General features: G+C 71.5%; 44 protein-coding genes (2 of these 44 cut by a window edge). 21 read left to right on the forward strand and 23 right to left on the reverse strand.

Annotated elements, in window-relative coordinates:
* From OHA89_RS12575 to OHA89_RS12590, 4 genes are all read right to left on the reverse strand, one after another.
* Positions 1-359 carry the 5' portion of an ATP-binding protein gene (locus OHA89_RS12575; protein ID WP_406366182.1) on the reverse strand. It extends 154 nt beyond the left edge of the window, so 359 of the gene's 513 nt are visible here — the first part of the coding sequence; its start codon is at positions 357-359; its stop codon lies off the left edge, out of view.
* Positions 360-616: 257 nt separating this feature from the next.
* Positions 617-1384, reverse strand: a complete 768-nt coding sequence (locus tag OHA89_RS12580; protein ID WP_215140199.1) for an enoyl-CoA hydratase/isomerase family protein — start codon at positions 1382-1384, stop codon at positions 617-619.
* Between the two features lie 86 nt (positions 1385-1470).
* Complete coding sequence (locus OHA89_RS12585; protein ID WP_406366184.1) at positions 1471-2715, reverse strand: Ig-like domain-containing protein; 1245 nt, start codon at positions 2713-2715, stop codon at positions 1471-1473.
* 104 nt (positions 2716-2819) lie between these two features.
* The gene (locus OHA89_RS12590) at positions 2820-4040 is read right to left on the reverse strand and encodes an Ig-like domain-containing protein (RefSeq protein ID WP_215140266.1); all 1221 of its coding nucleotides are present in this window, start codon (positions 4038-4040) and stop codon (positions 2820-2822) included.
* Positions 4041-4220: 180 nt separating this feature from the next.
* Here OHA89_RS12590 and glgX point away from each other — a divergent pair, with 180 nt between their 5' ends.
* Genes glgX through OHA89_RS12605 form a run of 3 tightly spaced genes read left to right on the forward strand, consistent with a single transcriptional unit; the run spans position 4221 to position 8554 of the window.
* A complete protein-coding gene (glgX, locus tag OHA89_RS12595) occupies positions 4221-6539 on the forward strand; it encodes a glycogen debranching protein GlgX (protein WP_406366185.1) in 2319 nt (772 codons plus the stop codon).
* A gap of 59 nt (positions 6540-6598) precedes the next feature.
* The gene (locus OHA89_RS12600; protein WP_266614859.1) at positions 6599-7798 is read left to right on the forward strand and encodes an MFS transporter; all 1200 of its coding nucleotides are present in this window, start codon (positions 6599-6601) and stop codon (positions 7796-7798) included.
* A 33-nt stretch (positions 7799-7831) separates the two neighbouring features.
* Complete coding sequence (locus tag OHA89_RS12605) at positions 7832-8554, forward strand: CDP-alcohol phosphatidyltransferase family protein (RefSeq protein WP_257554070.1); 723 nt, start codon at positions 7832-7834, stop codon at positions 8552-8554.
* On the opposite strand, the gene OHA89_RS12610 is transcribed toward OHA89_RS12605, so the two are convergent.
* Positions 8535-9023: an adenylyltransferase/cytidyltransferase family protein gene (locus OHA89_RS12610; RefSeq protein ID WP_215140205.1), complete on the reverse strand. Its 489-nt coding sequence runs from the start codon at positions 9021-9023 to the stop codon at positions 8535-8537. The two genes, OHA89_RS12605 and OHA89_RS12610, sit on opposite strands and share 20 nt — an antisense overlap.
* Positions 9024-9195: 172 nt before the next feature.
* Between OHA89_RS12610 and OHA89_RS12615 the strand changes: the two genes are divergently transcribed.
* Genes OHA89_RS12615 through OHA89_RS12625 form a run of 3 tightly spaced genes read left to right on the forward strand, consistent with a single transcriptional unit; the run spans position 9196 to position 13369 of the window.
* Entirely contained in the window at positions 9196-10404 is a 1209-nt protein-coding gene (locus tag OHA89_RS12615; RefSeq protein WP_215140268.1) for a glycosyltransferase family 4 protein, read from the forward strand.
* Positions 10401-12143, forward strand: a complete 1743-nt coding sequence (locus tag OHA89_RS12620) for a lipopolysaccharide biosynthesis protein (protein WP_406366187.1) — start codon at positions 10401-10403, stop codon at positions 12141-12143. The genes OHA89_RS12615 and OHA89_RS12620 overlap by 4 nt, the downstream gene beginning before the upstream one ends.
* Positions 12140-13369 carry a hypothetical protein gene (locus tag OHA89_RS12625; protein ID WP_406366188.1) on the forward strand — a complete coding sequence of 410 codons (1230 nt, stop codon included), beginning with the start codon at positions 12140-12142 and terminating at the stop codon, positions 13367-13369. The genes OHA89_RS12620 and OHA89_RS12625 overlap by 4 nt, the downstream gene beginning before the upstream one ends.
* Positions 13370-13589: 220 nt before the next feature.
* On the opposite strand, the gene OHA89_RS12630 is transcribed toward OHA89_RS12625, so the two are convergent.
* Positions 13590-15101, reverse strand: coding sequence for a hypothetical protein (locus OHA89_RS12630; RefSeq protein WP_266614865.1), 1512 nt, complete (start codon positions 15099-15101; stop codon positions 13590-13592).
* A 69-nt stretch (positions 15102-15170) separates the two neighbouring features.
* Here OHA89_RS12630 and OHA89_RS12635 point away from each other — a divergent pair, with 69 nt between their 5' ends.
* Together OHA89_RS12635 and OHA89_RS12640 are read left to right on the forward strand one after the other, a co-directional pair.
* The gene (locus tag OHA89_RS12635) at positions 15171-15761 is read left to right on the forward strand and encodes a WcaF family extracellular polysaccharide biosynthesis acetyltransferase (protein WP_266614867.1); all 591 of its coding nucleotides are present in this window, start codon (positions 15171-15173) and stop codon (positions 15759-15761) included.
* Positions 15758-16879: a glycosyltransferase gene (locus tag OHA89_RS12640; protein WP_406366190.1), complete on the forward strand. Its 1122-nt coding sequence runs from the start codon at positions 15758-15760 to the stop codon at positions 16877-16879. The genes OHA89_RS12635 and OHA89_RS12640 overlap by 4 nt, the downstream gene beginning before the upstream one ends.
* 16 nt (positions 16880-16895) lie before the next feature.
* On the opposite strand, the gene OHA89_RS12645 is transcribed toward OHA89_RS12640, so the two are convergent.
* The 4 genes from OHA89_RS12645 to gmd all read right to left on the reverse strand — a co-directional run bounded on the left by OHA89_RS12645 (position 16896) and on the right by gmd (position 22036).
* Positions 16896-17108 (reverse strand): hypothetical protein, encoded by a 213-nt coding sequence (locus OHA89_RS12645; RefSeq protein ID WP_215140210.1) that lies wholly within the window; start codon positions 17106-17108, stop codon positions 16896-16898.
* A 131-nt stretch (positions 17109-17239) separates the two neighbouring features.
* Complete coding sequence (locus OHA89_RS12650) at positions 17240-17917, reverse strand: hypothetical protein (RefSeq protein WP_266614870.1); 678 nt, start codon at positions 17915-17917, stop codon at positions 17240-17242.
* Positions 17918-18002: 85 nt separating this feature from the next.
* Entirely contained in the window at positions 18003-20777 is a 2775-nt protein-coding gene (locus tag OHA89_RS12655; protein WP_406366192.1) for a LamG-like jellyroll fold domain-containing protein, read from the reverse strand.
* 245 nt (positions 20778-21022) lie between these two features.
* On the reverse strand, positions 21023-22036 hold the full coding sequence (gene gmd / locus OHA89_RS12660; protein ID WP_266614872.1) for a GDP-mannose 4,6-dehydratase: 1014 nt from the start codon (positions 22034-22036) through the stop codon (positions 21023-21025).
* 186 nt (positions 22037-22222) lie between these two features.
* Here gmd and OHA89_RS12665 point away from each other — a divergent pair, with 186 nt between their 5' ends.
* Positions 22223-23173 carry a GDP-L-fucose synthase gene (locus tag OHA89_RS12665; RefSeq protein WP_215140214.1) on the forward strand — a complete coding sequence of 317 codons (951 nt, stop codon included), beginning with the start codon at positions 22223-22225 and terminating at the stop codon, positions 23171-23173.
* Between the two features lie 15 nt (positions 23174-23188).
* On the opposite strand, the gene OHA89_RS12670 is transcribed toward OHA89_RS12665, so the two are convergent.
* Positions 23189-24664 carry a sugar transferase gene (locus tag OHA89_RS12670; RefSeq protein ID WP_266614874.1) on the reverse strand — a complete coding sequence of 492 codons (1476 nt, stop codon included), beginning with the start codon at positions 24662-24664 and terminating at the stop codon, positions 23189-23191.
* A gap of 381 nt (positions 24665-25045) precedes the next feature.
* Between OHA89_RS12670 and OHA89_RS12675 the strand changes: the two genes are divergently transcribed.
* Positions 25046-27313, forward strand: coding sequence for a M4 family metallopeptidase (locus OHA89_RS12675; RefSeq protein ID WP_266943137.1), 2268 nt, complete (start codon positions 25046-25048; stop codon positions 27311-27313).
* Positions 27314-27421: 108 nt separating this feature from the next.
* Here the strand turns inward: OHA89_RS12675 and OHA89_RS12680 are convergent, their stop codons facing one another.
* Together OHA89_RS12680 and glgP are read right to left on the reverse strand one after the other, a co-directional pair.
* On the reverse strand, positions 27422-28048 hold the full coding sequence (locus OHA89_RS12680) for a hypothetical protein (protein WP_406366194.1): 627 nt from the start codon (positions 28046-28048) through the stop codon (positions 27422-27424).
* 188 nt (positions 28049-28236) lie between these two features.
* Positions 28237-30873: an alpha-glucan family phosphorylase gene (glgP, locus tag OHA89_RS12685; RefSeq protein ID WP_406366195.1), complete on the reverse strand. Its 2637-nt coding sequence runs from the start codon at positions 30871-30873 to the stop codon at positions 28237-28239.
* A 685-nt stretch (positions 30874-31558) separates the two neighbouring features.
* Between glgP and OHA89_RS12690 the strand changes: the two genes are divergently transcribed.
* The 4 genes from OHA89_RS12690 (at position 31559) to glgB (ending at position 39198) form a co-directional block, all read left to right on the forward strand.
* Entirely contained in the window at positions 31559-33553 is a 1995-nt protein-coding gene (locus OHA89_RS12690; RefSeq protein ID WP_266614879.1) for an alpha-1,4-glucan--maltose-1-phosphate maltosyltransferase, read from the forward strand.
* Positions 33550-35271 carry a maltose alpha-D-glucosyltransferase gene (treS, locus tag OHA89_RS12695; RefSeq protein ID WP_215140225.1) on the forward strand — a complete coding sequence of 574 codons (1722 nt, stop codon included), beginning with the start codon at positions 33550-33552 and terminating at the stop codon, positions 35269-35271. Before OHA89_RS12690 ends, treS begins: the two co-directional genes overlap by 4 nt.
* Positions 35272-35440: 169 nt before the next feature.
* The gene (locus OHA89_RS12700; RefSeq protein WP_266943141.1) at positions 35441-36901 is read left to right on the forward strand and encodes a maltokinase N-terminal cap-like domain-containing protein; all 1461 of its coding nucleotides are present in this window, start codon (positions 35441-35443) and stop codon (positions 36899-36901) included.
* Positions 36898-39198, forward strand: a complete 2301-nt coding sequence (gene glgB / locus OHA89_RS12705; protein ID WP_406366198.1) for a 1,4-alpha-glucan branching enzyme — start codon at positions 36898-36900, stop codon at positions 39196-39198. Before OHA89_RS12700 ends, glgB begins: the two co-directional genes overlap by 4 nt.
* On the opposite strand, the gene OHA89_RS12710 is transcribed toward glgB, so the two are convergent.
* The gene (locus OHA89_RS12710; protein WP_266614884.1) at positions 39188-39592 is read right to left on the reverse strand and encodes a thioredoxin domain-containing protein; all 405 of its coding nucleotides are present in this window, start codon (positions 39590-39592) and stop codon (positions 39188-39190) included. The genes glgB and OHA89_RS12710 overlap by 11 nt on opposite strands.
* Before the next feature lie 300 nt (positions 39593-39892).
* Between OHA89_RS12710 and OHA89_RS12715 the strand changes: the two genes are divergently transcribed.
* The gene (locus tag OHA89_RS12715; RefSeq protein WP_215140270.1) at positions 39893-40513 is read left to right on the forward strand and encodes a helix-turn-helix domain-containing protein; all 621 of its coding nucleotides are present in this window, start codon (positions 39893-39895) and stop codon (positions 40511-40513) included.
* 116 nt (positions 40514-40629) lie between these two features.
* On the opposite strand, the gene OHA89_RS12720 is transcribed toward OHA89_RS12715, so the two are convergent.
* Complete coding sequence (locus tag OHA89_RS12720) at positions 40630-41655, reverse strand: ATP-dependent 6-phosphofructokinase (RefSeq protein ID WP_215140229.1); 1026 nt, start codon at positions 41653-41655, stop codon at positions 40630-40632.
* 226 nt (positions 41656-41881) lie between these two features.
* Here OHA89_RS12720 and pta point away from each other — a divergent pair, with 226 nt between their 5' ends.
* The 3 genes from pta (at position 41882) to pyk (ending at position 46712) form a co-directional block, all read left to right on the forward strand.
* The gene (gene pta, locus OHA89_RS12725; RefSeq protein WP_257554091.1) at positions 41882-43972 is read left to right on the forward strand and encodes a phosphate acetyltransferase; all 2091 of its coding nucleotides are present in this window, start codon (positions 41882-41884) and stop codon (positions 43970-43972) included.
* Positions 43973-44005: 33 nt separating this feature from the next.
* Positions 44006-45220, forward strand: coding sequence for an acetate kinase (locus tag OHA89_RS12730; protein ID WP_406366201.1), 1215 nt, complete (start codon positions 44006-44008; stop codon positions 45218-45220).
* Between the two features lie 61 nt (positions 45221-45281).
* Positions 45282-46712, forward strand: coding sequence for a pyruvate kinase (gene pyk / locus OHA89_RS12735; protein ID WP_215140232.1), 1431 nt, complete (start codon positions 45282-45284; stop codon positions 46710-46712).
* Positions 46713-46820: 108 nt separating this feature from the next.
* Here pyk and OHA89_RS12740 read toward each other — a convergent pair whose 3' ends face one another.
* From OHA89_RS12740 to OHA89_RS12755, 4 genes are all read right to left on the reverse strand, one after another.
* A complete protein-coding gene (locus tag OHA89_RS12740) occupies positions 46821-48077 on the reverse strand; it encodes a hypothetical protein (protein WP_266614890.1) in 1257 nt (418 codons plus the stop codon).
* Complete coding sequence (locus OHA89_RS12745) at positions 48067-48642, reverse strand: DUF6114 domain-containing protein (protein WP_406366203.1); 576 nt, start codon at positions 48640-48642, stop codon at positions 48067-48069. Before OHA89_RS12745 ends, OHA89_RS12740 begins: the two co-directional genes overlap by 11 nt.
* A gap of 108 nt (positions 48643-48750) precedes the next feature.
* A complete protein-coding gene (locus OHA89_RS12750; RefSeq protein ID WP_215012200.1) occupies positions 48751-49389 on the reverse strand; it encodes a DUF6230 family protein in 639 nt (212 codons plus the stop codon).
* Positions 49390-49973: 584 nt separating this feature from the next.
* On the reverse strand, positions 49974-50978 hold the full coding sequence (locus tag OHA89_RS12755) for a tetratricopeptide repeat protein (protein WP_257554096.1): 1005 nt from the start codon (positions 50976-50978) through the stop codon (positions 49974-49976).
* 228 nt (positions 50979-51206) lie between these two features.
* On the opposite strand from OHA89_RS12755, the gene OHA89_RS12760 reads away from it, so the two are divergent.
* Complete coding sequence (locus OHA89_RS12760) at positions 51207-51839, forward strand: TetR/AcrR family transcriptional regulator (RefSeq protein ID WP_257554097.1); 633 nt, start codon at positions 51207-51209, stop codon at positions 51837-51839.
* A 76-nt stretch (positions 51840-51915) separates the two neighbouring features.
* On the opposite strand, the gene OHA89_RS12765 is transcribed toward OHA89_RS12760, so the two are convergent.
* The 4 genes from OHA89_RS12765 to OHA89_RS12780 form a co-directional block, all read right to left on the reverse strand.
* Positions 51916-53616, reverse strand: a complete 1701-nt coding sequence (locus OHA89_RS12765) for a methylmalonyl-CoA mutase (RefSeq protein ID WP_215140237.1) — start codon at positions 53614-53616, stop codon at positions 51916-51918.
* Positions 53617-53703: 87 nt separating this feature from the next.
* Complete coding sequence (locus OHA89_RS12770; RefSeq protein ID WP_215140238.1) at positions 53704-54033, reverse strand: DUF3817 domain-containing protein; 330 nt, start codon at positions 54031-54033, stop codon at positions 53704-53706.
* Positions 54034-54077: 44 nt separating this feature from the next.
* The gene (locus OHA89_RS12775; RefSeq protein WP_215140239.1) at positions 54078-54587 is read right to left on the reverse strand and encodes a MarR family winged helix-turn-helix transcriptional regulator; all 510 of its coding nucleotides are present in this window, start codon (positions 54585-54587) and stop codon (positions 54078-54080) included.
* 21 nt (positions 54588-54608) lie between these two features.
* Positions 54609-55844, reverse strand: coding sequence for an MFS transporter (locus tag OHA89_RS12780; RefSeq protein WP_266614900.1), 1236 nt, complete (start codon positions 55842-55844; stop codon positions 54609-54611).
* A gap of 135 nt (positions 55845-55979) precedes the next feature.
* On the opposite strand from OHA89_RS12780, the gene OHA89_RS12785 reads away from it, so the two are divergent.
* Together OHA89_RS12785 and OHA89_RS12790 are read left to right on the forward strand one after the other, a co-directional pair.
* Positions 55980-56978 (forward strand): DUF5937 family protein, encoded by a 999-nt coding sequence (locus tag OHA89_RS12785; RefSeq protein WP_406366205.1) that lies wholly within the window; start codon positions 55980-55982, stop codon positions 56976-56978.
* 71 nt (positions 56979-57049) lie between these two features.
* A protein-coding gene (locus tag OHA89_RS12790) for a glycoside hydrolase family 6 protein (RefSeq protein WP_406366206.1) crosses the window boundary here: on the forward strand, positions 57050-57671 show its 5' portion. The gene runs 416 nt beyond the window's last position; 622 of the gene's 1038 nt are visible here — the first part of the coding sequence; it begins with the start codon at positions 57050-57052; its stop codon lies off the right edge, out of view.

Here is a 57671-nt window from a genome sequence, read left to right on the forward strand (position 1 = left end):
CCGCGCGAGGGGTCGCGCACTTCCACCCGGATCCAGCCGCGCCGCCGCAGCATGCGTAAGCCGAAGGAGCGGGCCCCGGTGTGCCGGACCGCGTTGCCGACGAGTTCCGAGACCAGCAGGACGGCGTGCTCGGAGATCTGCGGCGAGAGTCCCCAGAGCCGTATCACCACGCACTGGGTGAGCCTGCGCGCGGTGCCGGCCGATTCCGGCATGGACGGCAGGATCACTTCCGCCTCAGCCGGGTTCCCGCACAACTCCAGTGCCTTGAGGCCCTGTTCATCCTCAATCGCCGCCGTGAGCCGTACGGCCGAAGCGCTGCTGCGCTGCCGCGGCTGTTCCACACCCTCCAGGCCCGCCATGCACCCATCATGGAGGGCCGACCTGCCCCTCCGGGCCGTTCCACGGGAAAAGCCCCTACGGAAGCATCGATTCCGCAGGGGCGTCCTGTCATATGCAAACGGCAAGCGGAGGCTGTGTATACCCACTTTGACCAGGGGTTACGCACCGCTCAGAAGTGATCACCGTGAGTGGATCACCGATTGTGCTTAAGGCCCCCTTAAGGCCTGGCTAATCCACCCACAGGGAGGACCGGCCGGATCCGCTCAGCGGACCGGGTTCATACGAACTTCGCCTTGCCCGGGCCCTCTTCGACGAAGCTGCGCATGCCGCGCTCGCGGTCCTCGGTGGCGAACAGGCCCGCGAACCAGTTGCGTTCGATGGTGAGCCCGGTGTCGATGTCGGCCTCCAGGCCCGCATCCACGCACTCCTTGGCGGCGCGCAGCGCGATCGCCGGACCCTGGGCCAGCTTGGCGGCCCAGGCGTGCGCCTGCTCGTACACCTCGGCCGCGGGGACCACCCGGTCGACGAGGCCCAGCGCGAGCGCCTCGTCGGCCTTGACCATGCGCCCGGTGAAGATGAGGTCCTTGGCCTTGGACGGACCGATCAGCCGGGACAGCCGCTGGGTGCCGCCGGCGCCCGGGATCAGACCGAGCAGGATCTCGGGCTGGCCGAGCTTCGCGTTGTCGGCGGCGATCCGGTAGTCGGCGCAGAGCGCGAGCTCGCAACCCCCGCCCAGCGCATAGCCGGTGACGGCCGCGACGACGGGCTTGGGGATGCGGGCCACGGCGGTGAAGGAGTCCTGCAGCGCGCGGGACCGGGCGATCATCGCCGCGTGGTCCATCGCCTGCATCTCCTTGATGTCCGCGCCCGCCGCGAACACCTTCTCGCCACCGTAGATGATCACCGCGCGGACGTCGGCCCGGTCGGTCGCCTCCACCGCGAGCTCGCGCAGCCGGTCCTGGGTGGCGATGTCCAGGGCGTTCATGGGCGGCCGGTCCAGGCGGATGGTGCCGACGCCTTCGGAGACTTCGAGAGAGATGGTCATACGGGGAAGGTTAGCGCCGGTTAACGGACGGTGGCCCGGTGCTGTGTGTCACAGCACCGGGCCACCTGGGCTACGTCATGCGGGGCTTACTTGATCCACTCCGCCCAGTCCATGTTCCAGCCGTTGAGGCCGTTGTCCGGGGAGATCTGCTTGTCCTTGGAGTTCTTCACGATGACCACGTCGCCGATCAGGGACTCGTTGAAGAACCAGGCGGCGGGCTGGTTGCCGTCGCCGGCGCCGCGGACGTCCTTCAGGCCGACGCAGCCGTGGCTGACGTTCTCCGAGCCGAACGTGCCCGAAGAGGCCCAGTAGTTGCCGTGCACGAAGGTGCCCGAGTTCGACAGGCGCATCGCGTGCGGCACATCGGAGATGTCGTACTCCCCGCCGAAGCCCACCGTCGCCCCGTTCATCCGCGTGACCTTGTACTTCTCGCTGATGACCATCTGCCCGTTGTACGTGGTCGTCGACGGGGCGCCCGCGGTGATCGGGATGTTCTTGAGCACCTGGCCGTCGCGGACGACCTCCATGGTGTGCTCGCTCGCGTCGACCGTGGAGACCTGGGAGCGGCCGACGGTGAAGGTGACCGTGCGGGTCTGCTTGCCGTAGACGCCCGGGCGGCCTTCGACTCCGTCGAGGGCGAGCTTCACGGTGACCTTCGTACCCGCGGCCCAGTACTTCTCGGGGCGGAAGTCGAGGCGGTCGTTGCCGAACCAGTGGCCCTCGACGGGCACGGCCGGCTCGGCCGTCACGGTGATGGCCTTCTCGACGGCCTCGAGGTTGGTGATGCCGCGGGTGAAGTTGATCGACACGGGCATGCCCACGCCGACGGTGGAGCCGTCCTCGGGCGTGTAGTGGCCGATGAAGGTGTTCGTCGGGGTCAGGGTGGTGAAGGTGGTGTCCTTGGCGGACTCCCGGCCGGCCTCGTCCTTGGCGACCGCGTGCACCTTGTACTCGGTGGCGGAGGCCAGGTGGCGGGACGGCTCCCAGCTCGCGCCGTCGTCGGCCAGCTTGCCCTCGACCGCGTTGCCCTTGGTGTCGGCGACGGTCACCGTGGTGAGCTTGCCGCCGGTGCTGGTTATCTTCAGGATGCCGCTGGTGGCGACCTCCTTGGCGCCGTCGTCCGGCTTGACGCTGACCACGGCCTTGGATGCCTCGGTGCCGTTCTTGGCACCGCCCCCGGCATTGTCGCCACCGCTGCCGCTGCCGTTGTTTCCGCCGCCGCCACCGCTGCACGCGGTGGTCAGCAGCAGGGCGGCCCCCAGCAGAAGGGCCGGCAGGCCGGTGCGGACGCGGCCGCGTATCGGCTGCAGGTTCACTCTTGTTCTCCCCATGTCCCCCGCGCGCGGGCAGTCGCGCGCTTATCGACAGGAAATCACATGGGGAGAACACGAAAAGCCACGGTCATGTCACCGTTCCGTCCCAAGTGGCGGGCCGGTCAGGCGATGGCTGAGCCGGCGACCCAGTCGGCCCAGGACATGTTCCAGCCGCCCAGGCCGTTGTTCGGGGCGACCGTCTTGTCCTGCGAGTTGAGGATCTCCACCACGTCCCCGACCAGGCTCCGGTCGAAGAACCAGCCGGCCGGGGTGTCCGAGCCGCCGCCCTTGTCGTCGCGCAGGCCCACGCACCCGTGGCTCACGTTGGCGGAGCCGAAGGTGTCGGGACTGGCCCAGTAGTTGCCGTGCAGGAAGGTCCCGGAGGAGGTGAGCCGCATGGCGTGCGGGACGTCGGGAATGTCGTACTCCCCGCCGAAGCCGACGGTCTGGCCGTTCATGCGGGTGACGTCGAAGAGCTCCATCACCACCATCTTCCCGTTGTAGGTGGTGGTCTTCGGCGCTCCCGCGGTGATGGGCAGGGTCTGCAGCAGCCGGCCGTCCCGGCGGATCTCCATGGTGTGCGCGGCCGCGTCCACGGTGGAGATCTGCGAGCGGCCGACGGTGAAGGTGATCGTCTTGGCCTGGATGCCGTAGGAGCCGGGCGCGCCCTCGATGTCGCGCAGGTTCATCTTCACCGTCACCTCTGTACCGGACTTCCAGTACTCCTTGGGCCGGAAGTCGAGCCGCTCCTTGCCGAACCAGTGGCCGACGATCTCCACCGGCGGGTTCGAGGTGACGGTGATGGCCCGCTCCACCTCGGCGCGTCGCGCGATGGCCCGGTTGAAGTTGAAGGAGACGATCATTCCGGTGCCGACGGTGGAGCGGTTCTCCGGCTTGAAGTAGCCGATGAACCGTTCCTCGGGAACGTAGGTGGTGAAGGTGGTGTGGCGGGCCTGGCGGCGGTCGTGCCCGTCGAGGGCGACGGCGTCCACGGTGTACTTGGCCGCGAGCGAGAGACGGGCGGCCTCCGGATCGGGGCTCCAGCTGAGCCCGTCCTCGGCGATCGCGCCGGGAACCTTCTCCTCCTGCGCGTCCTCCACCTTGGTCACCACGACCCGCTCCAGCCGGCCCTCGGGGACCGTGACGCTGAGGCGCCCGTCGGCGGGCACCCCCTTGGCATTGTCGTCGGGGGTGATGCGGATGGCCTCGTCCGGCGAGCGGGGTTTGCCGGGCAACTCGATCTCGACCGGGGAACGGCCGTCCTGGGTGCATCCGGCCAGGCCGCCGAGCAGGCCCGCCCATGCCGCCACGGCGGCCAAGCCCGCCCCTGCCCGCCTCGTCAGAAGTGTCACGATCCCTCCAACGACCGGGCCCCTCCGGGGGAAACGTGAGCGGCGCGCACGTTCCGGGCGGAACAGTCCGGGCAGAACAGTGTGAAGGACCAGACGGGGGCGGGCCCAGGCCGGGACGCCGGGGCCGCACCCCCCACCCCCGCAGGTACCCAGGAGCCGTGGAGGCGGGCAGTGTCGAGCGCAGCCGAGCAGGAAGAGGCGGTGGAAGCCGTCGGCAATGTGGTGGACGCCGCGAACGCGGTGGACACCGAGAGCGCGGTCCGGGGCGGCCGTACCGCGCCCGTGCCGGGCGGCCAGGTCAGGGGCCAGGTGTTACGGGCGTACGCGCGCCCGGGACCACCGGTGTGGCCCGGGTCCTCGCATCCCCTGGGGGCCCGGTTCCACCACGGTCCGGACGGGACGGCGGGCACCAACTTCGCGCTCTGGGCGCAGGGCGCGGAGGCGGTGGAGCTGTGCCTGTTCGAGGAGGGCGGGGCCGAGACCCGCTGCGCCCTGACGGAGCTCACGCACGAGATCTGGCACGGTTTCGTGCCCGGCGTACGCCCCGGGCAGCGGTACGGATTTAGGGTGCACGGGCGCTGGGACCCCTGGACCGGTGCCCGGTACAACCCGTCGAAGCTACTCCTGGACCCGTACGCCCGGGCCGTGGACGGCGAGTTCGCCCTGCCGCCCGAGGTGTACGGGCACGTCCGGGACTGGCCGCAGCAGTACATCGCCGACACCGTGCGCGACGACCGCGACTCGGCGCCGTTCGTCCCCAAGGGGGTCGTGGTCCACGATGACGACGACTGGGCGGACGACGTCCGGCCGAAGACCCCCTGGGCCGATTCGGTGATCTACGAGCTGCACGTGCGCGGCTTCACGATGCGCCATCCGGGGGTCCCCGAGGAACTGCGCGGCACGTACGCGGGCCTCGCCCATCCGGCGGCGGTCGAGCACCTGGTGAAGCTGGGCGTGACGGCCGTCGAGCTGCTGCCGGTGCACCAGTTCGCGCACGAGGACCACCTGCTGCGCCGGGGGCTGCGCAACTACTGGGGCTACAACTCGGTCGGCTACTTCGCCCCGCACGCCGGCTACTCGTCGAGCGGTACGACGGGCCAGCAGGTCGGGGAGTTCAAGCGGATGGTGCGGGCCCTGCACGCGGCGGGGATCGAGGTCATCCTCGACGTGGTCTACAACCACACGGCGGAGGCGGGCGAGCTCGGCCCGACGCTGTCGCTGCGCGGGATCGACAACCGGGGCTACTACCGGCTCCAGTCCGACCAGCGCCGGTACGCCGACTACACGGGCTGCGGGAACACCCTGCACGCGGGGCGCCCGCACGTACTGCGCCTGATCACGGACTCGCTGCGGTACTGGGTGACGGAGATGGGGGTGGACGGCTTCCGCTTCGACCTGGCGGCGGCGCTGGCCCGCTCGATGCACGACGTGGACATGCTGTCGCCGTTCCTGGCGGTGATCGCCCAGGACCCGGTGCTGCGGCGGGTCAAGCTGATCGCGGAGCCCTGGGACGTGGGCTCGGGCGGCTACCAGGTGGGCGCCTTCCCGCCGCTGTGGACGGAGTGGAACGACCGCTACCGGGATGCCGTGCGGGACTTCTGGCGGGGCGCGCTGCCCGACGTACGGGACCTCGGGTACCGGCTGTCGGGATCGAGCGACCTCTACGCGTGGGGCGGGCGGCGGCCGTACGCCTCGGTGAACTTCGTGACGGCGCACGACGGGTTCACCCTGAGGGACCTGGTGTCCTACGAGCGCAAGCACAACGAGGCGAACGGGGAGGCGGGCCGGGACGGGACGAACGACAACCGGTCCTGGAACTGCGGGGCGGAGGGCGATCCGCCCGAGGGCACGGATGCCCGGATCGCCGCGCTGCGCCGCCGGCAGCTGCGCAACCTCCTCACCACCCTGCTGCTGTCGACGGGGGTGCCGATGCTCGTCGCGGGGGACGAGTTCGGGCGCACCCAGGGCGGCAACAACAACGCGTACTGCCAGGACAACGAGACGGGGTGGGTGGACTGGTCGCTGCTGGAGGATCCGGCGTGGCGGGAGCTGTTCGCGCTGACCGCGCGGCTGGTCTCGCTCCGTCAGGCCCATCCGGTGCTGCGGCGGCGGGCGTTCTTCTCCGGGCGGCCGCAGGGGGTGGACGGGCTTCGGGACCTGGCCTGGTTCACCCCGGCGGGTGCGGAGATGACGGAGCGGGACTGGTACGCACCGGCGGCGGCGCTGGGGATGTACCTGTCGGGGCGGGACATCCCGGGCCGTGACGAGCGGGGCCGGCAGGTGACGGACGACAGTTTCCTGGCCCTGCTGCACACCGGGGACCGGCCGGTGCCGTGGGTACTGCCGGGGGCACCGTGGGCCGAGGGCTACGAACTCGTCCTGGACACCTCGCGCGAGACCCAGGCCGAGGCTCCGCTCACCCGCCACCGCGGCGGCGAGACCCTGACGGTCCCGGCCCGCTCGGTCCTGCTGCTGAGGGTGGTCGGTTAGGTCCTGTCCGTCTCGGCCCGCGGGGGGGCGAGGCGGTGCAGGGTCATAACCTCCCTGTCATGACCCCGACCATCTGGCGGCTGCTGGCCGGCCGTACCTCCGCCGCCTTCGCCAGCGCCCTCATCCCCACCACCCTGACGCTGGCGCTCGTCCGCAACGGCTCCGCCGGGGACCTCGGCCTCGTGCTCGCCTGCGAGTTGCTGCCGATGCTGCTCCTGCTGCCCGTCGCGGGGGTGGCCGCCGACCGGTTCCCCGCCCGGCGGGTGGTCCTCGTGGCCGATCTCGTACGGGCGGCCGCCCAGCTGGCGACCGGAGTCGTGCTCATGGCCGGTCCCGCGGACGTCCCCCGGCTGGCCGTGCTCGCGGCCGTGACCGGGGCCGCCGTGGCCTTCGGCACTCCCTCCGCACGCACACTCGTCGCCGCCGTGGTCCCCGAAGACGGGCGGCTGCGCGTCAACACCCGGCTCGGGGTGGCCACCGGGCTCGCGCAGATCGCGGCACCGGCGGCCGCCGGGGTGCTGATGCTGGCCATCGGAGCCGGCTGGTCCTCCCTGCTCACCGCCGCGCTCTTCCTGCTCTCCGCGCTGACCCTCGGCGGCCTGCCGGTGGCCCCGGTCCCGCGCAGCACGCCGCGCGCCGCCTTCACCGCCGAACTGCGCGGGGGCTGGGCCGAGACCCGGCGCCACCCGTGGTTCCTCGCCAATGTGCTGGCCCACGGGGTCTGGCACCTGGCGGCCGGACTGCTGCTCACCCTCGGTCCGCTGATCGCCGTGGAGAGCCTGGGCGGTGAGACCTCCTGGGTGGTCATCGCCCAGGTCGGCACGGTCGGGATGCTGGTCGGCGTCTGGGCGGCCGGGCGGCTGCCGGTCCATCGCCCGCTGTACGCAGTGGCCTTCGGGGCCGCCGCCCAGGCGCTGCCGCTCACCGCCTTCGCGCTGCGGCTGCCGCTTCCGGTGACCGCGGCCGCGTTCTGCTGCGCCATGTTCGGACTGGGGGTGCTGAGCCCGCTGTGGGAGACGGAGATGCAGCGCCGCATCCCGCTGGAGGCCCTGGGCCGGGTCGGGTCCTTCGACACCCTGATCTCCTTCGCCGCGCGCCCGCTGGGCCTGGCGGCGGCCGCCCCGCTCGCCGCCGTCACCGGGACCGCGGTCCCGCTGCTGGCCGCCGCGGCTCTGACCGCCGCCGCGAATCTGTCCGTACTCCTGCTTCCGGACGTACGCAAACGCCCGGAACCGGAACCCACTTTCGCCCTGCGATGATGTGTTCGACATCGTCACTGAGGGGGTCCGTGCATGGGGAGAGTCGGAGTCGCGCTGCGGGAGCTGCGCGGGGCGCAGAAGCCGGCGAAGGGTGTGTCGCTCTACTCGCGGTTCGTGAACCGGCCGATCGGGCGCTACCTGGCCGCCGGGTCGTACGCGCTCGGGCTCACCCCGAATCAGGTGACGCTGATCAGCGCCGCCTTCAGCTTCGCCGCCGCGGCCGCGGTCGCGCTGGCCGCGCCCTCCTGGGGGCTGGGGATCGCCGTGTGGGCCGCGCTCGCCGTGGGGTTCGCCTTCGACTCCGCCGACGGCCAGCTGGCCCGGCTGCGCGGGAGCGGCAGCGCCGCGGGCGAGTGGCTCGACCACGTCGTGGACTGCGCCAAGCTGACCGCCCTGCACTCCTGCGTGCTGATCGCCTTCTACCGGTTCCCCGATGCCTACGGGACGGGCTCGGACGGCTGGCTGCTGGTGCCGCTGGGCTTCCAGTTCGCCGCGGTCGTGACCTTCTTCGGCGGGCTGCTGACCGAGAAGCTCAAGCCCCGGCCGGCTCCGGGGAGCCCCGCCGCCGCGCCGTCGACCGTACGCGCGGTGGCGTTGCTGCCCGTGGACTACGGGGTGTTCTGCCTGGTGTTCCTGCTGCTCGGCGGCGGACAGCTGTTCCCTTACGCGTACGCGGCCTTCGGGGCGGTCGCCGGGCTGTTCCTGGCGGCGTTCCTCGTGAAGTGGTTCCGGGAGCTCAGCGCCGTTCCGCGGTGAACGGCTCCGCCACCGAGAGGGGTTCGGCGAGCGCGTCCAGCGCCCGGCGCAGCTGGGTGCTGGAGGTGTGCACGGTGTAGGGGAAGTAGACGACGTCGACGCCGTGGGCGGCGAAGTCCTTCTCCAGCTTGTCGCCCTTGGGGGTGCCCCGCCAGTCGTCGCCCTTGAAGATGACGTCGAAGCGGACCTGCTTCCAGGTCTCCACCTTGTCCGGGACCGTCTCGACGAAGGCGGCGTCCACGTACTTCACGCTGCGGACGATCTCCAGCCGCTCGACCAGCGGGATCATCGGGCGGCGCCCCTTGGCGAGTTCGGCCATCTCGTCGGAGACGACTCCGGCCACCAGGTAGTCGCACTGACTGCGGGCGTGCCGAAGGATATTGAGATGTCCGATATGGAACAGATCGTACGCGCCCGGCGCATAGCCGACTCGGTACGGCCTGCGCGCGGGCGCGCCACGTTCGGACATATCCCGCTCCGTCATCTGTTACCCCCCAGCGGCCACACCCCCCGGTGTGGCGGATTAGCAGACAATAGCGTGCACGTTCCGCAGCATGCGGGTGAACGAATAGGGTGACGTGCGCATCATCCAGGGGAGAAGGGGACGCTCAGTGTCCAGATCCGGTCACCGGCGCCTGCTGCTGGTCTCCACCAACTACGCACCCGAGCACGCGGGAATCGGGCCCTACGCCACCCAGATCGCGGAGCACTGGGCGGAGGATCTCGGCCACGAGACCCATGTCCTCGCGGGGATGCCGCACTACCCGGCGTGGTCGCTCGAACCGGAGTACAAGGGGGCGCTCCGGCGCACGGAACGGCGCGCGGGCGTCATCGTGCACCGGCGTGCGCACACCGTGCCGCAGCGTCAGACCGCCGTGAAGCGGGCCCTTTTTGAAGGATCGATTCTGCTGCACGGTGCCGCGGCCCCGCCCCGGATGCCGAAGCCGGACGCGGTCCTGGCCCAGATGCCCAGCCTGGCCGGCGGGGTGCTGGCCGCCCGGCTCGCGGCGCGGTGGAAGGTCCCGTACGTCCCGGTCGTCCAGGACCTGATGGGCGCCGCCGCCGCACAGAGCGGGATCAGCGGCGGCGACAAGGCGGCCGCGATCGCGGGCCGCGCCGAGGCGTACGCCCTCAAGCGGGCCACCCTCGTCGGCGTCATCCACGAGACCTTCGTCGACCGGGTCGTCGGCATGGGCGTGGACCCGGCGAAGATCCGTCTCGTCCCCAACTGGTCCCACGTGGCCGTACCCACCAAGCCGCGCGGCGAGACCCGCCGCCACCTCGGCTGGGCCCCGGACCAGACGGTCGTCCTGCACTCCGGGAACATGGGCCTCAAGCAGGGCCTCGAGGTCCTCGTGGCCGCCGCCCGGCTGGACCCGAGCGTCCGTTTCGTCCTGATGGGTGACGGCAGCCAGCGCTCGGCGCTCACCGAACTGTCCGCCGACGTACCGAATCTGGACATCATCCCCCCTGCCGCTGACGGCGAGTTCCCGGATATCCTCGCCGCGGCGGACGTACTCGCGGTCACGCAGCACGCCGCCGTCATGGACATGAGCGTTCCGTCGAAGCTCACCTCCTACTTCCAGGCCGGCCGGCCCGTCGTCGCCTCCGTGGCCGCGGAGGGCGGGACCGCCCAGGAGGTGGAGCGCTCGGGTGCAGGGGTGCTCGTACAGCCCGAGGACCCCGAAGCACTGCTGAAGGCCGTACGGGTCCTGGCCGAGGACCCCGAGGGCGCGGACGCACTGGGAGCGGCCGGACCCCGCCACGTGGCGGCCCACCTGAGCCGCGAAGCGGGCCTGGCCCGCATCGACGCACTGATAGACGAAGCACTTGGGGGTCCCCGGCCGTGATCGAGACGAACCGCCCGGCAACAGCACCGGCCGAGGACGAACCCGATCTCCTCCGGGACCAGTTCCGGCAGCTCCTGCGCTACCGCCGGCTCCTCGGCGCGGGCATCGGGATCGGTCTGCTCGGCGGCGTCTACCTCGGCATCTCCACGGCCGACACCTACGTCGCGACCGCCGACGTGGTGCTGCGCGCACCCACCGACGACCCCTTCAACCCGAGCCTCGCCCCCGACAAGGCGATCAACATCGGCTCGGAGCGCCAGGTCGCGCTCAGCTCCTCCATAGCCAACGAGGCCGCGAAGAAGCTCGGCGTCTCCGCCTCCGGCTTCGCGGCCCTGCGCAGCGGGCTCCAGGTGACCAACCCGCCGCAGACGATGGTGCTCCGCTTCACCTACACCGCGTCCTCCCCCAAGGAGGCCGCCAAGCGCGCCAACGCGATGACCGAGGCGTACCTGCTCAAGCGGCAGGAGTCCCTCGACGCAACCCGCGACAAGATGGTCAAGGGGTACAAGGAGCAGCGCGACCCGATCGCCAAGCAGCTCGACGAGCTCTCCAAGGAGATCGCGCGGATGCCCGCCGGCGCGGGGCGCGACGCGGCCAGCTCCTCCAAGACCGACCTGCAGAGCGAGGTCGGCGGGTACAACACCAAGATCACCAAGCTCGAAGCCCTCGACATGACCCCGGGCCGGGTCACCAGCGCCGCGACGGCGCCCCCCGCAGCCGACGGCCCCGGCATCCTGATGTCCCTCGCGCTCGGCGCCGCCGTGGGCCTCGCCCTCGGCCTGCTCGCCGCCTGGGTCCGGCTCGTCTTCGACCCGGCACCCCGCTCCGAGGGCGACGTGGCACGGGCCCTGCGCGCACCCGTACTCGGCTACCTGCCCCGGGACCGGACGGGCGGCGGGCCGCTGCTCGCCGCCGGCGAGGCCGATCCGCGGCTCGCCGAGGAGTACCGCTCGGTGGCCTTCCGGCTCGCCTACGACGCCCGCTTCGCCGACCGGCGCCGGCTGCTCGTCGTCGCCCCGCGCGGCAGCAGCGAGACCGCCGCCGCGGTGGCCGTGAACCTGGCCGCCTCCTTCGCCGAGACCGGCAAGGACGTCCTGCTCATCGAGGCCGACCTGCGCACCCCGGTACTGGCCAGCCAGTTGCCGACGGACGCTGGCGGCCGGCCGCGCTGGAGCCAGACCCCGGGCAGCCCGAAGGGCGGCGGACGGCACTCCGACTCCGAGTGGCCCGACGGACGCCAGCTCGTCGTGGACGCCGGCGAGTCCGGCTCCTTCGACCTGATCCCCGGCGAGCGGGCGCGCAACGTGCCGCGCGCGCTGACCTCCCCCCGCGCCACCCGGCTGATCTCCGAGGCCGACTCCCCCAACGCGACCGTCGTCGTGCTCGCGCCGCCCGTGCTCTCGTACGCCGACGCCCTCGCCCTCGTCGACCGCGTCGACGGCGTCCTCGTCGTCTGCAACCCGCGCGGCGTCCACCGCACCGACCTGACCCGGATCCGCGAGCTGATCAGCGGCGCCGGGGGTACGGTGCTCGGCGCGGTGCTGCACGCCCCGCTGCCCGGCGAGAAGCGCGGCCCGGGCAAGGGCAAGGGGACCGCGCCGTCGCCCGCGCCCGCCCCCGCTCCTTCGGCGGCCGCGCCGCAGCCGCTCACACGCGAGATGGCCGAGCCGGAGCAGCACATCCCGGGTGACGGCACCGACACGGTCGCGCTGCGCACCGTCCGCATAGGCCGGAGATGAGCCGACGCGGACTCGCCGCCGTCTCCTCGGTCCTGGACCAGGCCGCCTCCAGCGCCACCAACATCCTGGTGCTGGTGCTGGCCGCCCGGCTGTCGTCGGCGTCCGGATTCGCCGACTTCTCGATGGTGTACGTGACCTTCAGCGTGCTCCTCGGGCTGAGCATGGCCTACGTCGGACAGACCGTCGTGCTGGAGAAGGCCGAGGAGCGGCTGGGCGCGGTGTGCCGGTCGGCCGTGGGCTTCACGGGGGCCGCCGCGGGCGCCGTGGGCGCGGTGCTCGCCGTGGTGGGCCTGGCGCTTCCCGGGACGACCGGGCCGGCCTTCCTCGCGCTGGGCCTCGTACTGCCGTTGGTACTCGTGCAGGACGGGCTGCGGTACTGCTTCTCCGCGCTGCGCGCCCCCGAGCGGGCGCTGGCCGCCGACGCGTTGCGGCTGGTGTGCGTGGTCGCGGCGCTGGCCGTGCAGCCCTCCGGGGCTTCGGCGGGGCGGCTGGTGCTGGTGTGGGGCCTGTCCGCGCTGCCCGCGCTGGGGCTGGGGCTGTGGCTCCTGCGGCCGTACGTGCGCGGGGCGCGGGCGGATCTGCGGCCGTACGTGCGGCGGGGGCACCTGGGGCAGCGGTTCGTGGTCGAGTTCGCGGTCGGCAACGGCTCCAGCCAGCTCGCCGTACTGGGCCTCGGCGTCTTCGCGACGCCGCTGGCCGTAGGTGCGCTGCGGGGTGCGAGCACGCTCTTCGGGCCGCTGAACGTGCTGTTCAACTCGGCGAACTCCTTCGGGCCGCCGGTGCTGTCGCGGCTCGGCGGCAAGCGGGCCACGGTCCGGGCGACGGTGGCGCTGGGCGGGGTGCTGGCGGTGGTCGGCGCGGGGTGGGCGACGGCCCTGTACCTGTTGCCGGACCGGCTGGGCCGGGAGCTGCTGGGCGACACGTGGGCCTCGGCCGCCGCGCTGCTGCCGGCGACGGGGGCCCAGTACGCGGTGATGGGCCTGGGCACCTGTGCGCTGCTGACGCTGCGCGTCCTGGCCCCGAAGGCCACGCTGTCCTTGCAGGTGGCCTTCTCGATGCTGTCGGTGGTGTTCCTGCTCGCCGGGTACGCGGTGTGGGGCCCGCTCGGCGCGGCCTGGGGCCTGGCGGCGGGCTCGGCCCTCAAGGCCCTGGCCGCCTGGCTTCGGGTCGCCCGCCTGCCGGTTGCCGCTCCGCGGGACGACGAGCCCGCGCCGGTCTCGGCCTGACCCGCTGCGCGGGGCGATCCCCCCACCCCGCCCCTTCCCGAAACCGGGCTCTGCCCGGACCCTCCCCCAGACTCCGTCCGGGGGACCCCCACTCAAACGCCGGCGGGGCTGGGTGGTGCCCGGCGGACGGCATCGGCCATATCCAGCCCCGCCGGCGTTTGAGGCGCGGGGTCTGGGGCGGAGCCCCAGCAACGGCGGAGCACCGGCAACCGCGCCGCGCCTAGCGGAGGGTCGTGGAGCGGTCCTGGCGGTGGGTGGCGATCAGGGCCAGGCAGAGGGCCGCGATAGCGACACGGCCCGACGCCTGGAGGAGCGGTCCGCGCAGCAGGATGAAGGAGTAGCCCGCGACCAGCGGGACCACCACCGAGATCAGACTCCCCGGCGGCGCCCGCCGGGTGGCGCGCTTCGCATAGCGCCGGTCCACCCGCGCGGAGGCGTACCCCATCGCCAGCAGCCCGCCCCCCATGCCCAGCGGTCCGAAGTCGAGCCACAGTTCCGCCCAGATCGGCGAGGAGAGGTTGGTGTTGACCGTGCCCATCCACTGGCCGACCATCACGCCCGTGTCCCGCGGCTTCCCCGGCCACACCGACCTCGGCACCGCGAACAGGATCGATCCGGCCAGCTGGCGCCCGTAGAAGTGGCCGGGACCGGACTCCGAGTAGGTGATGGTGTTCGCGAACATGCCGATCTGGTCGTAGTCCTTGAGGGCCATCGGCTCCAGGAAGGACGTGGTCTCCACCGGCTTGTAGTTCTTCTCGTCGTACCGGAAGCGGTCCGCGAACGGGAAGACGAGGAGGGCGATGACCACGGCCATCGACAGGGCCACCCGGTACATCGCCGCGCTGACCGGGAAGACGGTGAACAGCAGCGCGAACATGACGGTGAGGAACCAGTAGCGCGGGTTCGAGATCGGGTTGTTGACCACCAGGTTCAGCAGGGCGAGCGCCGACCAGGTGACGATGATCGAGACCTTGCGGCGGGCGAACTTCGAGGTGACCAGCCAGCGCGTGTACAGCAGCAGCGAGAGCAGCGCCGGCACGGTGCCGAAGCCGCGCAGCAGGGCCTGTCCCGCCTGGCCGTCGCCGTTGGAGACGCCCGCCTCCTCGATGCCCGCGATGATCTCCTGGCGGCTGGAGAAGAACACCGCCGGGCCGCCGAGCTTCATCACGAAGGCCGCGCTGCACAGGAAGGAGAGGACGGTCAGCAGTTGGAGCCGGCGCCGGTGCGTCATGACCGGCCGCGACTGCCTCTGGGAGCCGCCCGCGCGGCCGGTCGGCCGGTGGCGGGCGAGCAGGACGCCCACGTCGAAGGCGGTGCAGCCGAGCAGCACCAGCCCGATGGCGGCGGTGAGGTCGGAGCGGGGGCCGACGACGGGGGTCGGGACCTGGCCGAGGACGGCCTGGGCGAGCGGGGCCACGCCCATGGCCATGTAGACGAAGAGCCAGAAGGAGCCCTGGAGCAGCTTGCGGCGGCTGGTGAGCACCATCGCGGAGAGGCGGGCGCCCGCGTACATGGTGAGCAGCAGCTGGAGCCAGAAGGCCGCGTCGCGCTGGCCCGCGCCGGACTGGACGGCGACGAACAGCGGCAGGAAGACGGCGAAGCCGAGGGCGAGCGGGACGGACAGCGCGCGGGAGAGCAGGGTGCGCGGGGTGGTGACCTTGCCCCAGAGCGACTCGTCCTCGAAGGGGGACGGCGCGGGCGTGACGGGCGGCTTGCGTATGTCCGTTGCCACTGCCGCCCCCACCCCATGTGCCTGATTCGCGCGCAGTCTAGTCTGAGCGGGCTGCGCCCGGGGAGGCGCATGGGGGTCCCCCGGCAACGCCAGGGGGAGGGTGGACGATCGGGGCTTCAGTTGCGTGACCTTCCTGCCTTCACGCTGGCCGGATACGACAAGGGGCGCGGGCTGCTGACGCAGGCGCTCTGGTTCGCCGTGATGAACACGCTGTTCATGAGCTGGTTCTGTCCGGCGCGGCTGCGGGTGGCGCTGCTGCGCGCCTTCGGGGCGAAGATCGGCGAGGGCGTGCTGATCCGGCACCGGGTGCGGGTGCTGTGGCCGTGGAAGCTCACCGTCGGGGACCACACCTGGATCGGTGAAGGCGCCTGGCTGCTGAACCTGGAGCCGGTGACGATCGGTTCGCACGTCTGCCTCTCGCAGGAGGCCGTGCTGTGCACCGGTTCGCACGACCACCGGGCCGCCGACTTCCGCTACCGCAACGCCCCGATCACGGTCGAGGACGGCGCGTGGGTGGCGGTACGGGCGACCGTGCTGGCGGGGGTGACCGTGGGCCGCTGCGCGGTCGCGGGCGCGGGCGCCGTCGTGCACAAGGACCTGCCGGAGCTGACCCTGCAGACCCAGGACGGGCGGCGCCGCCCGGTGGAGGAGCCCAAGTGAGAGTCCTGCACGCCGTCACCCTGCACTCCCCCTCGCACGCCTTCGGCGGGCCGGTCCGGGTCGCGCTGAACCTGACGAAGGGTCTGCGGGCCCGGGGGCACGAGGCGCGGCTGCTGGCGCTGGGCGAGGGATTCCCCGACCCGTGGCCGACGGACGTCGAAGGGGTCCCGGCGAAGCTGTTCCCGGCGCGGCGGATCCTCCCGCTGGGCTTCAGCGGGATGACCTCGCCGGCGCTGCTGGCCTCGGCCGGGCGGCTGGTCGGGGAAGCGGACGTGGTCCACGTCCACCTGGCCCGGGACCTGGTGACCCTGCCGGTGGCCCTGGCGGCGCTGCGGGCCGGCAAGCCGCTGGTGCTCCAGACCCACGGGATGGTGGACCCGAGCGAGAAGCTGCTGGCCAAGGTGCTGGACGCGGTGGCGGTACGCCGGCTGCTGCGCGGCGCGGACACGGTGCTGTACCTGACCCCGCACGAGCGGGCGGGCCTGGACGCGGTGGTCGGCGGCGCACCGCTGTCGCGTGCGGTCCGGCTGGTCAACGGCACCCCGGCGCAGGAGGAGCGGCCGGCCCCGGGCGGCCCCCCGCGCATCCTGTACTCGGCGCGCCTGCAGGCCCGCAAGCGGCCGGTGGACTTCGTGGACGCGGCCCCGGCCGTCCTCGCCGCGCACCCGGACGCGCACTTCGTCGTCGCGGGCCCGGACGAGGGCGAACTGGCCGCCGTACGCGCCCGCATCACGGCCCTGGGTCTCAACGGCCGCTTCACGGTTCCGGGGGCACTGTCCAGCGCGGAGGTGCAGGCGGAGCTGCGCCGGGCCCACGTGTACGTACTGCCCTCGGTGGACGAGCCGTTCCCGATGTCGGTGCTGGAGGCCCTCGCGGTGGGCGTCCCCCCGGTGGTGACCCACTCCAACGGCCTGGCCCGCGACATCGCCGCCGCGGGCGCGGGGCACGCGGTCGACCCGGGCCCGGCGGGTGTGGCGTCGGCGGTCCTGGACCTGCTGGACCCCGCGGCCAACGCCGCCGCCTCGGCGGCGGCGCGCAAGCTGGCCGCGGAGTCCTTCTCCATGGACGCGGTCCTGGACACCCTGCTCCCGGTGTACGAGGGCGCCGTTCGGGGCTGAGCACGGGCGCCGCAGCTCAGATGTCGCGGCGCTGCTCCACGACCGGGAGGGCGCCCATGGCGCGGCGGCGCTTGAGGACACTGGTGTACACGGCGAGGCCGATGAAGCCCACCGCCATCATGATCAGCCCGACCACGTCGAGGTTGACGCTCTCCATCTCCCAGTCGGTGGCGAAAGTGAGTATGGCTCCCACCACTATCAGACCGATGCAGCCACCCAGGCCGGTCATAGGACTCGCCTCCGCAAAAGGTCGGTGTCGTCGTGCTCCGGTCCCGCGGATGCCCACGCCTGGTACGCGAAAACGCCCCCTGCGGCCGGTGGTTCGGCGGCAGGGGGCGTTCTCGTCGCGTGCGGGGCTCGTTACGCCGGGATCCAGGCGTAGCAGCCGGAGGAGTTGAACTCCGCCGTGCCCGCCGGGATCGTCGCCGTGATCTTGTCGCCCGCGTTGGGCTGGGTCTCGGGGCCCGAGGCGAGGAGCGAGCCGTCCTTCGACTTCGCCTCCCACGTGCAGGTGGAGGCCTGCGTCAGCGCCCGGTAGGTGCCGGCCGCGGGCGAGGTGCGGGGGCCTTCGGGGAAGCCCTTCTCCGCCGCCACCAGGATCGGCTTCTGCTCCGGGCACAGGTGGGTGATCGCGTCCTTCGCGCCCGGGATCTCCCCGGTGATGACGGCCCCGGTCGCCGCGTCCTTGTCGCGCTTCGCGGTGAGCGTCACGCGCTGGCAGGCCTCCTGGCCCGACTGCAGGACGGCCGCGGGGTCCATCTTCTCCGGGACGCGCCCGCTCAGGTACTTCTTCTCCTGCGCCGTGAAGCTGCCCGTCTTCGGGGTGAGCTTCGCGTCGGGCAGGACGGGGCCCGTCGGCTTCGCGTCGGCGGCGGGCGCCGAGGGCGCCGGGCTGTCCGCGGGGTCGGGGGCCGCCGACGAGGCCGGCGGCTTCGCCTTCGCCTCCGCGCCGGAGTCGGCCTTGCCGCCGGAACTGCAGGCGGTCAGCGTCAGGGCGGCGGTCAGCAGAACAGCAGCCGCTGCGGAGCGTCGGTACATCGGATGGCTCCCGTACTTACTGGGTGGGACAGGAATGCGGGGCCCGGCCACATGGTGCCGGCCGGGCCCCGCTCGTCGCTCGTTGCTACTTCGCGCCGAAGGTGAGCACCAGCTGCGGGACGCCGTCGGCGGCCGTGGCCTCCGCGGACCAGATCCACAGCGGGTCGGTGCCCGTGCTCGTCAGGCCCAGGCTGTAGCTGCTGCCCAGGACCGCGGAGACCGCGGCCGTGTCCAGCGGCACGTTGTGGACCGCCGAGCCGTCCGGCACGCCCGCGATGGTGCCCACCGGGGTGGTGCCGAGGGTGGGCTTGGTGTTGAAGGTCGTGCCCGCGCCGCTCCAGGTGCCGGTGACCGGGACCACGGACACGGTGTCGGCGGTGCCGGCGCCCGTCTGCGTGTTGGTCTTGATCTGGAGGGAGGCTGCCTTCAGGACCTGCCCGGCCGGGGCGGCCGGGACGTCGAAGCGCAGGTACGTCTCGTACGCCGAGGTGCCGCGCACCGCGAGCGAGGTCGACGTGCCGTAAGCGGTGCCGGGGGCGCCCTGGTTGATGTAGGTGTCCTCGGTCGCGCTGACCTTGGAGACCGAGTCGGTGGGCGCCTTGGCCAGGGTGAAGTGGTTCTTGACCTGGGCCTCGGTGAGCGCCGTCGGGTAGATGGCCGTCTCGTCGATCTGCCCGGCGAAGAAGTTGCTCGTCGGGCGGGTCGGCCAGCCGGTGAGGTTGTCGCCGCCCACGTGCCAGTAGCCCGCGTAGGTCTGGGAACCGGTCTTGTTCAGCGAGCCCTTGTTCTGGCCGTCGACGTACAGGGTGATGCCGCCGGGGCCCTGGGTGCCGACCACGTGGTGCCACTTGTTGTCGTTGTACGTGTCGAACAGGCCCGTGGAGACGGTCTGGACCGATCCGTTGGACACGCCGAAGACGAGGCGACCGGTGTTGGTCATGTAGAGGTGCTTGTCGTACGAGCCGCTGCTGCGGTCGGTGTTGCTGCCGAAGCCGACCAGCTTGCCGCCGCGCGTGGTGCCCGTCTTGAACCAGGTCTCGATGGTGAACGCGTTGCCGACCGTCTGGCGGTGGTCGCTGTAGACCTGCTGGCTGGTGCCGTTGAAGCCCATCGCGGTGCTGGTGCCGGCGACCGCGCCGGGGGTCTGGCGCAGGGCCGGGGCGTTCAGCTGGACGCCGCCGGTGTTGCTGCTGACCGAGGAGTCGGCGACGTACGGGCTCACGGTGTCGTCGAAGCGCCAGTACAGGTTGGCGCCGTCGGCGCGGACCTGGTTCGGGTACGACTGGGCGGCGGTCGGGACCGTCACCGAGACGCTGGCCGACAGGGCGCTGGTGTTGCCCGCGGCGTCGGTCGCGGTCACGCGGTAGCTGTAGGACTGGCCGGCCTTGACCGTGGTGTCGGTCCAGGAGGCCTGCCGGCGCTCCCACTCCAGGGAGTCCGCGTTCACCGTGGCGGCGGGCGTGGCCGAGCCGTTGCGGTAGATGCGGTAGGTCAGCTTGCTGTCGTCCGCGTCGTAGCTGGTGCGCCAGCGGACCTGCGCCTCGCCGGGCTTGACGCTGCCGACGCTGGCCACCGGGGTGGTCGGGGCGCCGACGTCGCCGGTGGAGGCGAAGCGGGTCAGGGCCTGCTGCGGCTTGCCGTTGATGAGGGTGAACTCACCGCCGACCCACATGTACTTGACGTCGCTCTTCTCCGCGACGGCCATGACGCGCGGGCCGATGCCCTCGCCGAGGCCGTCGTTGGCGGTGGGGTGCCAGCCGAGCTTGCCCGGGCCGCGCACGAAGCCGCCCACGGGCGCGGGGGCTGCGCCGGTGTGGTCGGTCGGCTGGGCCAGCAGGAAGTGGCGCTTGCCGTCGGGGTATTCCAGCTCGGTGGAGCAGTCGTGCGCGTGCGAGGAGCTGTAGAGCACTCCGTCGTACGGCAGCACGTACTGGGTGGCGCCGAGGCAGCGGTCGCGCCACTTCTCGCTGAAGTCGGTGTTCAGGCCGATGCGGCCGTCGAAGACGCCGCCGCCGGAGCCCTCGCTGCCGGTGTAGTAGCCCGTCGCGTCGGCCGAGATGTCCTTGACCACGGAGTTGGACGGGATGCTGTTGTACGTCTTGGCGACGGCGCCGGTGGTGGCGTTCACGACGGCCAGCGCGTGCGTGGTGGAGTTGTTGACCGAGAAGAAGTCGCCGCCCAGCAGGACGTTCTTGCCGTCGTTGCTCACCTCGATGGCGCGGCCCGGCTCGTCGGCGTTGGCCACGAAGGGCTTGAGCGCGCCGGAGCCGGCGTCGACCGCGGCGAACCGCTCGCGGGTCTGGCCCTCGACCGTGCCGAAGTCGCCGCCCACGTACAGCGTGTCGTCGGTGACGGCGAGCGCGCGGACGGTGGCGGGGACGCTCGGGTGGAACGCTGCCTTGGGGGTGCAGGTCGCGATGTCGATCGCGGCGAGGCTGGAGACCGGGGTCCCGTTGACGGCACCGAAGTAGCCGCCCGCGTAGAGGGTCTTCTTGTCCTTGGAGACGGCCAGCGTGCGGACCGTGGCGGTGCCGTCGCCGATGGTGAAGGCGAGCTTGCACGAGGTGGGGTTACCCGTCGCGGCGTCGAGCGCGGCGAAGTTCACGGCTTCCTGCTCGGTGCCGGCGGCGCCGTCGGGCGGACGGACGGCCGAGAAGGTACCGCCGGCGAAGACGGTTCCGTTCGCCTGGGCCATCGCGAACACGATGCCGTTGGGCTGCCACGTCGGCAGGCTGTCGGCGGTGAACGCCACCGGCGCCGTGATGGCGGAGGCCTGCGGCATCAGCACCAGGCCTATACCGGTGCCGGCACCGGCCAGTGACAGGACGAGGGCAGCAGTCAGCCCTCTGGATCTACGCATGAGCCCCCCAGGGCATCGCCCGGTTTGATGGCTGGAACTATCCGAACAGCCATATGTACCGGCGCAGACTAAGGCTCATGTGAGGGCCCGGTCACCTTGCTTGACCCATTGCATACCAACTTGGAATGAACAGACTTCAGCATGGAGGGTGCACTACGGACATATGGCAGGTTTACCCCGGCCACACCCGCACAGACCTGTGGGTATGACCGTGACACGGCAAATCGTAGGGGAAATATAAGGCCTCAGCGGTCGATACGGACCGTCACGCCCGCCAGCTGGTCCTCGACTTGGCGGATATCGGCCTCGACCATGATCTTGGCCAGTTCGGACACCAGGACCGTCGGCTTCCAGCCGAGCAGGTCGTGGGCCTTGGAGGCATCGCCGATGAGCGCGTCGACCTCGCTGGGGCGCTCGTACTTGGAGTCGTAGCGCACGTGCTCGTTCCAGTCGAGACCGGCGTGCGTGAAGGAGGCCTCGACGAACTCGCGGACGGTCGCGGCCACTCCGGTGGCGACGACGTAGTCGGTGGGCTCGTCCTGCTGGAGCATCCGCCACATCGCGTCCACGTACTCGGGGGCGTAGCCCCAGTCGCGGACCGCGTCGAGGTTGCCGAGGTAGAGCTTCTCCTGGAGGCCGGCCTTGATGCGGGCGACCGCGCGGGTGATCTTGCGGGTCACGAAGGTCTCGCCGCGGCGCGGGGACTCGTGGTTGAAGAGGATCCCGTTGACGGCGAACATGTCGTACGCCTCGCGGTAGTTCACGGTGGTCCAGTACGCGAACACCTTGGCGGCGCCGTACGGGCTGCGCGGGTGGAACGGGGTGCCCTCGTTCTGCGGCGGCGGGGTGGCGCCGAACATCTCGGAGGAGGAGGCCTGGTAGATGCGGGTGTCGACACCGCTGGCCCGGATGGCCTCGAGCAGCCGCAGCGCGCCGAGGCCGGTCACGTCGCCGGTGTAGAGGGGCGCGTCGAAGGAGACGCGGACGTGGGACTGGGCGCCGAGGTTGTAGACCTCGTCGGGCCGTATCTCACGGAGCAGGTTCACCAGGGCCACGCCGTCGGAGAGGTCGGCGTGGTGCAGGACGAAGGACCGGTTGGCGGTCTGCGGGTCCTGGTAGATGTGGTCGATCCGCTCCGTGTTGAAGCTGGAGGACCGCCGCACCAGCCCGTGCACCGTGTAGCCCTTGGAGAGCAGCAGCTCGGCGAGGTACGAGCCGTCCTGCCCGGTGACGCCGGTGATCAGTGCGGTCTTGCCCATTCGGTCCCCCTGGGGTGCGTTGTGGTTCGTTGTGCTGAGCGTGCTTCCCCTGCCCGCCCAAGGATGCGTACCGTACACGCCGGGTCCGGCCGGTCGCGCCGCGCGGCAGCGCACCCGGCGGGGTCCGGACCCGGTGGGCCCGGACTGCTGCCGCCCCCGCGGGAGCGGGCTGGCATCATCGGCGGTATGACAAGTTCGCTGCCGCTCCTGCCCCCGCACGCCCGCGTCTTCGTCGCGGGCCACCGCGGCCTCGTGGGGTCCGCGGTCGCCCGCCGGCTCACGGCCGACGGGCACGAGGTGCTCACCCGGGGCCGCGCCGACCTCGATCTGCGCGACGCCGCCGCGACCGCCGCCTACCTGGCGGACGTCCGCCCGGACGCCGTGGTGCTGGCCGCCGCCAAGGTCGGCGGAATCATGGCCAACAGCACGTACCCGGTGCAGTTCCTCGAGGAGAACCTGCAGATCCAGCTCAGCGTGATCGGCGGCGCGCACGCCGCCGGCGTGGGCCGGCTGCTGTTCCTCGGATCGTCCTGCATCTACCCGAAGCTGGCCCCGCAGCCCATCCGCGAGGACGCCCTGCTGACCGGCCCGCTGGAGCCGACCAACGAGGCCTACGCCCTCGCGAAGATCGCAGGCATCGTCCAGGTCCAGTCGTACCGGAAGCAGTACGGGGCCTCGTACATCTCGGCCATGCCGACGAACCTGTACGGCCCGGGCGACAACTTCGACCTCGAGTCCTCGCACGTGCTGCCCGCCCTCATCCGGCGGTTCCACGAGGCCGCCGCCGAGGGCCGCGACGAGGTCACGCTGTGGGGCAGCGGTACCCCGCGCCGCGAGTTCCTGCACGTGGACGACCTGGCCGCCGCCTGCGCGGTGCTGCTGAACACCTACGACGGCGACGAGCCCGTCAACATCGGCTGCGGCGAGGACCTGACGATCCGGGAGCTGGCCGAGACCGTCGCCGAGGTGACCGGTTTCCGCGGCCGGCTCGCCTGGGACACCTCCAAGCCGGACGGGACCCCGCGCAAGCTGCTGGACGTCGGCCGGCTGACCTCGCTCGGCTGGAAGCCCGGCATCCCGCTGCGGGACGGCATCGCCGCCACCTACCGGTGGTGGCTGCGCGAGCAGAACGGCTGATCTCACACGGAGCCCTCAGTACGCTCCGCGGCCGTCGACGACGGCGCGGAGCGTACGGCCCATCACGTCGACGTCACTGGTGAAGGACCAGTTGTCGACGTACTGCAGATCGAGCTGGATGGTTTCGTCCCAGGACAGGTCGGAGCGCCCGCTGATCTGCCACAGCCCCGTCATCCCGGGCCGCACGGTGAGGCGGCGCAGCTCGACCTCGTCGTACTTCGCCACCTCCTCCGGCAGCGGCGGGCGCGGGCCGACCAGCGACATGTGTCCTGTCAGTACGTTGATCAGCTGGGGCAGTTCGTCCATGGAGGTGCGGCGCAGCAGCCGGCCCACCCGGGTCACCCGGGGGTCGCGGCGCATTTTGAACATCAGGCCGTCGTTCTCGTTGTGCCCGGCGAGCTCGGCCTTGCGGGCGTCGGCGTCCATCACCATGGTGCGGAACTTCCACATGACGAACGGGACTCCGGCGCGGCCGATGCGCCGCTGCCGGTAGAAGGCCGGGCCGCGCGAGCCGAAACGTATCGCCAGGACGATGCCGAGGAAGAGCGGGGAGAGCAGGAGCAGCCCGGCGGCGGCCCCCACCCGGTCCAGAGCCGACTTGAGCAGGGTCTGCACGCCCCGGCTGACCGGCGGCGCGACCCGCAGCACGGCGAGGCCGCCCGCGGACAGGGTCTCCAGCCGCTTGACGGAGACCTCCACCAGGCCGGGGAAGACGGCGAGTTCCAGTCCGGCGTCGTGCAGAGCCCAGGCGACGCGGCGCAGCCGCTCCCCGGTGATCCGCACGCCGGGGGCCACCAGCACCAGGTCGGCCTGGTGGCTGCGGACGGCGCCGAGCACGGCCGCGGAGTCGCCGTTCGGAGCCTCGGGCATCCCCGCCTCGAGGCGGGCGGCGACCGGCACCCCGCTGTCGAGGGCGCCGGCGCCGACCGGGACCACGCCGACGACCACGTACGGGTGGTCGGTGCGCGCGGCCAGGTGCGCGATGACGTCCTCGGCGGCGTCGGGCTCGCCCACCACCAGGACCCGGCTGACGGCCTGGGCCTCGCGGCGGGCCGCCGAGAGATGACGGTAGGTCAGCTTGTGGCAGGCTACGGTGATCAGCAGGGCGGGCAGCAGGGCCCCGAGGGCGGACAGCCGGGGCGTGTCCTCCTCGGTCACCACGCGGGCGACGGCGAGCACGCCGATCAGAATCAGCCAGTCGTGTACCACGGGCAGCACGCCCCGGGATTCCCCGAGCGCCCGGGCCGCGTACCGCCGGCGCAGCGCCTGCACCCCGGTCCACGCCACGGCGGCGGCCAGGGCGCAGTAGAGGGGCCGGACCTGCTGCGCTGCCGCGAAGACGAGTCCCACGGGAACGGCGGCGCCGAGGAAGTCGGCCCCGACGGCGGCGGGCAGGTACCAACGAGCCTTGTCACCGAGGCGCCGTGCGGGCAGAGCGGACCCGCGGACCGCCCTGGCCACTCTTTGCGCCGGAAAATGGACATGCCTCATGGGCCCCCCTGGCACGTGGTCTATGACAGCGGCGAGCGTCCACGGCTTCCCCAGGCAACGGACGACTGTCGCACCGGGAAACAGTACGACAAACACCCGTACGGTAAATGCGGATTGACGCAACCCAACCTCATGTTGCTCAAGTGTTAGCAACCGGTACCAGCCGTTCCGGACACCGGAGCCCTCTTTCGCACGCAAAGGTGAATGGTCCGGATACCGGATACGTCTCTTCGGAGAACGAACCGTTTCCGGCCAACCTTTTGACGCGCTCCTGACATTGTGGCCTGCAGATGGCACTCTTCGACCGTTCATCGCACCAGCCCTGATCTGCCCGGAGGCCCACCCAGCCGTCCGGAACCCCCCTTGCAGAAGGAGTCTGCGTTGAGAGCCACCCCCCAGAGGCGTGCCACCGCAGCCGGCGCGCTCGTTGCCGCGGCAGCCCTGCTCGCCGTAGGCATACAGGCCGGCACCGCAACCGCCGACGCCACCGCGTCGCAGGCCGGCACGGCCGTCCAGTCCAACCCCGGCGCGGCCAACCTCAAACTCAGCGCTTCGGAGCGTGCGACGCTCCTCGCCGAGGCCAACTCGACCACCGTGCAGGCGGCCAAGGCGCTCGGCCTCGGCGGCGGCGAGAAGCTGGTCGTCCGCGAAGTGGTCAAGGACGTCGACGGCACCACGCACACCATGTACGAGCGGACCTACGACGGTCTGCCCGTGCTCGGCGGCGACCTGACCGTTCACGCCAAGGACGGCGTCACCAAGAGCGTCACCAAGGCGACCCAGCACGAGATCAAGGTCGCGGACACCAACGCCTCGGTGACCCCGGCGGCCGCCGAGAGCCAGGCCGTCTCCGCCGCCAGCGCCGAGGGCTCGAAGGAGGCCAAGGCCTCGAAGAACGCCCGCAAGGTGATCTGGGCGGCCAACGGCGTTCCGGTCCTCGCGTTCGAGACCGTCGTCGGCGGCCTCCAGCACGACGGCACGCCGAACGAGCTGCACGTGGTGACCAACGCCAAGACCGGCGCCAAGATCACCGAGTGGCAGGCCGTCGAGACCGGCACCGGCAACACCATGTACAGCGGCAACGTGACCCTCGGGACCTCGCAGTCGGGCAGCACGTACAACATGACCGACGCCGCCCGCGGCAACCACAAGACGTACAACCTCAACCGCGGCACCTCCGGCACCGGCACGCTGTTCTCCGGCCCGGACGACATCTGGGGCAACAACCTGCCGTCCAACCTGGAGACGGCCGGCGCGGACGCGCACTACGGCGCCGCGGTCACGTGGGACTACTACAAGAACGTGCACGGCCGCAACGGCCTGCGCAACGACGGCGTGGCCCCGTACAGCCGGGTCCACTACGGCAACGCGTACGTCAACGCGTTCTGGCAGGACACCTGCTTCTGCATGACCTACGGCGACGGCGAAGGCAACAACAAGCCGCTCACCTCCACCGACGTGGCCGCGCACGAGATGACCCACGGCCTCACCTCGGTCACCGGCAACATGACCTACAGCGGTGAGCCCGGCGGTCTGAACGAGGCCACCTCCGACATCTTCGCGGCGGCCGTCGAGTTCTACGCCAACAACCCGACGGACGTCGGTGACTACCTGGTCGGCGAGAAGATCGACATCCGCGGCAACGGCACCCCGCTGCGCTACATGGACAAGCCGAGCAAGGACGGCTCGTCCAAGGACGCCTGGTACTCGGGCATCGGCTCCATCGACGTCCACTACTCCTCGGGTCCGGCCAACCACTGGTACTACCTGGCCTCCGAGGGCTCCGGTGCCAAGGTCGTCAACGGCGTGAGCTACGACTCGCCGACCTCCGACGGCCTCCCGGTCACCGGGATCGGCCGCGACGCCGCCTCGAAGATCTGGTTCCGTGCGCTGACCACCGGTCTGTTCCGGTCCAACACCGACTACGCGGCCGCCCGTACGGCCACCCTGCAGGCCGCCGCCGACCTCTACGGCGCCGGCTCGGCCACGTACAACAACGCGGCCAACGCCTGGGCGGGCATCAACGTCGGCCCCCGCGTGGTGAGCGGCGTCACGGTCACCAACCCCGGTAACCAGAACACCGTCACGGGCAGCGCGGTCAGCCTGCAGGTCCAGGCCACCAGCACCAACCCCGGTGCGCTGAGCTACGCGGCGACCGGCCTGCCGGCAGGCCTGTCGATCAACGCCTCCACGGGTCTGATCTCCGGTACGGCCACCACCGCGGGCACGTCCAACGTGACCGTCACGGTGACCGACTCGCAGAGCAAGACGGGCACGGCGGCCTTCACCTGGACCGTCGGCACCACCCAGCCCAACGTCTTCGAGAACACCACCGACTACGCGATCGCGGACAACGCGACCGTGGACTCCCCGATCACCGTGAACCGCACCGGCAACGCGCCGAGCGCCCTCAAGGTGGACGTCAACATCCTCCACACCTACATCGGTGACCTGAAGGTCGACCTGGTCGCCCCCGACGGCACCCTCTACAACCTGCACAACCGGGCCGGCGGCAGCGCTGACAACATCGTGAAGTCCTTCACGGTCAACGCCTCCTCCGAGGTGGCCGCCGGAGTCTGGAAGCTCCGGGTCAACGACAACGCCAACCTCGACACCGGCAAGATCGACAGCTGGAAGCTCACCTTCTGACCCCTGCCGGGGCAGCGTGAGCGACAGCTGAACAGACAGACCACGGGGCCGCCCGGGAGCAGACCTCCCCGGGCGGCCCTGTTCCATTGGACCGTGCCGGCCCCCGGATCAGCCGATGGCGCGGAAGACGGAGGCCAAGAAGTCTCCCGCTCCCTCCTCCGGCGCCCCTCCCCCGTCTTCGGCCGCGCCGTTGCCGGGGCGGGCGGCCTGGTCCTCGCGGCCCTCCCAGTCACCTCGGCCCGGGTCCTCCTGGCCCTGGTCCCCGCGGCCCTGCTCTCCCCGGCCCTGGTCTCCGCGGCCCTGGTCCTCGCGGCCCTGGTCCTCGCGGCCCTGGTCCTCGCGGCCGTCCCAGTCGCCCCGGCCCGGGCCCTCTTCGTGGGACGACTTGAAGACGACCGCGACGGCCTCCAGGTTCCGCTCGCGCTCGCCCGGCTCCACCACCCGCTCCGGCTCCCCGCCGCAGCTGCGGTTGTCGAAGAGCACGGCCTGCGACCTCGTGTCGTTGACCACGTCGATGGCGGGCTCGTCGCGCGAGGTGCCGGTCAGCAGGTAGCAGGTGTCGTTGTCCGCGGGCCTGATCTGGCCTCTGGTCAGTTCGCCGCCCTCGTCGAGGAACTGGTAGTGCAGGATGCCCAGGCCCCAGCCGTCGTGGTCGTCGGCCAGCGACGGGCCGGCGGTGGGCAGGACGAGTGCGAGGGCGCCGGCGAACACGACGGCGGTGGTGCGAAGACGCATGGGGGAAGTCCGTTCCTCGGGTCCGCGGATGCCGGGTGGCATCCGCGGGCAGCGTAGGAGCGGACGAGGGTGCCGAAACGATTCGGCAGGCCCAGCACGTCGGAGGTTCACCCGTGAGGCCCGCCCGCCCGCGCCGGGGGCGGGCGGCGATGGATCCGCCGCCCGCCCCCTGGAGCACGGTGCCCGCGTCACCGCAGGAGTACGCCGCCCCCCGCGTCCGCGTCCACCGGGGACGCGACCAGCCCCAGTTCGGCCGGGCTCGCCAGCAGCGGGTGCGCCGGCAGGATGCGCACCGTGTAGCCGAAGGGCCCCGTACGGTCGAGGGCGAGCGGGCCCTCGTACACCCAGCGCCCCTCCAGGTCCGGCCCGGCGGACGGCTTGAGCGGGAAGGTCCGCCCGTCCCGGATCACGTCCTGCGGGTCCACCCGCCCGGCGAAGGCCTGCACCTCCACGTCCTCCGGCGCCAGCGCGTCCAGCGACACCTGCACGCGCAGCGTGAGGGTGGCCCCCAGCTCCGCGGTGCCGTTGACCGGGGCCGCGGCGAGGGCCTCGACGTGTTCGACCCCGACCCGCGGCCAGGCCGCCCTGACCCGCCCCTTCCACCAGGCGAGGTCCCGCGCCGCCTCGGCGTCGAGGGCTCGGTGGGCGCGCGCGGCCGGCGCGTAGAGCCGTTCCACGTACTCCCGCACCATCCGCCCGGCGAGCACCTTCGGCCCGAGCGAGACCAGCGTGCGCCGGACCATCTCGATCCACCGCACCGGGAGCCCGGTGCGCCCGACCCGGTCGTAGAAGCGGGGCGCGACCCGGCCCTCGATCAGCTCGTAGAGGGCGTTCGCCTCCAGGTGGTCCCGGCGGTCCTCGTCCGCCCCGAGCCCGTCGGCGGTCGGGATGGCCCAGCCGAAGTCCGGCTCGAACCACTCGTCCCACCACCCGTCCAGCACGGACAGGTTGAGGCAGCCGTTCAGGGCGGCCTTCATCCCGCTGGTGCCGCAGGCCTCCAGCGGCCGCAGCGGGTTGTTCAGCCAGACGTCGCAGCCCGGGTAGAGCTTCTGCGCCATGGCCATGCCGTAGTCGGGCAGGAAGACGATCCGGTGGCGCACCCGCGGGTCGTCCGCGAAGCGCACCAGCTCCTGCACGAGCCGCTTGCCGCCGTCGTCGGCCGGGTGCGCCTTGCCCGCGACCACGATCTGCACCGGCCGGTCCGGGTCGAGCAGCAGCCTGCGCAGCCGGTCCGGGTCGCGCAGCATCAGCGTGAGCCGCTTGTAGGAGGGCACGCGCCGGGCGAAGCCGATGGTGAGCACGTCCGGGTCGAGTACGGAGTCCACCCAGCCCAGTTCGGCGTCGGCGGCCCCGCGCTGGAGCCAGGAGGCCCGCAGCCGGTCCCGTACCTCCTGGACCAGCTGCTCGCGCAGCACCCGGCGCAGGTCCCACACGTCCTGGTCGGGGATGTCGGCGACCGCGTCCCAGCGCGTGGAGCCGCCGACCGACAGGGCGTCCTCGGTGCGGCCCGCGCCGATCTGGCGGGCGCCGAGCCGGACGACCTCCGGGGCCACCCAGGTCGGGGCGTGCACCCCGTTGGTGACGGAGGTGATGGGCACGTCCGACGGGTCGAAGCCGGGCCACAGCCCGGCGAACATCTCCCGGCTGACCGAGCCGTGCAGGGTGGACACCCCGTTGGCGCGCTGCGCCAGGCGCAGACCCATCACGGCCATGTTGAACACCCCGGGGTCGCCCCCGGGGTAGGACTCCGCGCCCAGGTCCAGGATCCGCTCGACCGGTACGCCGGCCAGCTCTCCGCCCTCCCCGAAGTGCCGGGCCACCAGGGCCCGCTCGAAGCGGTCGATGCCGGCCGGGACGGGGGTGTGCGTGGTGAACACCGTCCCGGCGCGCACCGCCTCGACGGCGGCGTCGAAGCCGAGCCCCTGCTCCCGTTCCAGTTCCCTTATGCGTTCGAGGCCGAGGAAGCCGGCGTGTCCCTCGTTGGTGTGGAAGACCTCGGGGTCGGGATGCCCGGTGATCCGGCAGTACGTGCGCACCGCGCGCACCCCGCCGATGCCCAGCAGCATCTCCTGGAGCAGCCGGTGGTCGCTGCCGCCGCCGTAGAGCCGGTCGGTCACCTCGCGGGCCGGGGCGTCGTTGTCCTCGACGTCGGAGTCCAGGAGCAGCAGCGGCACGCGCCCGACGCGGGCCTGCCAGATGTGCGCGTGCAGGGCGCGGCCGCCGGGGAGGGTCAGCGAGACGCGGGCCGGGGAGCCGTCCTCCTCGCGGAGCAGGGACAGCGGGAGTTCGTTGGGGTCGAGCACCGGGTAGTGCTCCTGCTGCCAGCCGTCGCGCGAGAGCGACTGCCGGAAGTAGCCGTGCCGGTAGAGCAGTCCCACGCCGACGAGCGGGACGCCGAGGTCACTGGCGGCCTTCAGGTGGTCCCCGGCGAGGATGCCGAGGCCGCCGGAGTACTGGGGCAGGGCGGCGGTGATGCCGAACTCGGGGGAAAAGTAGGCGATGGCGGCGGGCAGTTCCGCGCCGTTCTCCTGGCTCTGGTACCACCTCCCGCCGTTGACGTAGTCATCGAGGTCGGCGGCGACGACGGCGAGCCGCCGCAGGAACCGGCGGTCGCCGGCGAGTTCCGCGAGCCGGGCGGCGGACACCGCGCCGAGCAGCCGGACGGGATCGCCGCCGGCGGCCTGCCAGCCCTCGGGGTCGACGGATTGGAAGAGTTCACGGGTCTCGGCATGCCACGACCAGCGCAGATTGCGCGCGAGGTCGGTGAGCGGCAGCAGGGTCTCCGGAAGGACGGGGCGCACGGTGAATCGACGGATAGCCTTCACACGTTCCACCTTCGCAGGGGATTGCGGATCGGAGCGGTCGCACCACGCTGTGCACCCGCGCATCACCCCCGGAAGGCTAGCGCCGCCCCCGCCCCCAGGACCATGGCGCCTGTGCCGCGCAGGGGCGCGGCTCCGTCAGGTCGCCGTCCCAGTCCGTGAGATCCGAGGCGTCCGGATCGGACGTCCCCGTACGCCGGACCGTACGAGACCGGCCAACTACGGCGGGCCCGCGTACCCGTACATCCGTGCGGTGGCATCCGCGATTTGCCCCCTTCGCACTCATTTGCCCCTGTGGCCCGAAGGCCCCAGCGGGGACCGGGTGACAGGTGGGTCTCGTGATGGGTGTCCCTACATCAGGTAGTCCTGCGCGACTTGACGGAGCCCCGCCGGATGTCGAGCCAGGGCTTGGTATTGGCCCCGCCACTACGTACGAGTAGTTAACCAAGCGCGCGGATTGGGCGGGGAGAGAGTGGGAAGGGCTCACCGGGTACACGTGGTACACGCACGGCGCACCCGCCCCCAACCTCTCCCCGCCACCCGAGTGAACGCGGACAGGAGCGGCCATGCCCGCAGCCCAGCCGTCCACCGAGCGGCTACAAACAGACCGAACAGAGCGTGCACTACCAGCCGCGATACCGGCTGGCCTGTTGTCACCGAGCCCTGCGAACTGCCCCCAGGTGATCCCATGATCGGTCGCATTCCCGTGCTGGACGTCCGCCCTGCCGTCGACTGCGGCGCCAGACCCGCCAAGGCGGTCGTGGACGAAGTCTTCGAGATCTCCGCAACCGTGTTCCGCGAGGGACACGACGCGGTCAACGCACACGTCGTGCTCCGCGACCCGAGCGGGCGGCTGCGGCCCCCCGTGCCGCTGCGCGAGCTCGCCCCCGGCACCGACCGGTGGGGCGCGCGGATCTCCGCCGAGGTCGAGGGGAGGTGGACGTACGCCGTCGAGGCGTGGAGCGACCCGGTGGCCACCTGGCGGGCCCACGCCGCCATCAAGATCCCCGCCGGGATCGACACCGGCCTCACCCTCCTCGAAGGCGCCGAGCTGTACACCCGCGCGGCCGCCAAGATCCCCAAGCGCGACGGCCGCGCGGCCGTACTGGCCGCCGCGGAGACCATGCGGGACGAGGACCTCAAGGCCGCCGTACGGTACGCGGCCGCCCTCGACCCCGCCGTGGACGCCGCGCTCGCCCGGCGCCCGTACCGCGAGCTGGTCACCGCCTCCAAGCCGCTACCGCTGCTGGTCGAGCGCAAGCGGGCCCTCTTCGGCTCCTGGTACGAGATGTTCCCCCGCTCGGAGGGGGCCGTCGTCGAGCCCGGTGAGGCGCCGGTCAGCGGGACCTTCGTGACCGCCGCCGAGCGGCTGCCCGCGATCGCCGCGATGGGCTTCGACGTGGTGTACCTGCCGCCCATCCACCCCATCGGCTCCACCTACCGCAAGGGTCCGAACAACACCCTGTCGGCGGGCAGTTGGGACCCGGGCGTGCCGTGGGCCATCGGTTCCACCGAGGGCGGCCACGACGCGGTCCACCCCGAGCTGGGCACCATCGAGGACTTCGACGCGTTCGTCGCGCGCGCCCGCGAGCTGCACCTGGAGATCGCCCTGGACTTCGCCCTCCAGTGCTCCCCCGACCACCCGTGGGTGGAGAAGAATCCGCAGTGGTTCCGCCACCGCGCCGACGGGACGATCGCGTACGCCGAGAACCCGCCGAAGAAGTACCAGGACATCTACCCGGTCCACTTCGACACCGACATGGCCGGCATCGTCGAGGAGACCTGCCGGATCCTGCGGCACTGGATGGACCACGGCGTGCGCATCTTCCGGGTCGACAACCCGCACACCAAGCCGGTCGTCTTCTGGCAGAAGGTGATCGCGGACATCAACAAGTCCGACCCCGACGTGATCTTCCTGGCGGAGGCCTTCACCCGTCCCGCGATGATGCGCGCCCTGGCCGCCGTCGGCTTCCAGCAGTCCTACACGTACTTCACCTGGCGCAACACCAAGGCCGAGCTCACCGAGTACCTGACCGAGCTCGCCGGCACCCGCTCGGCCTCCGTGATGCGGCCGAACTTCTTCGTCAACACCCCGGACATCCTCCACGAGTACCTGCAGAAGGGCGGCCGGCCCGCCTTCGAGGTGCGGGCGGTGCTCGCCGCCACCCTGTCCCCCGCCTGGGGCGTGTACGCCGGGTACGAGCTGTGCGAGAACGCCCCGGTGCGGGAGGGCAGCGAGGAGTACCTGAACTCCGAGAAGTACGAGCTGCGGCCGCGCGACTGGGCCGCCGCCGACCGCGAGGGCCGCACCATCGCCCCGCTGATCACCGCGCTGAACCGGATGCGCCGCCGCAACCCGGCCCTCCAGCAGCTGCGCGACATCCATTTCCACCCGACCGACAACGAACAGGTGATCGCCTATTCGAAGCACGCCGGAGCCAATTCCGTACTGGTGGTCGTCAACCTCGATCCGCACCACACCCAGGAGGCGACGGTGTCGTTGGACATGCCGGTACTCGGCCTCGACTGGCACGGGTCCCTCGCGGTGCGCGACGAGCTCACCGGCGAGACCTATCACTGGGGCAGGGCGAACTACGTGCGCCTAGAGCCGGGCCGCACGCCCGCGCACGTACTTGCCGCTCTGCGACCGTCCCCGCCCACCGGAGGGTCACCCACCACATGATGATCAACGATCCCGTCCACGACACCTTCGAGGACACCCCCGCCAAGGACCGCGATCCCGACTGGTTCAAGCGGGCCGTCTTCTACGAGGTCCTCGTCCGCTCCTTCCACGACAGCAACGGCGACGGCGTGGGGGACCTCAGGGGGCTCACCGCCAAGCTGGACTACCTCCAGTGGCTCGGCGTCGACTGCCTCTGGCTGCCGCCGTTCTTCGCCTCGCCGCTGCGCGACGGCGGCTACGACGTCTCCGACTACACCTCCGTGCTCCCCGAGTTCGGCGATCTCGCCGACTTCGTGGAGTTCGTGGATGCCGCGCACCAGCGCGGCATGCGGGTGATCATCGACTTCGTCATGAACCACACCAGCGACCAGCACGAGTGGTTCCAGCAGTCGCGCAAGGACCCGGACGGTCCGTACGGCGACTACTACATGTGGGCCGACAACGACAAGCAGTACCAGGACGCCCGCATCATCTTCGTCGACACCGAGACCTCGAACTGGACGTACGACCCCGTACGCAAGCAGTACTACTGGCACCGCTTCTTCTCGCACCAGCCGGATCTGAACTTCGAGAACCCCGCGGTGGTGGAGGAGGTCCTGTCCGCCCTGCGCTTCTGGCTGGACCTCGGCATCGACGGCTTCCGGCTGGACGCCGTGCCCTACCTGTTCGCCGAGGAGGGCACCAACTGCGAGAACCTGCCCCGCACCCACCGGCTCCTCAAGCGGGTCCGGGAGGAGATCGACGCGCACTACCCCGACACCGTGCTGCTCGCCGAGGCCAACCAGTGGCCCGAGGACGTCGTCGACTACTTCGGGGACTTCGCGAAGGGCGGGGACGAGTGCCACATGGCGTTCCACTTCCCCGTCATGCCGCGCATCTTCATGGCCGTACGAAGAGAGTCCCGCTACCCGGTCTCCGAAATCCTGGCCAAGACCCCGGCGATCCCGGACCGCTGCCAGTGGGGCATCTTCCTGCGCAACCACGACGAGCTGACCCTCGAGATGGTCACGGACGAAGAGCGCGACTACATGTACGCCGAGTACGCCAAGGACCCGCGGATGCGGGCCAACATCGGCATCCGGCGCCGCCTCGCCCCGCTCCTGGACAACGACCGCAACCAGATGGAGCTGTTCACCGCCCTGCTGCTGTCCCTCCCGGGCTCGCCGGTGCTGTACTACGGCGACGAGATCGGCATGGGCGACAACATCTGGCTGGGCGACCGCGACGGCGTGCGCACCCCGATGCAGTGGACCCCCGACCGCAACGCCGGTTTCTCCTCCTGCGATCCGGGCAGGCTCAACCTGCCGGTCATCATGGACCCGGTCTACGGGTACCAGGTCACCAATGTCGAGGCCGCGATGGCATCGCCCTCGTCACTGTTGCACTGGACCCGCCGGCTGATCGAGATCCGCAAGGCGAACCCCGCCTTCGGACTCGGCTCGTACACCGAACTGCCCTCGTCCAACCCGGCGGTGCTCGCGTTCCTGCGCGAGTTCGGGGACGACCTGGTGCTGTGCGTGCACAACTTCTCGCGCTTCGCGCAGCCCACCGAGCTGGATCTGCGGTCGTTCAACGGGCGGGTCCCGGTGGAGCTCACGGGTGATGTGCGCTTCCCGCCGATCGGCGAGTGGCCGTACCTGCTGACCCTGGCGGGACACGGCTTCTACTGGTTCCGGCTGCGCGCCGAGCAACGCGGCGAGCAGCGCGCCGCCGAATAGGACTCGTCCTAGCAGGCCGGGTACGGGGCGGGCAGCACGCGAATGGGTCAATCGCCCGCCCCTGTACGGATCATCCTGACCCGACACTCGCACTTGCCGGAGAAGCAACTGCCGCGCATCCGGGACACTCTGCGCATTCTGTGACGGCCCGGGGAAAGGACGCGACGCCATGTCGGAGGCTGCATCCGCCCGGAGCCGGCTGACGGCCGACCGGGCCGCCCTGCTCACCGGGATCGGCCCGCTGGAACCGATGCTGCGGGCCTGGCTGCCCACGCAGCGCTGGTTCGCGGGCAAGGGCCGTGCCATCGGCGCGCTCAGGACCGTCTCGGCGGCCGAACTGCTGCCTCCGGGGTCCGTCCCCGGACTGGTGCACCTGCTCCTCGACGTCGACGGGGACTGCTACCAACTCCTCCTGGGCATCCGCCCGTCCCTGCCGCCCGCGCTCGCGCACACGCTGATCGGGCACGCAGACGAGGGCCCCTACGCGGGCCGGGCGGTGTACGAGGCGCTGGGCGACCCCCGGCTCGCGGCCATGCTGCTGGAACGATTGCGCTCCCCCGGCAGCCTCGGCCCGCTCCGCTTCGACCGGGACCCGGACGCGCCGGTCCCGGCCGGGCTCGCCCCGCGGCCGCTGTCCGGCGAGCAGACCAACTCCTCGCTGATCTACGGGGATTCGTACATCCTGAAGGTGTTCCGGCGGGTCGGCCCGGGGGTCAACCCGGACCTGGAGCTGCCCCGGGCGCTGGCCGCCGCCGGGTGCGCCCGCGTCCCGGCGCCGGTCGCCTGGTACGAGGCCGAGCTGCCCGGCAGCGAGCCGCTGACCCTGGGCGTGCTCCAGCCGTACCTGCGCGGCTCCGACGACGGCTGGCAGCTGGCGCTGCGCCGGCTCGGCGCCGGGGCCGACTTCACCGCCGAGGCCCACGCACTGGGCCGGGCCACCGCCGAGGTGCACAGCGCGCTCGCCGCCGCCCTGCCCACCGTCGCCCTCGGCCCGGAGCAGACCGCCCGGCTCGCCGCCGGGATGACGGCCCGGCTGGCCGCCACCGCCCGGGAAGTGGCCGCGCTGCGGCCCTACGAGGCGGGGCTGCGGGGGGCGTTCGACGCGCTGGCCGCCTCCCGCGGAGCCGGGGTGCCGGCCCAGCGGATCCACGGGGACCTCCATCTGGGGCAGACCCTGCGCACCCTCGACGGCTCCTGGTCGTTGATCGACTTCGAGGGCGAGCCGGCCCGGCCGCTGGCCGACCGGCGCCGCCCCGAACCGGCCGTGCGCGACATCGCCGGGATACTGCGTTCCTTCGACTACGCCGCGCGCTCGCACCGGCCGTTCGCCCCCGCCTGGGCGGACGACTGCCGGGCCGCCTTCTGCGAGGGCTACGCCCGCACCACGGGCCGCGACCCCCGCGAGGATCCCGTGCTGCTGCGCGCGTACGAGACCGACAAGGCGGTGTACGAGGCCCGTTACGAGTCCCGGCACCGCCCCGACTGGCTGCACGTCCCGATGGCCGCGATCCGGCGGCTCTCGGAGCCGCAGCGGCCCGCCCACCGGATGCCTCCGGTCCCGCCCGCCCCCGGCTCCGTCTCCACGCACCCCCAACCCCATCAGAAGCCCCCGAGGAGGCCGCTCGCGTGAGCGCCGCACGACAGCCGTCACCGACCGTCCCCGACGAAACCGGAACCGTCCCGGCGTCCGCCAAGACAGCGACACGGGCTGGCCGCGCGCCCCGGGCCCGCCGCGCCGCCCCACCCCGCGGGGTCCGGCCGGCGCCCGCGCTCGGCGGGGAGGAACGGGCCCGGCTGCTGGAGGGCCGTCACCACGACCCCCACGCGGTGCTGGGCGCCCGCACCGAGCGGGGCGGGGTGGCCTTCCGCGTGCTGCGCCCGTACGCCAAGGCGGTCACCGTCGTCGCCAAGGGGCTGCGGGCCGAGCTCTTCGACGAGGGCGACGGGCTGTTCTCCGGGCTGCTGCCGCTGACCGGGGTGCCGGACTACCGGCTGCTGGTCGCGTACGACAGCGACGAGATCGAGGTCCACGACCCGTACCGGTTCCTGCCCGCGCTCGGCGAGCTGGACCTGCACCTGATCGGCGAGGGCCGCCACGAGCAGCTGTGGAAGGCACTCGGCGCCGAGCCGATGGAGCACCAGGGGGTGGACGGCACCCGGTTCACGGTGTGGGCGCCGAACGCCCAGGGGGTCCGCGTCGCCGGGGACTTCTCGTACTGGGACTCCGTCGCCTACCCGATGCGCTCGCTCGGCGCCAGCGGCGTGTGGGAGCTGTTCCTGCCCGGCGTGGGCGCCGGGGCGCTGTACAAGTACGACATCACGCGCCCCGACGGCAGTCACACCCTGCGCGCGGACCCGATGGCCCGGGCCGCAGAGGTGCCCCCGGCGAACGCCTCCCGGGTGACCGCCTCCGCGTACGCGTGGGGGGACGCGCAGTGGATGGCGAACCGCGGGGCCCGGCCCCCGCACCAGGCCCCCTTCTCCGTGTACGAGCTGCACCTGGCGTCCTGGCGGCCCGGGCTCTCGTACCGCCAGCTCGCCGAGCAGCTGCCGGGGTACGTGAAGGAGCTCGGCTTCACGCACGTGGAGCTGATGCCGGTCGCCGAGCACCCCTTCGGCGGCTCCTGGGGCTACCAGGTCACCGGCTTCTACGCGCCGACCTCGCGGATGGGCGGCCCGGACGACTTCCGTCTCCTCGTGGACGCGCTGCACCAGGCCGGGATCGGGGTGATCGTCGACTGGGTGCCGGCGCACTTCCCGCGCGACGACTGGGCCCTCGCCGAGTTCGACGGGCGGCCGCTGTACGAGCACCAGGACCCGCGGCGGGCCGCGCACCCGGACTGGGGGACGCTGGAGTTCGACTACGGCCGCAAGGAGGTCCGCAACTTCCTCGTCGCCAACGCCGTGTACTGGTGCGAGGAGTTCCACGTGGACGGGCTGCGCGTGGACGCGGTGGCCTCGATGCTCTATCTCGACTACTCGCGCGCCGAGGGCGAGTGGACGCCCAACGAGCACGGCGGGCGGGAGAACCTGGACGCGGTGGCGCTGCTCCAGGAGATGAACGCGACCGTGTACCGGCGCTGCCCGGGCGTGGTGACGATCGCGGAGGAGTCCACCGCGTGGGAGGGCGTGACCCGGCCCACGGACTCGGGCGGGCTGGGCTTCGGCCTGAAGTGGAACATGGGCTGGATGCACGACACGCTGCGCTACATGTCGAAGGAGTCGGTGCACCGCAAGTACCACCACCACGACATGACCTTCGGGATGATCTACGCCTTCAGCGAGAACTACGTGCTGCCGATCTCGCACGACGAGGTGGTGCACGGCAAGGGTTCGCTGGTGTCGAAGATGCCCGGCGAGGACTGGTGGCAGAAGCGGGCCGCGCACCGGGCGTACCTGGGCTTCATGTGGGCCCACCCGGGGAAGCAGCTGCTCTTCATGGGTCAGGAGTTCGCCCAGGGTTCGGAATGGTCGGAGGTGTACGGGCCGGACTGGTGGCTGCTGGACGACTCCTATTCGGCGGCCGGTGACCACCGGGGCGTCCGCACCCTCGTGCGCGACCTGAACCGCACGTACACGGCGGCGCCCGCCCTGTGGGAGCGGGACACCGTGCCGGAGGGCTTCGCCTGGGTGGAGGCGGACGCCGCGGAGGACAACGTGTTCGCCTTCCTGCGGTACGCGCAGGACGGCTCGCAGCTCCTGTGCGTGTCGAACTTCTCGCCGGTGGTCCGGCACGGGTACCGGGTCGGGGTGCCGCAGGACGTCCCGCTGTGGCAGGAGGTCCTCAACACCGACCAGGAGCAGTACGGCGGCAGCGGGGTGCGTCATCTGCAGCCGCTGCGGCCCGAGCCGGTCCCCGCGCAGGGCCGCCCGGCGAGCCTGCGCCTGACGCTCCCGCCGCTGGCGACGGTCTGGCTCAGGCCGTAACGGCCGCCGCGAGGTGCTCCTCCAGTTCCTGGAGGAGCCCCCGCTTGGCCCGGGCCCCGACCATCTGCCGGACGGGCTCGCCGTCGCGGAAGACGAGCAGGGTCGGCATGGACAGCACCCCGTACCGCGTGACGGTGGCGGGGTTGCTGTCCGCGTCGATCTGCACGACCTTGAGGCGGCCGGCCTCCTCGGCGGCGATCGCGGACAGCACGGGCGCGAGCTGGCGGCAGGGGCCGCACCAGTCCGCGGTGAACTCCACGAGGACGGGCCTGCCCCGCTCGCCGAGCACCTCGGTGTCGAAGTCGGCGTCGGTCACTTCCGCGACACCCTGTGCGTAGTACCGCAGGGTCCGAGTGCTGGTTCCGGCCCGCTCTGCCAGTTCACCGATGCGCATGGCCGGACCGTATTCCTTGACGCCGACGTCAAGGCAATGTGTGAGAGCTGTGAGGGGTCTTGCGCTGACCGGCTCTGGCTGGAACCGTACGGTGTAGTCGATCTTCGAGTGCACCGATTACCGGACGGTCGCCGGGAAACCCGGCGAAATGCCGCAACTCCATAGGACGTTCCTACGAGTTATGGGCTTGTTTGATTGGTCTGTAGTCGCCGCGCCCTGGCCACTTCTACGGTGTGCCATGTGCACTCCAGCCCACCTTTCAATGCCCCCGCCGCGCGTCGTCTGCGCGCGGCCCTGGGCATGGCTCCCGGTCATGTCGCCTATGGCCTGCGTGCCCAGTACGGACTGATCGTCGCGCCCGAGACCGTGATGGCCTGGGAGCGTGGCGAGATATCTCCTTCCTCGGCCGAGCTCACGGCCCTCGCCGGCGTCCTGTGGTGCTCTCCCGGGGAGCTGCTCGCCGAGCCGGTCACCTTGCGGGAGCACCGGATCTCCAGGGGGCTGGCCGCGGAGGAGCTGGCCCGGCGGATCGGCCTGGAGGCGAACGCGTACCAGAAGATGGAGGACACCGGGCGCTGGAAGGGCAACGAGCGCCAGTCCGCCGCCCTCGCGACGGCACTGGGTCTGACCCTGGCCCAGTTCGTGACAGCCACCGGCAAGCAGGAGGAGCTGGCGGACCTGCTGCGCAGCGCGGTGACCACGCGCTGGCAGGCGTACGTGAAGCCGCTGGGCAAGCTGCTGCCGATCCCCAAGGCCCATCTGGAGCGGATGCTGGAGCTGCTGCACGGGGACTACCAGTCGCGGATGATGGCGACGCTCAGCTGGGGCAGCGGCGGCGAGGCCGGGAGCGGGGACGCGGGGCGGGAGTTCCTCGCCGAGATCGTGGACCGGTTCTGGAGCCTCGCGGGCGGTGCGACGTAGAACACTTCCGGTCGAACCGGACATGCGCCGAACGGCCCCGGCCCGTCCTCGAGAGGGACGGGCCGGGGCCGTTCGGCCCGCGGAAAGGGGGCGGAAGTCCCGCGCCGGGGGGCCCTTTAGAAGACGGACTCGGCCTCGTACACGCGGGCCTCGGGAACCGTCTTCAGCTCGGTGACGGCCAAGGCCAGCGGGGCCATCACGATGTCGGTGCCGCGCAGGGCGGTCATGTTGCCGAAGTCGCCGCGGTGGACGGCCTCGACGGCGTGCCAGCCGAAGCGGGTCGCGAGGACGCGGTCGTACGCGGTCGGGGTGCCGCCGCGCTGGACGTGGCCGAGGATGACCGGGCGGGCCTCCTTGCCCAGGCGCCGCTCCAGCTCGACCGCCAGGCGGTTGCCGATGCCGGCGAAGCGCTCGTGGCCGTACTGGTCGATGGCGCCCTTCTCGTACGGCATGGAGCCCTCGGCCGGGTGCGCGCCCTCGGCGACGCAGACGACGGCGAACTTCTTCCCGCGGGCGAACCGTTCCTCCACCATCTTCACCAGGGCGTCCACCTCGAAGGGACGCTCGGGCAGGCAGATCCCGTGCGCGCCGCCGGCCATGCCGGACTCCAGGGCGATCCAGCCCGCGTGGCGGCCCATGACCTCGACGACCATCACGCGCTGGTGCGACTCGGCGGTGGTCTTCAGGCGGTCGATGGCCTCGGTGGCGACCATGACGGCGGTGTCGAAGCCGAAGGTGCGGTCGGTGGAGGAGATGTCGTTGTCGATGGTCTTCGGCACGCCGACGACCGGCATCCCGGCGTCCGACAGCATCCGCGCGGCGGTCAGGGTGCCCTCGCCGCCGATCGGGATGAGGGCGTCGATGCCATAGCGCGTCGCCAGTTCCTGCGCGTTCTCGGCGGCTTCGTGAAGACGTGCGCGCTCCATGCGGGCCGAACCGAGGATCGTGCCGCCACGGGCGAGAATGCCACTGACGGCATTGATGTCGAGAGGGCGGAAGTTGCCGTCCAGGAGGCCCTTGAAACCGTCTTCAAAACCGATGACCTCGTCCCCGTGCCCGACCACGGCGCGGTGTACGACCGATCGGATGACAGCGTTGAGGCCCGGACAGTCGCCGCCCGCGGTGAGAACTCCGATACGCATCGTGCTGTGTCTCCTGCCGTACATGTGAAGAAGGGCGTAATGAGGAAGCCTGTCCGATTGTTCCACGGGCCGGGGGTGCCCCGCTCTTCTGCTGCTCCGCCCGCCGGGCCTTTCGACCCCTCCGGCCAGGCCTTTTTCCCGGCGGGCGTCCTATCCATCGGCAGAGGTATTGTCAAGAGGTCAAGCCACACTAAATGGACATTCACAGCATGGACGGAGAGCACGCGTGACGCGCAGCGTGTACGTGACCGGCATCGAGCGGGGGGACGGCCGACAGGTCGTCGAGCTGGGAATCATGGAGATCCTGACCCGGCAGACAGGCCGGGTCGGCGTCTATCGCCCGTTGCTCCACGACGGCCCCGACCGGCTCTTCGATCTGCTCAAGGCCCGCTACCGGATCGACCAGGACGCATCCACGGCCTACGGCATGGAGTACGAGGAGGCCTCGGCGATCCTCGCCGAGAAGGGCACTGACGAGCTGGTCTCGCAGCTGGTCGACCGCTACCACCGGGTGGCCCGCGAGTACGAGGTCATGCTGGTCCTGGGCACCGACTACGCCGACACCAACCTCCCCGACGAGCTCGCGCTCAACGCCCGGCTCGCCAACGAGCTGGGCGCGGTCGTCGTTCCCGTCGTGGGCGGAGTCAAGCACCCCGCCGAGGCCGTGCGCGCAGAGACCCGCAACGCCTACCGGGCGTACGAGACCCTGGGCTGCCACGTGGTCGCGATGGTCGTCAACCGGGTGGCCGCCGAGGACCGCGACACCATAGCCGAGCGACTGGCCGCCCGGCTCCCCGTGCCCTGCTACGTGCTGCCGGACGACAAGTCGCTCTCCGCCCCGACCGTCGCCCAGATCACCCAGGCGCTCGGCGGCGAGGTGCTCCTCGGCGACGAGGCCGGGCTGGCCCGCGACGCCCTGGACTTCGTCTTCGGCGGCGCCATGCTGCCGAACTTCCTGAACGCGCTGACGCCCGGCTGTCTGGTCGTCACCCCCGGGGACCGCTCCGACCTCGTCATCGGCGCACTGGCCGCGCACACCTCGGGCACCCCGCCGATCGCCGGTGTGCTGCTCACCCTGAACGAGCGCCCGGGCCCGGACATCCTCACGCTGGCCTCGAAGCTGGCGCCGGGCACGCCCGTGGTGTCGGTGGCCGGCAACAGCTTCCCGACCGCCGCCGAACTCTTCTCGCTGCAGAGCCGGTTGAACTCCGCGACCCCGCGCAAGCTGGAGACCGCGCTCGGCCTCTTCGAGCGGCACGTGAACACCGGCGAGCTGCGCGACCTGCTGTCGGTGGCCCGCTCCGAGCGCGTCACCCCGATGATGTTCGAGCACGAGCTGCTGGAGCGGGCCCGCGCCGAGCGGCGCCGCGTCGTACTGCCCGAGGGCACCGAGGAGCGCGTGCTGCGCGCCGCGGACGTGGTGCTGCGCCGGGGGGTGTGCGACCTGACCCTGCTGGGCGAGGAGCAGGCGATCGTGAAGAAGGCCGGCGACCTCGGGATCGACATCTCGGGCGCACAGCTCATCGATCCGGCGACCTCCCCCTTGCGGGAACGTTTCGCCGAGTACTACGCCAAGGTCCGCGCCCACAAGGGCATGACCGTCGAGCTGGCCAACGACGTGGTCACCGACGTCAATTACTTCGGCACCCTGATGGTCCAGGAGGGCCTGGCCGACGGCATGGTCTCCGGCTCGGTGCACTCCACCGCCGCGACCATCCGCCCGGCCTTCGAGATCATCAAGACCAAGCCCGAGGCCTCCATCGTCTCCTCGGTCTTCTTCATGTGCCTGGCCGACCGGGTCCTCGTGTACGGCGACTGCGCGGTCAACCCGGACCCGGGCGCCGACCAGCTCGCCGACATCGCCGTCCAGTCGGCCGCCACCGCCGCCGCCTTCGGCGTCGAGCCGCGGATCGCGATGCTCTCGTACTCGACCGGCACCTCGGGCAGCGGAGCGGACGTGGACAAGGTCCGCAAGGCCACCGAGATCGTCCGCGAGCAGCGCCCCGATCTGCTGATCGAGGGTCCGATCCAGTACGACGCGGCCGTGGAGCCCTCGGTCGCCGCGACCAAACTGCCCGGGTCCGAGGTGGCCGGCCGCGCGAGCGTGCTGATCTTCCCCGACCTCAACACCGGCAACAACACGTACAAGGCCGTGCAGCGTTCGGCGGGCGCCGTGGCGGTCGGCCCGGTGCTCCAGGGCCTGCGCAAGCCGGTCAACGACCTCTCGCGCGGCGCACTGGTCCAGGACATCGTCACCACCGTGGCCATCACCGCGATCCAGGCCCAGTCGCAGCCGCAGCCGCAGGCCGCCCGGTAATCCCCCACCGCACCCGAAGGAAAGACCCGCATCGTGACCGCATCGCGCGTACTCGTCCTCAACTCCGGCTCCTCGTCGGTCAAGTACCAGCTCCTCGACATGGCGGACCGCTCCCGCCTGGCCGTCGGCCTGGTGGAGCGGATCGGCGAGGAGACCTCCCGTCTCGTGCACGAGACGCTGACCGGACCGGGCGCCGCGGGCGGCAAGCGCGAGCAGCTCGGCCCGATCACCGACCACGAGGCGGCCCTCAAGGCGGTGGCGGCGGAGCTCGCCGCCGACGGGCTGGGCCTGGACTCCCCCGAACTGGCCGCCGTGGGGCACCGCGTGGTGCACGGCGGGACGAAGTTCACCCAGCCGACCGTGATCGACGACGCGGTGCTGGCGGAGATCCGGAGCCTGATCCCCCTCGCACCGCTGCACAACCCGGCGAACGTGACGGGCATCGAGGTGGCGCGCGGGCTGCGCGCGGACATCCCGCAGGTCGCCGTCTTCGACACGGCCTTCCACTCCACGATGCCGGAGTACGTGGCGCGGTACGCGATCGATGCCGCGACGGCGGACAGGTACTCCATCCGGCGGTACGGATTCCACGGGACCTCCCACGCCTACGTCTCGCGGGCGACGGCCGCGCTGCTCGGCCGGCCGGTGGAGGACGTGAACGTGATCGTGCTGCACCTGGGCAACGGCGCCTCCGCCTCCGCGGTGCGGGGCGGGGTGTGCGTGGAGACGTCCATGGGCCTGACCCCGCTGGAGGGTCTGGTCATGGGGACCCGTTCGGGCGATCTCGATCCGGCGGTCGTCTTCCACCTGGCGCGGGTGGGGGGCCTCTCGGTGGATGAGATCGATTCGCTCCTGAACAAGAAGAGCGGTCTGCTGGGCATGTGCGGCGACAACGACATGCGCGAGGTGCTCCGGCGGGCGGGCGAGGGCGACGAGGCGGCGAGCCTCGCCTTCGCCGCGTACGTCCACCGGCTGAAGAAGTACATCGGTGCCTACTCGGCGGTCCTGGGGCGGGTGGACGCGGTGGCGTTCACGGCCGGGGTCGGCGAGAACGCCCACCAGGTCCGCGAGGCCGCGCTGGACGGCCTGGCCGAGCTGGGCCTGGCGCTGGATCTCGAAGCCAACGCGGCGCGTTCCCCGCAGCCGCGGCTGGTTTCGGCGGAGTATGCCCGGGTGGCCGTGGCGGTGGTCCCGACGGATGAGGAACTGGAGATCGCCACCCAGGCGTATGCGCTGGTTACCCACTAGTCACTTGGACTTTCCACCAGACGGAATATTCCGCTACGAAACAAACCGATAGGATCCAGTCATGCGCCGTTCCAAAATCGTCTGCACGCTGGGCCCCGCCGTCGACTCGTATGAGCAGCTGAAAGCGCTCATCGAGGCAGGCATGAACGTGGCCCGATTCAACTTCAGCCACGGATCCCAGGCAGAACACCAGGAGCGGTACGACCGCGTCCGGAAGGTCTCCGAGGACACCGGGCGTGCCGTCGGCGTCCTCGCCGACCTCCAGGGTCCGAAGATCCGTCTGGAGACCTTCGCCGAGGGTCCCGTCGAGCTGGTGCGCGGTGACGAGTTCACCATCACCACCGAGGACGTCCCGGGTGACAAGTCCATCTGCGGTACCACCTACAAGGGCCTGCCGGGTGACGTCTCCCAGGGCGACCAGATCCTGATCAACGACGGCAACGTCGAGCTGCGGGTGACCGAGGTCGAGGGCCCGCGGGTCAAGACCATCGTCATCGAGGGCGGTGTCATCTCGGACCACAAGGGCATCAACCTGCCGGGTGCCGCCGTCAACGTCCCCGCCCTGTCGGAGAAGGACGTCGACGACCTCCGCTTCGCCCTGCGGATGGGCTGCGACATGGTCGCCCTCTCCTTCGTCCGCGACGCCAACGACGTCAAGGACGTCCACAAGGTCATGGACGAGGAGGGCCGCCGGGTCCCCGTCATCGCCAAGGTGGAGAAGCCGCAGGCCGTCGAGAACATGGTGGCCGTGGTCGACGCCTTCGACGCGGTCATGGTGGCCCGTGGTGACCTGGCCGTCGAGTATCCGCTCGAGAAGGTCCCGATGGTCCAGAAGCGGCTCATCGAGATGTGCCGCCGCAACGCCAAGCCGGTGATCGTCGCGACCCAGATGATGGAGTCGATGATCACCAACTCCCGCCCGACGCGCGCGGAGGCGTCCGACGTCGCCAACGCGATCCTCGACGGCGCGGACGCGGTCATGCTGTCGGCCGAGTCCTCGGTCGGCGCCTACCCGATCGAGACCGTCAAGACGATGTCGAAGATCGTCACGGCGGCCGAGGAGGAGCTCCTCTCCAAGGGCCTGCAGCCGCTGGTCCCGGGCAAGAAGCCCCGTACCCAGGGCGGCTCCGTCGCCCGCGCGGCCTGCGAGATCGCGGACTTCCTCGACGGCAAGGCGCTCATCGCCTTCACCCAGTCCGGTGACACGGCCCGCCGCCTGTCGCGCTACCGCGCCACGCAGCCGATCCTGGCCTTCACCACGGACGTCAACACCCGCAACCAGCTCACGCTGAGCTGGGGCGTCGAGTCGTACGTCGTCCCGCACGTGAACAACACCGACGCGATGGTCGACCTGGTGGACGGCGAGCTGCTCAAGCTGGGCCGCCACAACCAGGGCGACACCATGGTCATCACGGCCGGCTCGCCCCCCGGCGTCCCCGGCACCACCAACATGGTCCGGGTGCACCACCTGGGCGGCGGCGCGCGGGACTGATCCCCGCCACCGCACCGCAGGACTCTGCCGCACAGAGGCCGAGGGCGGCACCCCGCAGCGATGCGGGGTGCCGCCCTCGGCGTTTTTCGCGTGCGCGGTCGTACGGGACTACTCCGGCGGGCCGATGTAGTTCTTCAGGCCCGGGACCGTGAGCGTGCCGCCGAACTGGCCGGCCTGGACGACCTTGACGTCCGTGAAGAACGCGAACGGGACGTTCAGCGGCGGCGGGCTGTTCGGGGTGAACTCGATCGGGATCAGACCGAAGAGGTTGCCCTTGAGGCTCTCGGTGTACATCGTCACCGTGCCGCCGCGGATCTTGGAGGTGGAGCCCGGGCGGGACTTCAGGTGGGCGACGTTCCCCGTGGTGCCGACCGTCTGGTACAGGTCCTTGATGTCCAGCGAGTCCGCGGTGAACTTCAGGACCTTCTTGGTCTTGCCGCCGGCCGTCTTCACCTCGACGATGCCGTGGTAGTCCAGGCCGTAGAGGGTCAGCAGGGAGCTGTCGAGGTACCAGGGCTCGTCCGGCAGGAGCGGGATGCCCGGCTCCAGTTCGGCGTCGGCCAGGGCCTGGGCGTCGTAGGTCGGACAGGGGAAGGGTTCCTTCCCGTCCGCGTCCTTCGTCGCCTCCGGCGTGGCCTTGTCCTCGGCGGCCCCGTCCTCGCCCGTCTCGTCCTTCGGGGTCTTCGCGGTGTCCTTGACCTCGTCGGACAGCTCCTTGACCTCGGCTCCGGCCTTGCCCGCCGCGTCGCGGATGGCGTCCGCCGCCGGGTCCGGGGCCGGGGCCGCGGGCTTCGGGGCGGTCGTCGTGGACGGCGCGGGCGTCGGGGTCGCCGTCGGCTGCGCGTCCGTGACGGGGTTGAGGAGCTTCTTGAGCGCGTCGCCGACACCCAGCGGGTCCAGCGGGTTCGTGGACTTGGTCGGCGTGGGCGCGGGCGTCGGCGCGGCGGCGGCCGGGGCCGCGGCCGCCGGCTTGGTCGCCGTCGGGGACGGGGAGCCGCTCGGCTTCGGCTTGGCGGATGCGGAGGCAGACGCGGACGGCGAGGGGGACGCACTGGGCGACGCACTCGGCGAAGGCGACTTCGAAGGCGTCGGGGACGCCGACTCCGATTCCTTGGGCTCGTCGGATCGCGTCACGCACGGCCCGGGCGCGAAGGGGATGTCCTTCTCGTCGGCCACGGCCAGCTTGGGCGCCATGCCCATGCCGACGAACACGGCCGTCGGCATGGCCGCCAGCGCCATCGTCTTGCCGACGGGTATCTGGAGCTTGTTCAGCAGCGATTTCCTGGGCGCCGCGTGCCGCGGCCCCTTGATCTCGCGGGACTCTGCGCCTGGGGCCACGCCCCGCTGCGTCTCGTCACCCCGCACTGTTCCTCCCGCCATCGGCGTGGGCAGTCGTCTCGCTCGCGTGTGCCGGCGTTTCCGTTTCGCGCGGTCCCGGGATGCCCTGGGGACCCGCCATCGCCTCTGCCTTGCCCATGTCCACCGCGGCCGGCCGCTGGTTTTCCTGAGACTCGTCCGCCGGCTGCCCGGGGACCCATGCCAGGGCGAGGGCGCCGCCGATCATGGAGAGGATGAAGCCCATGAAGAAGCCGCCGAGGTTGGACACCGGGAGCGAGACCAGGGCCAGCAGGATCGCGGCGACGCCTGCGAAGACGCGGATGGCCTGCTGGAACCAGAGGGCCAGACCCAGCGTGATCAGCAGTACGCCGATGATCAGCGCACCGGCGCCACCCGTGGTGGCCATCGCCAGGCTGATGTTGCCCAGCCGGAGGTCCGCGTACGGGAAGTAGGCGATCGGGAAGCCACCGAGGAGCGTGAACAGCCCGGCCCAGAAAGGACGGCGACCGCTCCAGGCGTGGAAGTGGTAGTACACCGCGGTGAGCCAGGCGTCGTCTTCGCGGCGAACATAAACCGGGGCCTGGGGGTTCATGGACAACAGCTCCCTGGAAACGGTGGTACGGAAAACTCTGTGGAGCCCCGGACGGGCGGACGGCGACTCGCGCCGCCGGCCACCCCTCCGGTCACTCGCCGGGACGGGTTACTTCTCGTCCTGGTAGCACGGCTGGTCGCCGCCGAGCAGGCGCAGCTTGAGGTCGGGCAGCTTGAAGGTGCCCGCCGTCGTCGCCCACGCCTTCTGGCGCACGTTCGACAGGATCGCCTTGTCCGCGCGCTGCGAGAACGCGTACGGGCTGGCGACCGTGCCGGCCTGCGGCTTGGTCTTGTGGCTCGCGTCGCCGACAGCGACACCGATGTCCAGGTTCTTGAACTCGGCGTCGGTGTCGAGCTCGGCAACATCCAGGTAGATGTTGTCGGCGACGGCCGGCTTGCCCTTGTGGCCGGTGCGCAGCTGCAGCGTGATGTTGCCCAGCGGCGTCGGGGTCACCAGCGACTGGCACATGTTGGTGATCTCGGCGTGGCTGAACCCGGAGATGGTGACCGGGTGGTGCTGCGCGTTGCCCTTGAGGTCGTGACCCTCGGCAATGCCGCCGTACTGGATGAGGTTGTCACCGTCGAGCTTGTCGGCCGAGACCTTGAAGTCCTGGCCGGAGACGCTGAAGGACGCCGCGAGGGCTCCCTGCGCCAGACCCACACCGACCGCGGCCGTGGCCGCGATGCTCGGCACCATGACGAGCGCGAAGCGCTTCCATCTGGTCCCGCCACGAACCTGAGAACTCATTTCGTTCCTCCTTCTCGGACGTACATCTCCGGTCCGGGCCGTGCCCGTCCTGGGATGGGAGAAGTGCTACGTCCTCGGGAAGGAGCGCAGGCGGCCGGGCCGCGGCTGTGCCACGTCCGATACACCGGCGATCACCCCCGAGCGACAACCACTGGGCCACGCGTTCGCGCAACCTGGAGGACAGGCCCCGCCGGTGTGGCAGAGACCCCCCTGTCCCACGGCCGGTGCCACTGCCACCGGCCGGCTCGGTGGGGACCCTCCACCGCGGCTCCGGATGAGCGGCTCTGCGGGAAGGACCGAGCGTCGCCGATCGTGGTCCATTCCCGGCCGGGACACAAGGGGGTTCGTTACTGGCGGGTAACGGCCAGATAACCGGAGTGAGGCCCGCAGTCGTCGGGCGGCAACACAGGGTGTCACCAAGGGCCATGACAGATCGGGGGAAGAGTGAACACACCGGACAGTTCACGGGGTTCGGCTTACTCCGAGTAACAGCGGCCGCGATTGCCAAGTTTTGGCAAAGTGCGGCCGCTGTTTATCTACGTGTCAACAAATCGCGCCGGGGCGGCGCAGGCTCGGGCGGCGGCTCAGAAGAGCACTCGCGCCAGCGCCGTACGGGCCGCCGAGACCCGCGGGTCGTCCGCGCCGATGACCTCGAACAGCTCCAGCAGGCGCAGCCGCACGGCGTCCCGGTCCTCACCGAACGTCACCCGCACGGTGTCCACCAGGCGCCCGAACGCATCCTCCACGTGCCCGCCGACCAGATCCAGGTCGGCCGCGGCGATCTGCGCCGCCGGATCGCGCGGGTTCTCGGCCGCCGCGGTGCGCACCGCCTGCGGGTTCATGTCCTGGACACGGACGAGGAGTTCCGCCTGGGCCAGGCCCAGCTTGGCCTCGGTGTTGCCCGGGTCGTCGGTCAGCACGTTCTTGTACGCCTGCACCGCGCCGCCCAGGTCGCCCGCGTCGAGCGCGACGACGGCCGCCTCGAGCAGGGCGTCGTACGGGCCGGCCGGCACCTCGGTCTCCGCGGCGGCGGCCCGGGGCTCGCCCTCGGCAGCGGGGTCCACCTCGATGCCGATGATCCCGAAGCGGTCCTCGGCGACCTGCACCAGCTGGGCGAGGGTCTCGCGGATCTGCTGCTCCGGGGCCACGCCCTGGAACAGCGGCAGCACCTGGCCGGCGACCACGGCGAAGACGGCCGGGATGCCCTGGATCCCGAACTGCTGCATCAGCATCTGGTTCGCGTCGACATCGACCTTGGCGAGCACGAGGCGGCCGTTGGCCTCGAGGGTCAGGCGCTCCAGGAGCGGGCTGAGCTGCTTGCACGGTTCGCACCACTCGGCCCAGAAGTCCAGGACGACCGGGACCTCTGCGGAGAGCTGGAGTACATCGCGTTCAAACCCGGCCTCGTCTACGTCGACGACGAGGGCGGAGGGCGGCACCGCGCCGGCGGCCGGGCCTGCCCCGCCGCCCTGTGCCGCCTGCCGTGCCGATTCGGCGCGGGCCTGCTCGGCCTTGGCCTTGGCCTCACCGGCCGCCTTCACCGCGGCGAGGTCGACGACGCCGCTCATGGACATGTTTCTGGGCTGCATGCGTACATCCTCCCCCGTGTGTGCGCGCCGACGAAAAAGATCGCGTGAATTGACCTGATCCGCGATCACGGTGCTGGGCGGCGCCGGGTCCCCACCTGACGCCAGTAGCTCTTCGCGTGGTTGTCGCTCTTACGCTACGAGCCGTAGCGTAACTCCTCCCGGCCCTGCGGCGCCCCGTGATCTGAACCACAGCGGCCCATTCGGCTACCGGCGGGTATGGTCTCGGCCATGCGCAACCCCAGTCCCGGCTCCAGCACCGCCCGCACCGGCCGCCCCCGCAGCGCCGCCGCGGACGCCGCGATCCTCGCCGCGACCCGGGACGCACTGGTGGAGCTGGGCTGGTCGAAGCTGACGATGGGCGACGTCTCGGCCCGCGCCGGCGTCGCCAAGACCACCCTCTACCGGCGCTGGGCAGGCAAGAACGAGCTGGTCGTAGACGCGGTCGCGGAGCTCTTCGACTCGCTGGAACTGCCCGACCGCGGCTGTCTCGAAGCCGACATCGAGTACGTGGTCCTCCGGTTCGCGGAGCTGCTGCGGCGCCCGGAGGCCCGTACGGCCCTGATGGCGGTGGTCGCCGAGTCCACCCGGGACGAGGCCCTGCGCGACCGCATCCGGTCGGCGATCGTGGACCGGCAGAAACGTCTCGTCGTACTGGGTCGCGAACGGGCCCAGGCCCGCGGGGAACTCCCGTACGAGGAGGACGAGTCCCTCGCCGGCCGCACCACCGACCTGATATTCGACGTGATCGCGGGCACCGTGGTGCACCGCGCCCTGGTGAGCTCCGAGCCGGTGGACGAGCTCTGGGTGGCCACTTTCACGGCGCTGCTGATGCACGGCCTCCAGGGCGCGCCCCAGGCCTGAACCGGAGCCGCACACAACGCGAAGGCCGGCCGAGGCACCCCGTACGGGCGCCTCGGCCGGCCTCGCGTCGAACCGGTCAGAAGCCCGGCGGCTCCGTGTAGGTGCCCCACTCGTCGCGCAGGACGTTACAGATCTCGCCCAGCGTGGCCTCGGCCCGCACCGCGTCCAGCATGGCCGGAATCATGTTGGACCCGTCGCGGGCGGCATCCAGCATCGCGGCCAGCGACTGCGACACCTTGGCGTCGTCGCGCCGGCCCTTGCGCGCGGCCAGCTCCCGCACCTGGACGGTCTCCACCTCGTGGCTGACCCGCAGGATCTCCAGGTCCCCGGTGACCGAGCCGTGGTGGACGTTGACGCCGACGACCCGCTTGTCGCCCTTCTCGAGCGAACGCTGGTACTCGAAGGCCGACTCGGCGATCTCCCCGGTGAACCAGCCGTCCTCGATGCCGCGCAGGATGCCGGAGGTGATCGGCCCGATGGGGTGCTGCCCGTCGGGGTGGGCGCGCAGCCCGCGCTCCTTGATCTGGTCGAAGATCTTCTCGGCGTCCGCCTCGATGCGGTCGGTGAGCTGCTCGACGTACCAGGAGCCGCCCAGCGGGTCGGCCACGTTGGCGACGCCGGTCTCCTCCATCAGCACCTGCTGGGTGCGCAGGGCGATCTCGGCGGCCTGCTCGCTGGGCAGCGCGAGGGTCTCGTCGAGGGCGTTGGTGTGCAGGGAGTTCGTGCCGCCGAGGACGGCCGCGAGGGCTTCCACGGCGGTGCGCACGACGTTGTTGTACGGCTGCTGGGCGGTGAGGGAGACCCCGGCGGTCTGCGTGTGGAAGCGCAGCCACATGGACTTGTCGCTCTTCGCCCCGTAGACCTCCTTCATCCAGCGGGCCCAGATCCGGCGCGCGGCACGGAACTTGGCGATCTCCTCGAAGAAGTCGAGGTGCGCGTCGAAGAAGAAGGAGAGACCGGGCGCGAAGTGGTCCACGTCCATGCCGCGGGAGAGCCCGAGCTCCACGTAGCCGAATCCGTCGGCGAGGGTGTACGCGAGCTCCTGCGCGGCCGTCGCCCCGGCCTCGCGGATGTGGTAGCCGGAGACGGACAGCGGCTTGTAGGCCGGGATGCCCTTCGCGCAGTACTCCATGAGGTCGCCGATGAGGCGCAGGTGCGGCTCGGGTTCGAAGAGCCACTCCTTCTGGGCGATGTACTCCTTGAAGATGTCCGTCTGGAGCGTGCCGTTGAGGAGGGCCGGGTCCACGCCCTGCCGCTCGGCGGCGACCAGGTACATGCAGAAGGCGGGCACCGCGGGGCCCGAGATGGTCATCGAGGTGGTCACGTCACCGAGCGGGATGTCCTTGAACAGGACCTCCATGTCGGCGGCGGAGTCTATGGCCACCCCGCAGTGGCCCACCTCGCCGAGCGCGCGGGGGTCGTCGGAGTCGCGGCCCATGAGGGTCGGCATGTCGAAGGCCACGGAGAGCCCGCCGCCGCCAGCGGCCAGGATCATCTTGTAGCGCTCGTTGGTCTGCTCGGCGTTCCCGAACCCGGCGAACTGCCGGATGGTCCAGGTCCGCCCCCGGTAGCCGGTGGCGTGCAGGCCGCGGGTGTACGGGTACTCCCCCGGCCACCCGATGCGCTCGAACCCCTCGTACTCGTCGCCGGGCCGCGGCCCGTAGACCGGTTCGACATCATCGCCGGAGAGCGTGGTGAAGTCGGCCTCGCGCTTGCGTGCCTTGTCGTAACGGGCCTGCCAGCGAAGGCGGCCTTCTTCGATGCCGTCTGCGTCCATACCCATGAATTTACTAGGACGTCCTAGTAAATGTCGATGGGAAACCCCGGGGAGATGTCCCCGGGGTTCGTCCGCTCGAGCCGGGTACTAGGCCTTGGCGGTGGCGAGGGAGTCGCTGACCAGCGGCTCGACCTCGGCGCGGACCTTGCGCTCGACGAAGAAGGCGGCCAGCGGAATGGTGCCGCTGAGCATGACCCAGAGCATCTTTCCGAAGGGCCACCTGGCCTTGGAGCTCAGGTCGAAGGCGAAGACCAGGTAGATCATGAAGAGCACGCCGTGGGCCTGGGACACCACGAACGTCAGATCGGCACCCTTGTCGAAGCCGTACTTGAAAATCATGCAGGTGCACAGCACCAGCAGCATCACGGCAGTGGCAAAGGCCATCACCCGGTAGCGGGTCAGCACGCTCTTCTTCATGCGACTGAGCCTAACCGTCCGTTTTGCTCGATCTTGACGGGGGCCTAGTTCTCCTCGAAGTCCGCGGCGGCCACCCGCAGCGGGCGCAGCAGCGCGAAGATCTCCGCGCACTCCTCGGCGTCGTACGCGCCGAGTCCGAACTCGATCGCCATCAGGTCCTTGGTGGCGGCCTCGACGACCTCACGGCCCTTGTCCGTGATGGAGGCGAGGGTGCCGCGGCCGTCGTTCGGATTGGGCCGCTTGTCGACGAGCCCGGACCGCACCAGCCGGTCGACGGTGTTCGTCACCGACGTCGGATGGACCATCAGCCGCTCGCCGATCTTCGACATCGGCAGTTCGCCGGCCTTGGAGAAGGTGAGCAGCACCAGCGCCTCGTACCGCGCGAAGGTCAGACCGTACGGCTTGACCACGGCGTCGACCTCGCCGAGCAGGATCTGGTGCGCGCGCATGATCGACGTGATGGCGGCCATCGAGGGCACCGGCCCCCAGCGCCGCTGCCAGAGTTCGTCGGCGCGGGCGATGGGATCGAAGGGAAGGCTGAGCGGCTTGGACACGTACCAGACCCTACCGGTCGGTCATTTGGCGGCGAGTCCCGTCTCACTCCTCGGCCGCTCCTCCTTCGGCGCGGTGGACCGGAGTTCGGCGAGGAGCAGCAGGACGACGGCCGTGCCGATGATCCCGGAAGCGGTGACGACCCGGTGGACCGGGAGGAATTCGGCGGCGAGTCCGGCCAGGGCCATGCCGACGCCCTGCAGGGTCATCAGACCGGTGCTGAGCAATGTCATCGCACGGCCGCGCAGCTCCTCGGGGACGGCCTCGAGGTACCACTGGTCGAGCCCGAGGGTGTAGGCCTGGGCCAGGCCGGCGAGCAGCAGCGCGGTGAGCGCGAGCGGTATGCCGGGCCGCAGGGCATAGAGGAGGAGCGGCAGCAGTCCGGCGGCGGCGAGGGGGACCGTGATGCGTGAACGCGTTCGGGCGGTGAGCGCGGAGCCGGCCCAGAGCTCGCCGGCGATGGTGCCGACGGGCAGTGCGCACATCAGCAGCCCCAGCGCCCCGGTCCCCGCGCCGAGACCGGCTGTATACGGGGCGAGCAGCGCCTCCGGTACGACGACGAAGACGGGCGGCAGCCAGAACAGCAGGGTCAGCGCCCGGATCCGGCGGTTCCCGAGCACCGCGCGCAGCCCGGCGGCCGGGGAGCGGCGGGTACCCGCGCGGGCGGGGCGGTCGCGCGTGCCCAGGCGCAGCAGGAGCGCCGAGCCGAGGAATCCGGCGGCGGTCAGGGCGATGGCCCCGCGCGGCGCGAGGACGGTGAGGAGCAGCCCGCCGAGGCCGAAGCCGATGAGCTGGGCGCTCTGGGCCACCATGCGCAGCAGCGAGCGGCCGAGTACGAAGGTGTCGCCGGCGCCGAGGATGTCGGCGAGGGACGCGCTGCGGGCGCCCTGGAACAGCGGTGCCACGAAGGCCATGGCACAGCGCAGTACGAGGAGCAGCGCGACCGGGGTGCCCGGCAGGGCCATGGCGGCCGCGCAGGCGGCGCAGAGCAGATCGCACGCGACGAGCACCCGCCGGGCGGGGTGGCGGTCGGCGGTCCCGGCGAGCAGGGTCCCGCCGAGGGCGTAGGGGAGGAAGCCGAGGGCGAAGGTGAGCGCGCTCATCAGCGGCGAGCCGGTGGCGCGGTAGACGAGGACGGTGAGGGCGATCTCGGCGACGACCACGCCGAGCACGGACATCAGGTGCGCGGCGAAGACGGGCCGGAATTCCCGGATCCGGAAGACGGCCCGGTAGCCGGTGGCCGGGGTGACGGTTGACATGCCCGGCAGCTTCGCGGGAACTACCCTGGCCGCCGTAGAGATTCGGGCCTGGACGAATCCGGGCCGAATCCGGGGCCGAATCCGGGACGCGGACGCGGGTGAGGACAGGGACAAGGACGGGGAGGCGGGGGCGCCGTGGGGTTCCACTTCCGTTTCGGCCCCGGCGACCTGCTGCGCTGCCGGTTCGCGATCTCCCCGCGCTGGGAGACGCAGGAGGCGGTCCGCTCCCTGCTCCGCCCCTACCGGCACACCTACCACCTGCCGTGGCTCCGGCAGGTACGGGCGGCGGCCGAAGGGCTGGACCTGCGGCCGCTGTGGCTGCTGATGCCGCGCTCGGGGCACAATCCGGACTTTCTCAGCCCGCCGCCGCTGGGCCCGTCCGTCACCCTCGAGGAGGAGCTGGCGCGGGTGCGGGCCGCCGACCCGGAGGCGGCGCGCGAGGATCTGCGGCTCTCGCTGGTCTGCACCCCCGGCGCGCTGGAGAGCGACATCGGGCAGCGGATGCTCGCGGATCCGGCGCGGGCGGTTCGGGAGTTGGCCGATCTCACCGAGCGCGCCTGGGAGGCCCTGGTCGCCCCGCACTGGCCGCGGCTGCGCGGGCTGCTGGAGGCGGACATCGTGTTCCACTCGCGGCGGCTGGCGGCCGGCGGCCTGGAGGCCTTGTTCGACGGTCTCCACCCGGACCTGCGGTGGCACGGGGACACGGACACGCTGACCATCACCCGGCCCGGCCACCACGACCGGGTGCTGGACGGGCAGGGACTGCTGCTGATGCCGAGCGCGTTCGGCTGGCCGGACGTGGTCGGCGGCTACGACCCTCCCTGGCAGCCGACGCTCGTCTATCCGGCGCGTGGCATCGGCGCCCTGTGGACGGCCTCGGCCGGCCCGGCCCCGCAGGCGCTGGCCCACCTGCTGGGCCGGGCCCGGGCCGAGGTGCTGTGCGCGCTGGACGAACCCGCCTCCACCACCGCGCTGGCCCACCGGCTCGGCCTCGCCCCGTCGACGGTCTCGGCGCACCTGGGGGTCCTGCGCGCGGCGGGCCTGCTCGTCTCGGGCCGCCACGGCCACCAGGTCCTCTACGAACGCACCCCGCTGGCGATCGCCTTGACCACGGGCGACCCCACGGTGTCGTAAGAGGGCGGCAACTGACCGTTATGTCACGATATCCCGGTCCGCTGCCCGACCCTTCGTCCCGAGGAAGCCGGATGCCCGCCGCCGTGCCCCGACGCCGTCCCGTCACCGTCCTCGGCCTCCTGCTGTGCCTCGCGGCGGCCGCCGCGTGCTCCGGCGGACCCGGACCCGCGCCCGAACCGGGGCCCGGGGCCGCCGCCCCCTCCGGCGCCGGGGCCGATACCGGAACCGGCGAGTCCCCGTACTGGGTGGACCCGCAGACCGATGCCGCCCGGCAGGTCGCCGCCTGGGAGGCGGCGGGCCGCAACAGCGACGCCCAGGTGCTGCGCAGGATCGCGGACCGGCCGATGGCCCTGTGGGGGCCGGGCGGCGATCCGGGGCCCGAGATCCGCCGGGCCGGGGCCGGGGCCAGGGCCACCGGGCGGACCCTGGTGCTCGCCGCGCACAACCTCCCGTACCGCGGCTGCGGCCCGCGCTCGGCCGGCGGCGCCAAGAACGCCACGGACTACCGCCGCTGGATCGGCGCCTTCGCCGACAGCATCGCGAACACCAAGGCCGTCGTCATCCTGGAGCCGGACGCGATCGCGCACGTCGTCGACGGCTGCACCCGGCCGGAGCACCACGCCGAGCGCTACCGGCTGCTCTCCGAGGCCGTCGGCCGGCTCAAGCGCAACCCCGGCACCAAGGTCTACCTGG

The sequence above is a fragment of the Streptomyces sp. NBC_01546 genome, from assembly GCF_045208355.1.
Taxonomy (GTDB): Bacteria; Actinomycetota; Actinomycetes; order Streptomycetales; family Streptomycetaceae; genus Streptomyces.

Excerpts from the sequence above, each read along its gene's own strand:
- OHA89_RS12700 (WP_266943141.1), top strand. The coding sequence starts at position 35,441 with ATGTCGGAGGCTGCATCCGCCCGGAGCCGGCTGACGGCCGACCGGGCC.
- OHA89_RS12745 (WP_406366203.1), bottom strand. The coding sequence starts at position 48,642 with ATGAACCCCCAGGCCCCGGTTTATGTTCGCCGCGAAGACGACGCCTGG.
- OHA89_RS12645 (WP_215140210.1), bottom strand. The coding sequence starts at position 17,108 with ATGACCGGCCTGGGTGGCTGCATCGGTCTGATAGTGGTGGGAGCCATA.
- OHA89_RS12580 (WP_215140199.1), bottom strand. The coding sequence starts at position 1,384 with ATGACCATCTCTCTCGAAGTCTCCGAAGGCGTCGGCACCATCCGCCTG.
- OHA89_RS12765 (WP_215140237.1), bottom strand. The coding sequence starts at position 53,616 with ATGGACGCAGACGGCATCGAAGAAGGCCGCCTTCGCTGGCAGGCCCGT.
- OHA89_RS12635 (WP_266614867.1), top strand. The coding sequence starts at position 15,171 with ATGGGGGTCCCCCGGCAACGCCAGGGGGAGGGTGGACGATCGGGGCTT.
- OHA89_RS12650 (WP_266614870.1), bottom strand. The coding sequence starts at position 17,917 with ATGTACCGACGCTCCGCAGCGGCTGCTGTTCTGCTGACCGCCGCCCTG.
- OHA89_RS12710 (WP_266614884.1), bottom strand. The coding sequence starts at position 39,592 with ATGCGCATCGGTGAACTGGCAGAGCGGGCCGGAACCAGCACTCGGACC.
- OHA89_RS12665 (WP_215140214.1), top strand. The coding sequence starts at position 22,223 with ATGACAAGTTCGCTGCCGCTCCTGCCCCCGCACGCCCGCGTCTTCGTC.
- OHA89_RS12715 (WP_215140270.1), top strand. The coding sequence starts at position 39,893 with ATGGCTCCCGGTCATGTCGCCTATGGCCTGCGTGCCCAGTACGGACTG.
- OHA89_RS12655 (WP_406366192.1), bottom strand. The coding sequence starts at position 20,777 with ATGCGTAGATCCAGAGGGCTGACTGCTGCCCTCGTCCTGTCACTGGCC.
- treS (WP_215140225.1), top strand. The coding sequence starts at position 33,550 with ATGATGATCAACGATCCCGTCCACGACACCTTCGAGGACACCCCCGCC.
- OHA89_RS12610 (WP_215140205.1), bottom strand. The coding sequence starts at position 9,023 with ATGTCCGAACGTGGCGCGCCCGCGCGCAGGCCGTACCGAGTCGGCTAT.
- OHA89_RS12670 (WP_266614874.1), bottom strand. The coding sequence starts at position 24,664 with ATGAGGCATGTCCATTTTCCGGCGCAAAGAGTGGCCAGGGCGGTCCGC.
- OHA89_RS12625 (WP_406366188.1), top strand. The coding sequence starts at position 12,140 with ATGAGCCGACGCGGACTCGCCGCCGTCTCCTCGGTCCTGGACCAGGCC.
- OHA89_RS12605 (WP_257554070.1), top strand. The coding sequence starts at position 7,832 with ATGGGGAGAGTCGGAGTCGCGCTGCGGGAGCTGCGCGGGGCGCAGAAG.
- OHA89_RS12720 (WP_215140229.1), bottom strand. The coding sequence starts at position 41,655 with ATGCGTATCGGAGTTCTCACCGCGGGCGGCGACTGTCCGGGCCTCAAC.
- gmd (WP_266614872.1), bottom strand. The coding sequence starts at position 22,036 with ATGGGCAAGACCGCACTGATCACCGGCGTCACCGGGCAGGACGGCTCG.
- OHA89_RS12680 (WP_406366194.1), bottom strand. The coding sequence starts at position 28,048 with ATGCGTCTTCGCACCACCGCCGTCGTGTTCGCCGGCGCCCTCGCACTC.
- OHA89_RS12750 (WP_215012200.1), bottom strand. The coding sequence starts at position 49,389 with ATGAGTTCTCAGGTTCGTGGCGGGACCAGATGGAAGCGCTTCGCGCTC.
- OHA89_RS12600 (WP_266614859.1), top strand. The coding sequence starts at position 6,599 with ATGACCCCGACCATCTGGCGGCTGCTGGCCGGCCGTACCTCCGCCGCC.
- OHA89_RS12770 (WP_215140238.1), bottom strand. The coding sequence starts at position 54,033 with ATGAAGAAGAGCGTGCTGACCCGCTACCGGGTGATGGCCTTTGCCACT.
- OHA89_RS12760 (WP_257554097.1), top strand. The coding sequence starts at position 51,207 with ATGCGCAACCCCAGTCCCGGCTCCAGCACCGCCCGCACCGGCCGCCCC.
- OHA89_RS12690 (WP_266614879.1), top strand. The coding sequence starts at position 31,559 with ATGATCGGTCGCATTCCCGTGCTGGACGTCCGCCCTGCCGTCGACTGC.
- pyk (WP_215140232.1), top strand. The coding sequence starts at position 45,282 with ATGCGCCGTTCCAAAATCGTCTGCACGCTGGGCCCCGCCGTCGACTCG.
- OHA89_RS12585 (WP_406366184.1), bottom strand. The coding sequence starts at position 2,715 with ATGGGGAGAACAAGAGTGAACCTGCAGCCGATACGCGGCCGCGTCCGC.
- OHA89_RS12780 (WP_266614900.1), bottom strand. The coding sequence starts at position 55,844 with ATGTCAACCGTCACCCCGGCCACCGGCTACCGGGCCGTCTTCCGGATC.
- OHA89_RS12755 (WP_257554096.1), bottom strand. The coding sequence starts at position 50,978 with ATGCAGCCCAGAAACATGTCCATGAGCGGCGTCGTCGACCTCGCCGCG.